Below are 57,671 nucleotides of genomic sequence, written 5' to 3' on the forward strand. Positions count from 1 at the left end.
TCGGATAATATGATCATTACAGTGGATTTTTAATTTTCTACTGATCATGATTCGATAATCGTCATCTAAAGTAATTAAATGCTGATCAAATGCTTTGTCATGGAGTGCAGACAAACATAAACCGTTGGCAGGATTTAAGCGATTTTGTGGGTCTTCGCTCCAAGGTACGATATGACTCGCGATCAAAAGTTTCGGCTCGGAAATACCTGTCATGCAGCAACGATTTTGATAACTACTCAAAACCGCCTTACGAAAGAAATTTTGCTTTTCTCTCTGCATTACTAACGTTTTACGATTTTCAGCAAAATAGTTTTCAGGTGCATCAAGGCTTTCGCCAAGATTATTAAGCGCAATGGCCACCTTTTCAGGATTCGCTTGCTCTAGGGTGTGGCGATAGTCGATAGCATCTTCTGCGAATTTTTCCCAGTTTTGACTGAGATCCGCCCAGACTTCTCGATCAACTTTGGAGCCGTTTTTAAGGCCAATTCTGCCTGTACTGGTAATGCTGGGATCTAAACTAGCAAGATTCACTAATTTCATCGCAACCGAACCGGCTGTTCTGTCTAGTAACTTAGCAAGTGCTTGGATTTCTTTATTTCGACTGTCTAGCTGACCAAATGGCAGCTGGCAGTATAAAAAGTAAGCCAGCTTCACTTCGTCGTAAGTCCACTTTCTCCCAGCCATATCAACCTTAGTAATTTTGCATATCTTTTAGAGTAGCAAATTTATTTTGATTCATGCAATCTGGATCAGAAGTTGTATAGCTCAAGGTTGACATAAATCCTCAATATCACGATTTGGTTTCAATTCCGTCAAATGATCAACAACTGATACATCATCAAACTCGTGCCAACCATGATCTAATTCGGGGTCATGCTCTGCAAAATGCAACGTCGGTATTTGCCAAACAATGGCATCAAAATACAAGTTATCGATCAGTTTTCGTTGAATCGCTGCGCGTAATGTTTCCTGAGTATGCTGATGTCGGTTTGCAAAAATGACGCTGCCAAAATTTTTGTTATTTCCAGCATCACGATATAGGTAAGAGAAGCGAATGTAGGACATGATCAGTAAGAAAGTATTGAGGGACTTGCTGATTTTAGCCTGGGCATACTGCGATTTTTCTTAGTTTTATTCTTCAGTAAGTTTGGGGGAACTCCATGGACATGAAAAAAATCCACTCCGGTAAATTGCGCGCCATTGGCTATGACGCGGCGCGGCGTTTGTTGCGGGTGGAGCTGGAAGGCGGGGCGGCGCTGGAGTACAGCGGGGTCAGTGCGGATTTGTGGCGGCGGTTTGCGGCGTCGGGGGTGGCGTGGAGTTTTTACCGCGACAATATTGAGGAAGAGTTTCCGGCGAAAGCGGGGGCGCGGGTGGCGGGGGCGGCGGGTGCGCAGCGGGCGGCGCTGGATGCCTTGTTTGGCGGCGGTGCGCCGTCTGCACAGGACAGCACCACGGACGATGGTGACGCGGTTGCACAGGCGCGGGATGATGCAACGCCGCGCTGAGTGAATTGCAGTGTTTTGCGCTATCTGACCGGATCATGCCGGGTCGCTAAGGTCTGTGAATGGAAACGGATTCGTGGCTTGAGCATCACAATCTGATGCGCCTGACGGGCTTTGCAGACTTAACGAACTGCGTACTCTGGCCGCCTTATGCGTTTTCTGTGCGTTCTGAGTAGTTTTTTGTTTCATGCTAGACTGCGCGCGGGTCTGGCGGCGCGGGCTGCCGGAGTTTCGTTGTTGCAGGCTTTTTGAAGGATGGAATGATGCCTAAGCTGAAGCTGACTTATTTTGATATGCACGGTGGTCGCGGCGAGCCGGTTCGTCTGGCGCTGACACTGGGTGGTATTGCGTTTGAGGATCATCGCTTTGCGTATCCGCAGTTTGCGGAAATCCGTAAGACGGTGCCATTTGGTCAGGTGCCGGTGCTGGAAGTGGATGGCGTGCAGATCACGCAAACCGACGCGATTCTGCGTTACGCGGGTAAGCTGGCCGGTTTGTATCCGCAGGATGCGTATCAGGCTTTGCTGTGCGATGAAATTGCGTATGTGATCGAAGAAAATCTGATCAAGCTAGGCCCGACTTTCCGTATGACCGGTGAGGAGCAGAAAGCGGCGCGCGAGGCGCTGGTGAACGGTTCTATCCCTGTGTATCTGCGCTGGCTGGAGCAGAAACTGCAAGCAGCGGGCGGTGAGTATTTCGTCGGCGGCGCGCTGAGCATTGCGGATCTGCGCGTGTTTGTGGACGTGCGCACGCTGAATTCCGGTCGTCTGGATCATATCCCTACCGATCTGGTGGAAAAAACCGCGCCATTGCTGAACCAGCACATGGCACGCATCGCAGCTTTGCCTGCCATTGCTGCGTATTACGCGCAGTTCGCGAAGTAATCGCTGCTGTTCTCTGCCAGAACCACCTGTTGCGCAGGCACAGGTGGTTTTTTATTGCCCTTGCCGTTATGCTTGGCGCCGGTTGATGCCGGCGGGCGGAAAACGGGTTTTTCGGTGATTTTGCCAAAATCCTCAAAATACCCCCCAGTATCCATGCGGGTTTCCAAGGGGGCCCTCCGGAAGTCCGCAGAAACACTGGGCTGCAGCGGCGATGGGCCGGAGAAGTCCGGCTGGCGCGGCTTTCCAGACCCCCTGCCTGCTAACGTCCGCGTGGTGCGGGGTTCGGCGGGGTGGCGCGGAAATTTTTTGCGATTTGAGGTTCAGCAGCGCTGAAAACCGGTTTTTAAGGCAAATCGCCGGAAAACGGAAAAACATGCCCCAGTATCCATGCGGGTTTCCAGAGGGGCCCTCCGGAAGTCCGCAGAAACACTGGGCTTCAGCGGGGATGAGCCGGAGAAGTCCGGCTGGCGCGGCTTTCCAGCCCCCCTGCCTGCAAACGCCCGCGTGGTGCGGGGTTCGGCGGGGGCAGTCATTCAGAATCAGAATTCAGGAGTAAAGATGCAACAGGAAGCAGGATCAGCGCCGCATGCGGTGTCGCGTTTGCGCAGTAACCGTTTATTGCGCAGTACGCGGCCGTTTCTGGCGCGCGGCGGGCCGAAGGGTGCGCGTTGCGGCGGTTGCCGTTTGCTGCCCAGCCATTGCCTGTGCGCGCACAGGCCGGTACGTGCCACGCACGCGGGCATTTGCCTGATCATGCATGAGCATGAAGCCTTGAAGCCGAGCAATACCGGCTGGCTGATTGCGGATGTGGTGCCGGATACGCTGGCGTTTGAGTGGTCGCGCACCGCGCCGGATGCGGCGATGCTGGCGGCGCTGCAAGACCCGCAATGGCAGCCGTATCTGGTGTTTCCGGGCGAGTTTGTCGAACCGTCGCGGGTGATTTCTGCGCTGCCGCCAGCGGAAGTACAGCAAAGCAGCGGCAAGCGGCCTTTGTTTATTCTGCTGGACGCCACCTGGTCGGAAGCACGCAAGATTTTTAAGAAAAGTCCGTATCTGGCGCAGATGGCGGTGCTGAGTCTGCAACCGGAGCAAGTGTCGCGCTATGCGCTGCGCCGTTCGCGCCGTGAAGACCATTTGTGTACTGCCGAAGTGGCGGCGCTGTGTCTGCAGCAAAGCGGCGATACCGACGCGGCAGCCGCGCTGGAGTTATGGTTTGATGTGTTCAGTGACCATTATCTGCGCGCCAAACAGCAGCTTCCGGCGGACTGGTCGGATGCACAGCATCAGCAATTGCTGGCTCTGGGCGACGCAGCGGCGAAGGCGGCAACACCGGCCTGACATCTGCAAAACCGGAACAGGATAGGCGCAGCTTGCCTGTCAGGCATTGAACCGGAAACCGCTTTGCGCGATAATCGCGGCCATGAACGCACCTACACGCCCCCCGATTCCGGATCAACTCTCGATTGATCCAAAGAGCCCTCATTTCAATGCTGCCGTTCTGGAGCATGACATAGGTATCCGTATTAACGGCAAACAACGTAACGATGTGGAAGAGTTCTGCATCAGCGAAGGCTGGATCAAAGTCGCCGCTGGCCGCGCACGCGACCGCTACGGCCGCGCCATGCTGGTCAAGATCAAAGGCACAGTAGAAGCCTTTTATCTGGACGAATCCGCTGCCTGATCGTTAAACGCATCTGCAATCACGCCGCCGCACGCAAGTCCGGCGGCGTTTTTCATGGGCGCGCTGCTCTGCTTTGCGCTGAATGCAGGCGCAAGAGCTGCACGAAGCGGCCGGTGATGGTTACAATGGCAAGACCGCATACGCTGCCAGCGCTGGCAATGCTGCTGATGCTTCAAAAGTTGTTATTCACCGGAATTCACCCATGACCTTACGCTACCGCGCCCTGCTCGCCGCATTTGCTGCACTTGTCACTTGTAGCGGCCTGAGCCTGTTCAGCACCGCCGCCCGCGCCGAAGAGCAAACTTTCCCCGCCAAATTAAGCCGTCAGGAACAAATTCAGATCAGCCAGCAGGCTTGTCTGGAACCGCACGGGCTGGAAGCAGCGGAAATTGATGCGCGCAGTTTCACGCCGAATGGCAAAGCTTCGTATGCCGATGTGCGCTGCCGCCCGCACAAAGCCTTGCGCCAGCGGCCTTTGTACTACGTGACGCAATGCGCGCGCGATGGCAGCCAGTGGGTGTGCGCGCAGGATGAGCTGGAAACCATCGTCGCACTCGGCAAACGGGAATTGCTGGTACGCCCCGGCAGTCTGGCACCGGAAAAAGCGGTCGATACGGTGCAAAGCATCTGGCGCTATCAGTATTTTCAGGGGATGAGCATCGACAAGGCGCTGGAATCGGTCTGCAGCACCGGCATGGGCGACCGTGCCGATCTGGTAGAAATTTCCTGCAAGCGCTGGTCTGTCACGGTGTCTTACTGGTGCCCGAAAGAAGCCCGCAAAGAACCCTGCCCGCGCGTGATTTATATGCATGAAAGGAAGTTACCGTAATGGATGAATATCTAATCGATTTTGCTATGGGAGAGATCAGGCGCTTTCTACAAGCGCGTCCGGACTCTGCAGATACGCTGGAAGGCATACACAGATGGTGGATACGCTGGCCGGATATCGCAGAATCTCCAATAGTCACCGCCGCCGCACTGCAACGACTTGAAGAACAGGGTTTTCTCGAGCAGAAAAAAATAGGATCACGCGTACTCTGGCGCCACGTAAAAAATTGATGAAACACCGTATTTCCCGTATCGCTGTCGCGATGACAGTGAGCTGTATCACCGTCAACGCCAGCGCACAATCTTCGCAATTCAATATCCGTATTGAGAAAAAAGCTGGCTACGATCAGATGCTGGCGTATAACAATGGTGTGATTCCGCAAACTGTACGCGTCTGGCTGAACAGCAGCACCAACACTGCCAGCGGCTTTGCTATGCCTTTGGAAAGACAGGTATTTCCGCGCTCTACTGTGGTGCTGAACGAATTCCGGCCGGCAAATCCGAAGCAGGCATTTTACTACCACTATCAATATTCATTAATACACGGCGATCCTTCGGCAGTGCATGACCAGAATGCAAAATACCTGCCACCGTTTTTCTGGCCGGATGCACGATTAATCAATCAGGCTGAAGACCGTGTGAATAACAGTCACAACAGTACTGAAAATCACTTCGCACTGGATATTGATCTGCCGATGGGAACACCGGTGATGGCGGCGCGCGAAGGCGTGGTCGTCGCGAATGTGAAGCATTTTCCGGATACGGGCAGACTGGACCGAGCCCTGAATGATCAGGCGAACTATGTGATGATATTGCACGGTGATGGCAGCTTTGCATCGTATATACATCTGAAGCAAAACTCTTCCGCGCTGGTCGCCGGACAACGCATTGCCACCGGCGATCTGATCGGATTATCCGGCAACAGCGGCTATTCCAGCGGTCCGCATCTGCACTTTGATGTGCAGGTGAATCAGCGCGGAAAAATCACTTCCGTTCCCTTCCGTTTCTGGGACCCGGCCAGTGGCTACTATCGCCCGAAAACCGGTACCCGGGTGCAAGCTGTAAAGATCATCAGAGGTGAAACGGGTCAGCACAAGCCTTTGAAAGACTGCAAAAAGCCGGGCAATCTGATTGATCAGGATGTACTCAACTGTATGCGGCGTAATCCGCAGTAAACCCTTGCTGCAACGGGGTTTAATCGATTTCGTAACTGCGCACGATGCGCGCCAGTTCACCGGATTTCACTAATTGCTGCAAATCCTGATTCAACTGTTCCACAGTGGAAGCCGCTATATGCGGCGCGGCAAACAGGAAGATGCCACCGCTGTCCAGCGAGACTGGCAGCAAACGCACATTGGCAAATTCTTTGAGCTTGGGTGCGACGTAATGAAAGTAGGACTCGCGGGCATAAAAGAAGCGGCCACGTCCGGCCAGCAACTTGCGGATATTCTGTTCGCCGGATGGTGAACCGGCATCCAGCCGTATGCCGTCGCGCTGCAAACGTTCAATTTCCGAATTACCCTGCACAATCAGTACGATACCTTTGTCGCCGAGCTGGCGCACATCATCCCACTGACGTATCTGAACAGGATCGTCCGCGCGCACAGCCAGCCTTGCGCTGGTAATGTGTATCGGCACCCGCAAAAACTGCATGCCCGCAGTTTGTCTGGCGGCGGTAATCCGCGCTCCGCACACCAGATCTGCACGTCCGGCCAGCATTTCATGCTCTACCCTGCGCACCGGCATAGCCTGCGTTGGCAATACAAATTGCTGACGCGGATTCACTGCCGTCACTGCGCGCAGGATATCCGCGCACATACCAGTCCATTCATCACCCTGACGGATGAAATACGGTTCTGCTGCCTCCCAAATGCCAAGGCGCAGCGGACCGGCAACAGCCGGACCCGCCAGACAAATGGCTAACAGGGAAGTCAGAATTCGCTTCATAAACAGGAAAAATGGATTCAGTGCTCATTTAACCATATTCACAATAAGGGAATCGTAAAATAGTTTTTCCTGAAGGCAAGTGACAATAAAAAACCGGGCACAAGGCCCGGTTGACATGGATGCAGCTGGATGTGATTACTTGGTCGCTGCAGGTTTTGCTGCTTCTGTTTTCACTTCCGGTTTCACTTCCGCACCACCTTCAGTGTGTTTTTTCGCTTTTTTTACTTTCTTTGGCTTCGCTTCTGTTTTGACGTCGGCTGCTTTGGTATCTGTTGCAGCAGGTGCTGCCGCTGGTTTCACATCTGCTTTCGCGCTGGCGGATGCCGGTGTTACTGGAGCAGCCGGAGCAACAGGCGCTGCTGCTTTTGCATCTGCTTTGACTTCCGCTACTTTGGTTTCTGCTTTCGCTGCTACTTTTGCAGTTTCAGCTTTGGCTGCGGTCGTTGCTGTTGCAGCTGGTGTTTGTGCCATCGCGCTACCCATCATTACAACAGTCGCGATCATTGCAGTCATCAGTTTGTTCATGGCTTTTCCTCTTTCAGGTTAGGTAGGCTTCAGTTTCCGGTTTAGCGCAACATTGCGTTGCTGCATGATCCTATAACGCGATGAGTCTTTTTCCGGTTGACGACTATTTTTGATTTTTTTAAATATTTTTTTGATTTTATCAATCAGTATATTTATTTTTTGTTCAATAAAAAAGCGGGGATTTCTCCCCGCTTTTTGACCGACATCACAGAAACTTACTCTCTGTATTACTTTGCGCTGGCAGATTTTTCTGCTTTTGCCGGTTCTGCTTTGTGTTCTTTCTTCGCTTCTGTTTTGACTTCTGTTTTCACTTCAGGCTTTGCTTCGGCTTTAACTTCCGCTTTAGGATCAGCTTTCATCATTGCTTTTGGTTCAGCCTTTGCTTCTGCTTTTACTTCATGCTTTGCTTCTGTTTTTGCATGGGCAGATGCTGCCTGATGTTTGCCTGTCGTCGCGCTTGCGCTGGCGGATGCAGAGGCACTTGCTGCTGTTGCTTCCGGCGCTTTCGCTGGAGCTGCCGGTGTCGTTGCAAATGCAGAGCCTGCCATCATTGCGGTTGCCATCAGGGAGATGATCATTTTGTTCATGGTGTGCCTCTTCTTAAAAAATCAGTTAAGTATGTTCGCTTTGTCTTGCGGCGCAGTGTGTTGCTGCGTGCTTCCTTAACGGGGTCGGAGACAGGGCGGTTGACGATTTTTTCTGAAAGAAGTGCAGAACCAGTCAGGGATCAGTTTTCGATACCATGGGTACGCAGGATACGGGCTACCTCACCGTTTTTCAGTAACTTTGCGTATGCCTGATCTATCAGCTGATACAGCTCAGCAGAAACATTTTTACTGGTGGCAATAAATGCAGGACTGGGATCAAACAAGACAGGCAACACTTTGACCTGACGGTCACCACGGGCGAGAAATTCGGAACTTTTAAAATATGAATCACGGGCATAAAAGAAACGGGCACGTCCGCCGATCAGTTTGATCAGATTCTGCTCAGCAGATGGCGCGCTGCTGTCCAGTTGAATTCCCATCGCTTGTAAGCGTGGTATGTCAGCGTGGCCTTGCAATATCAATACACGTTCCTTGGTCAGACGCACATCGTCCCAGGTCTTCACCTGAATACTGTCGCTGCCACGCACTGCAAGACGATAGCCTGTAATATGAACGTAATTTTTCAGAAATTGAAAGCCGGCCTCTTCACGCGCTGCACTTTTTCGTGCACCACAAACGATATCGCGACGGCCCGCCTGCATTTCATACTCAACACGGCGCAAAGGCATAGGTTCCGGATCGGTCACAAAGCGAACTTGCGGTTCCAGCTCTTCAATCGCCCGGAAAATATCAGTGCAAGGCCCCTTCCAGCCAGCTTCTGTTCTCTGGAAAAATGGTGCAGCACCTTCCCACACTGCAACTTTTAAATCGGTTGCACTGCTCGATACAAGCGGAGTCAGTAAGAATAACGCTGGCAGAATGACCTTCATCACGATGAACATGAAATGGGAGATGAACTTAATTAAATCATATTCAGCCCATTCTGCTCGAAAATCATGGCATTTTCTTTACGCTTTCCGCATAGCAATCGATTTTTCCTGCATATCGTGTAGGCACAGCACCACATCTGCAGTCGCTATGGCAGAAAAATCCCCGGCATTGCGCAATCCATCCTCAGACAGACAATCAGAACCTGACTGACGATCCTGACCGACGGTTGCCGGTGTAAAAGCGGACATATATAAAAAAAACCGGGCGCACGGCCCGGTGAAAACATGGAGAGAGATGCGTGAAGCTTATTTACCGGCAGCAGGTTTTGCTGCTTCTGTTTTCACTTCCGGTTTCACTTCTACACCACCTTCAGTGTGCTTTTTCGCTTTCTTTACTTTCTTTGGCTTCGCTTCTGTTTTGACGTCGGCTGTTTTGGTATCTGTTGCAGCAGGTGCCGCCGCTGGTTTTACATCCGCTTTCGCGCTGGCGGATGCCGGTACTGCAGGAGCAACAGGCGCTGCTGCTTTTGCATCTGCTTTGACTTCCGCTACTTTGGTTTCCGCTTTCGCTGCTACTTTTGCAGTTTCAGCTTTGGCTGCGGTCGTTGCTGTTGCAGCCGGTGTTTGTGCCATCGCGCTACCCATCATTACAACAGTCGCGATCATTGCAGTCATCAGTTTGTTCATGGCTTTTTCTCTTTCAGGTTAGGCAGGCTTCAGTTTCCGGTTTAGCGCAACATTGTGTTGCTGCATGATCCTATAACGCGATGATGTTTTATCCGGTTGACGACTATTCTTGATTTTTTAAATATTTTTTTGATTTTATCAATCCGTATATTTATTTTTCATAGTTCAATAAAAAAGCGGGGATTTCTCCCCGCTTCTTACCCGACATCAAAAGAACTTTCTCGCTGCATTACTTGGCGCTGGCAGATTTTTCTGCTTTTGCCGGTTCTGCTTTGTGTTCTTTCTTCGCTTCTGTTTTGACTTCTGTTTTCACTTCAGGCTTTGCTTCGGCTTTAACTTCCGCTTTAGGATCAGCTTTCATCATTGCTTTCGGTTCTGCCTTTACTTCAGTTTTTGCTTCATGCTTTGCCTCGGTTTTAGCATGAGCAGATGCTGCCTGATGTTTGCCTGTTGTCGCGCTTGCGCTTGCGGATGCAGAGGCACTTGCTGCTGTTGCTTCCGGCGCTTTTGCTGGAGCTGCCGGTGTAGTTGCAAATGCAGAGCCTGCCATCATTGCAGTTGCCATCAGGGAGATGATCATTTTGTTCATGGTGTGCCTCTTCTTAAAAAATCTGTTAAGTATGTTCGCTTTGTCTTGCGGCGCAGTGTGTTGCTGCGTGCTTCCTTAACGGGGCCGGAGACAGGGCGGTTGACGATTTTTTGAAGAGTTGCGGTAAATCGCAGTAAGCATCGTTTTCTGATACCGGCGGTACGAGACTGCCAGCCCTTGCCTCTGACAAAGTGACATATGAGTCAGCACTTTATTCTGTCATTCTGAGGAATGACAGATATCGAAGCAACAAAACAAAAACGGCTGCGATTGCAGCCGTTTATTTGTGACAGAACTGAATTCTGTATTGCATTACTGAGTCTGATCCGGAATGGCCGGCTTCCGCACACCTTTTTCCGGCGTTGCGCTCTCGCGCTTCGCTGTACGCATATCCTTCGATGCGGAAACAGCAGCATAGTCTGTCGTAGGACGGCTTGCCGGACTGATACGACTCGCATGTTCGGCTACCGGCTGTGGACGACGCGGAGAAGGTACATGCTCTGTTTGTTCTGAGGCCACCCGGGAAAGTTTGCCGGGTGTCTTTACTTTGCTCGCGCTGGCGGCATCTGTCTCTGCCGGCGGTGTTGTGGCAAGTGCATCAGCACACTGTAATGTCAGCATGATTGTCAGTAAAACGAGGGATTTCACAGGCTTACCTCTGATCGCGAATCGGATACTGACAAAACGCCGGCCACGGGTTCCGGGTTGACATATGTCGCATTCGGTTCCGGCTTACCCTGGTGAAGCATTTAAATATTGTTCACATTTCAAGACAAAAAGCAGACTTCGGCAACGGTTCCGGCGACATACAATACCTGAGTTCGATCTATTCTCTTGCGCTGACAACGCTATGCCTGAAACTTCTATCCTATTTGTCTGCATGGGCAACATCTGCCGTTCTCCAACGGCGGAGGCGGTGTTTCGTGCCAAAGCGAAAGAAGCCGGTATGCTGGAACAGCTGACCATACACTCAGCTGGCACTCACGCTTACCATCAGGGCGAGGGGCCGGATCCGCGCGCCCGCATGTTCGCACTGCGAAGGGGATTTGATCTTTCTTCAATCCGCGCACGTCAGATCAAAGCGGCGGATTTTATCGAATTTGATTTCGTGCTGGCGATGGATAAAAGTAATCTGACGCTGCTGCAGGCTGCCTGCCCGCAACAATTTCAGCACAAGCTGGGCTTACTAATGGATTACGCACGTCATTTCAGTGAGCGCGAAGTACCCGATCCTTATTATGGTGGTAGTGAGGGCTTCGAAACTGTACTCGATTATATTGAAGATGCCAGTGACGGCCTGATTCAGAAGCTGCGACAGAATATGTTATCCGCCGGCTGAGATTGCGGCACGCAAGCTACCGTTCGCCCCCCGTTTTCCGCAGTTTATCCCCCCGTTTCTGCAACTTAGTAAGTTGCCACTTGTCTAATGCACTGCCGTCACAGACACTGCAGCGTCCCCTTTTATTTCCCCCTCTCAGACGAGTGAGCGATTATGTTAAAACCAACCCTGATAGTTGTGGCAATCGCTGCAGCCCTGTCCGCCTGCGGTAAGCCCGGTTCCGATGCCTCTGCCAGCGCATCCGGCAGTGCGTCTGCCTCTGCGAAAACGGCGGCTGCGCCAAAACTCCTGATTGCACCGGAAGATATTCTGAAAGTAGCATCCAGTCAGGTTGCCTCCGGCCCCGTCATTACCGGTTCTATTCAGCCGGAACGCAAAGCTGATCTGCGCGCTGAAGTGCAATCGGTAGTGATGCAGGTTCTGAAAGAGAACGGCGATACTGTCAAACGCGGCGATATTCTGGTAAAGCTGGATGAAACTTCGATCCGCGACAATCTGATGTCTGCACAGGAAGCTGCACGCAGCGCAGCAACTACGCTGGAGCAGGCGGAACGCAATCTGCAGCGCATGAAGACCCTGCGCGCCTCCGGCATGACGTCGTTGCAGGCGCTGGACGATGCTGAGCTGAAAGTCGAATCCACCCGCAGTGAATTGTCTGCAGCGAAAGCACGGGTGGTTTCCGCCCAGCAACAAATTCAGCGCACGGTCGTACGCGCGCCATTCGACGGTGTCGTCAGTGACCGCAAAGTCTCTGCCGGTGACACGGCTTCTATCGGTAAAGAATTACTGAAAGTGATCGATCCGGCCAGCATGCGATTCAGCGGCCGCGTCTCCACTGACCGTATTGCACAGGTAAAAGTCGGTCAGGCAGTCAGCTTCCGTGTCAACGGATACAGCGGCCAGCAGTTTGAAGGCAAAGTGACCCGCGTTGATCCGGTTGCGAATGATGTCACCCGTCAGGTCGAAGTGCTGGTCGGTTTCAGCGGCGCTGAAAAACCGACGGTGTCCGGCCTGTATGCAGAGGGAAATATCAGCAGCACTGCCGTCAGCGCACTGACGCTGCCGGAATCGGCTGTCATGCGCAGCGGCGATCTGACCTATGCATGGCAGGTCAACGGCAATGCGCTGCGGAAGAAAACGCTGCAAATCGGCAGCCGTGACCCGCGCTCGGGAAATTTTGAGATCCGCAGCGGCCTGGCGATGGGCGACGTGGTGATGCGGAATCCGAATTCCAGTTTGCAGGATGGTCAGAGTGTACAGATGGCCCCGGCCAAACTGGCTGACAACAGCCAAAGCACTGCAGGGAGCCACTGATCATGTTCTTATCGAATTTCAGTATCCGCAATCCGCTGGCCACCGTGGTGCTGATCATCACGATGATGCTCATGGGCTTGCTGGCCTTATCCAAACTCAAAGTCAATCAGAACCCGGACGTCGCCATACCGGGTTTATCCGTTGTCATTCCGTATCCGGGTTCTTCACCGGACACCTCTGAGCGCGAAATCGTGAATCGTCTGGAAAAGCAGCTGATGACGATACCGGGTGTGAAAGATCTGTATTCCACCTCCGGTGAAGGCAGTGCACAGTTTGACATCATGTTTGAGTTCAGCAAAAACATGGTGGAAGCGACCGATGAAGTACGCAATGCGATTTCTTCGGTGCGCTATAAGCTGCCGACCGAAATGCGCGAACCCTACATCGTGCGCTGGGACCCTTCTGCGCAACCGGTTGTGAATATTGCGTTGTCGTCCAGCAAACTCAGCCATGCAGAAATTTCCCGTATGGCGGAAGATAAAATTGCCGACAAACTGCGTGCCATTCCGGGCGTGGCGAACGTCAAAGTCAACGGTACGCTGAAGCGCGAACTGTCGGTTCTGCTGCGTGCTGAAAAACTGCGCGAATTCAATGTTTCCGTTGGTGAAGTGGTCAATGCGCTGCGCTTACAGAATGCCAATGCACCGGTCGGAAAAATCAGCGGTGATCTGGAAGAAGAAAGTATCCGTCTGGTCGGCCGGATTGAAACACCGGAAGAATTCCAGAATGTCGTAATTAAACGCAGTGGCGATCAGATCGTGCGTCTGGGACAAGTTGCGAGCATTCAGGATCACTTTGCTGACCTGAATTCGCTGAGTATCCGCAGCGGCAAACCGAACGTCAGTCTGCAAGTCACCAAATCGCGCGAAGCCAGCGCGGTATCGGTGGCAAAACGGGTACGTGAGTACATTGAGACTGCGAATAAAGAGATGGAATCCACGCTGCCTGGCACAAAAATGGATGTCACGTTCGACGGCGGTAAGAATGCAAAAAACAGTCTGAACAATGTGGTGGAATCACTGATCTTCGGCGCGGTGCTGACGGTCTTCGTGGTCTACGTATTCCTGAACTCCTGGCGCTCTACCCTGATTACCGCGCTGAGTCTGCCGACCTCGGTACTGGCAGCATTTATCGCGGTCTGGCTGTGCGGGTTCACGCTGAACTTCATGACTCTGCTGGGCTTATCGCTGGCCATCGGTGTGCTGATTGATGATGCGATTGTGGTGCGGGAAAACATTGTGCGCCACATGCAGAACGGTTCCGACCGCCGTACCGCTGCGATGGAAGGTACCGCGGAAATCGGCCTGGCAGTAGCGGCCACCACGTTCTCGATTGTGGCAGTATTTGTTCCTGTCGCCTTTATGGGCGGTATGCCGGGAGAATGGTTCCGTCCGTTTGCGCTGACCGTAACCTGCTCTGTGCTGGTCAGTCTGGTGATTTCCTTCACGCTGGACCCGATGTTGTCCGCTTACTGGGGCGATCCTGCCGACCATCACACTGCACCGAAGAAAGGTATCAGCAAAATACTGCAATCCTTTAATGACTGGTTCGATCATCAGGCAGACCGCTACGGTAAAGTGATTGCCTGGGCTTTGCACCACCGTCGCTGGATGGCCTTTATTGCCTTCGGTACCCTGATTGCTGCATTTGCCCTGCAGGCAAAATTTGGTGGCACCAGCTTCCTGCCATCCACAGATGCCGGCAGTCTGATGATACAAGTGCGCACACCGCCGTCTTCTTCGCTGGAATATGCGCGACTGAAAATGGAACGTGCAGCCGCTATTGCACGCACCTTGCCGGAAACCAAAGAAACCAACAGCAGTATCGCGCCGGCGGGTGGCCGTATTTATGTGGATATCGGCAAACGTCATGAACGCAAACGCTCTGCCAAAGAAATCGCCGCTGATCTGCGTTCCCGCATCAGCAGTCTGGTCGGTGCGGAATACACGATTCAGGATGATGTGAATAACGGTGCGAATAAACCGGTGCAGATTGAATTCACCGGCCCGGATTCGCGCAAGCTGATGGAAATCACGTCCGAGTACATGGAAAAACTGGCCAAGGTTCCGGGTGCGGTGGATATCGGTTTATCGCAACAAGATCCTAAGCGTGAAATTAAGATTGAGCTGAACCGTGGTCTGGCGAATTCGATGGGTGTTTCCGCTTCCGATGCAGCACAAACCCTGCGTATCGCATTTGCCGGTATCGAAGCCGGTGACTGGGTCGATCCGACCGGCGAAACCCGCGATGTGGCAGTACGCCTGCATCCGGATGACCGTGTCAGCAAAGCCAATCTGGAACGCTTGCCGATTTCGGTTGGCGGTACGAATCAGATGGTTCCGCTGGATCAGATCGCTACCATTACCATGGGTAAAGGCCCGTCCACAATTGAGCATACAAACGGCAAACGCACGATTACCGTATCTGCGAATGCACAGGGCCGCTCCAGTGGTGAAGTGATTACCGATGCCAAGAAACTGGCAGAAAGCATGAACTTCCCGGCAGGTTATGGTCTGAATGTGGCGGGTGCCGGTCAGGATCAGGAAGAAGTGTTCGGCGCGATGGGTATTGCCGTGTTGTCCGGTATTGGTCTGATGTATCTGATTCTGGTGATTCAGTTCGGCAGTTTTACCGCACCGCTGGGCGTGATGGCATCGCTGCCTTTATCGCTGATCGGCGTGGTAGTGGCGCTGGTATCGACTGGCAGTACGATCAATCTGATGAGTCTGATCGGTGTGATTATGCTGATGGGTCTGGTCGCGAAAAATGCGATTCTGTTGCTGGATGCTGCGCGTAAATTTGAAGCGGAAGGCATGGACAGGGAAGATGCGCTGATGCAGGCCGGTCGTGTGCGTCTGCGCCCGATTCTGATGACCACGTTTGCGCTGATTGCCGGTATGTTGCCGGTGGCAATCGGTGCCGGTGAAGGCGGTGACTTCTACCGTCCGCTCGCGATTGCGATTATCGGCGGCACGATTACATCGACCTTGCTGACCTTGCTGGTTGTGCCGACGTTCTATGACAGTATTGAACTGAGTAAAGACGGTGCGTTACGGAAACTGAAAGCACGCAGTGAACGTTACAACTCTGGCTTTGCGCTGATTGTGACCGGTTTAGAAGTGTTATGCACCGTGACCGGACTACGCCTGATATTCAGAAGCTTGGTAAAATGTCGCACTGTGATATTCAGGAGTCGTCTGAAGCAGACATGATTCAGCGGCGCTTGCTTACCACACCTCGAACCGGGGTCTATTCCTAAGTATCCTCCGGTATTTTCACCCGCAGGCCGAAAACCTGCGGGCTTTTTTTTGCCTGCTCCAAACCTCCTGACCTGCCTCGCATCATTCAGGTAACACAGGGATCACAACGGCGCGATGAAGTCCCTCAGCCCAGTGCGGGTCGCACGTTTGCAGACGACGCCAGCTGCAGCGCAATGCCCTGCTGATGCACGCGGAATTTCGCCACCATCTGACCAAGCACACCGGCCTGATGCTGCATCGCTCCCGCTGCCGCCGCAGCTTCTTCCACCAGCGCGGCATTTTGTTGCGTCACCTGATCCATTTGCATAATCGCGCGGTTAATCTGCTCAATACCGCTGGTTTGCTCACGGTTCGCATTCGCAATTTCATGGATCACGGTTGCCAGATTGCTGACCGATGAAACCACATCCAGCATCGTCGCACCGGCCTGATCCACCAGTCCGGTACCGGCATTCACGCGATCCACAGAATCACGGATCAGCACTTTAATTTCTTTCGCAGCACCGGCGGAACGCTGCGCCAGACTGCGCACTTCGGATGCCACCACAGCAAAGCCGCGTCCCTGCTCACCGGCTCTGGCCGCTTCTACCGCAGCGTTTAATGCCAGGATATTGGTCTGAAATGCAATGCCGTCAATCACGGCAATAATGTCTTCGATTTTGGCGGAAGCACTGTGAATATCACGCATCGTATCAATCACTTCACGCACCACAATACCGCCTTTTTCTGCAACCGAAGAAGCTTGTCCGGCCAGCGTCAGCGCCTGTTCGGTGTTTTCCTGATTTTGTTTCACGTTGCTGGTCAGCTCTTCCATTGCCGCAGCGGTTTCTTCCAGTGAACCGGCCTGCTGTTCGGTGCGGGAAGATAAATCCAGATTGCCTGCCGCAATTTCAGAAGAAGCCGTACTGATGTTTTCGGTGCCGTTGCGGACTTCACGCACGATGCTGACCAGACTGGTCGTCATTTCTTTCAGTGCGCCCAGCAACTGCCCTGCCTCATCCCGTGAGCCGCCGCGAATACTGACATCCAGATTACCTGCAGCCACTTCATGCGCCACCTCCACCGCATGGCTCAGCGGGGCGGTGATTGCTCGCGAAATCCATGAAGTCAGTGCAATGGTGATTACCACCGCTGCTAACGCAAATATCAGTGAAAAGCGGAGCATTTCCTGAGATTCGGATTTCATTTTGATCACTTGTTGTTCGGCACGTGCGATGGCATCTTTTTGTACAGACTCCACAATGCCATCGATTTGTTTGGTCGGTGCGCGGTCCATACCTTTGACTTTGACATCGACGATCTTGGCACTGTCCGCCTGCTGCACATCGTAACTTTTCAGCGCTTCCATATACTGGCTGGTCAGGCCCGACAAGGCTTTCTGGGTACTGACCACATCATCCGTCTTCAGATCTAACTGCTTCAGCGTTTGCTGCAGGGCATCCAGCGACTTCTGCACCTCGCCGCCCATTTTTACAAACTCTTTGCTGTATTTATCAAATGCTGCCTGATCATTGCCGCGCAGCAGCGTATTTTTCCATTCCTGAATCTGAATCTTGAACTCGACCTGCGCCTGGCGCGCCTGATCGACCGCCTGTCGTTCCAGTTGTGCCTGTTGCATCGCGGCTTCCGCACCTTGCTGATTGCGGTAAAGATTCCACCAGTCATGTGCTGACAACAGCAGCATCAGCGCGAGTAGTAATCCTGATAAAAACATCAGTTTCCTGGCGATTTTCCAGTCCGAAAAATGCATGATCTTCTCCGGTTCAGTATTGCCGAAAAACAAAATCCACAGTGCCAGATTTTTGTGCACTTACACTGTAGGACAGATTCAGAAAATCAAAGTGTCAGACTGTTAATTACAGCCATCGATCCGGTAGCTTGGCCGGAAAAAAGTCGCGACTGAGACGAAAACAAGCGCGGACTGTGCAAATATCGTCACTCAGCATTTGCGGAGGCCCGGACTTTCTGCCGACGACCGCCGGATCGCTGTGCAAAACTCCGCATTTAAGGTGATTTCGGGCAATTCCAGCCATTTTTTCGGTGCCGCCACAGCTCCGGCGACATTCCGGCCAGCGTGCCGCGTCAGAGGCAAGAAAAAAGCACTGTCCGCGGGCTGCGAAACAGTGCTTTTACGGTGATGCTGCCTGCTGTACAAGCGCAGGCAGCCGGACTTACCAGATGCGTACCCGTTGCGCCGGTGTCAGGTACAGGCTTTGCCCCGGCTTCACATCAAATGCGTCATACCATGCATCCAGATTACGTACCGTTTGCACACGGAATTGCTCCGGTGCATGTTCATTGGTCAGAATGATTTTGCGCAGGGTTTCATCGCGGATCACGCCACGGAAAGACTTCGCATACGACAGGAAAAATGCGCGGTCGGATTGTGCATCCGGTGTCTGGCCTTTACGCTGCATAGCCATGCGGTAAGCGTCAAACGCCGCCTGCAGACCCGCCAGATCGGCGATGTTTTCACCCAGCGTCTGCTGGCCTTTTACTGCCAGATCCGGAAACGGTTTGTAGCCGTCAAACTGGCGTGCCAGCGCTTTCCCCGCTTGCCGGAAATGCTGCAGATCAGTGGCTGTCCACCAGTTACGCAGCGCACCTTTCGCATCGAACATCGCACCGGTATTGTCAAAGCTGTGGCTGATTTCATGGCCGATGGTTGCGCCGATCGCGCCGTAATTCACCGCATCACTGGCTTCCGGATCGAAGTTCGGTGCCTGCAGGAAAGCAGCCGGGAAATTCACGGCATTCTGCAATGGCATATTCACCGCATTCACCAGTTGCGGATTCATACACCATTCGGTGCGGTCCACCGGTTTGCCGAATTTGCTGAGCGCATACTGATACTGCCAGCGTTCCGTGCGCACCGCGTTGCCGTAGGCATCATCCGCTTTTACATCGAGTGCGGAGTAATCGCGCCACTGGTCCGGATAACCAACGCCGACATAGGTGTTTTTCAGCTTCGCCAGCGCCTCACTGCGGGTCGCGGCGGACATCCAGCTAAGACGCTCAACACGTCCGGCAAATGCCTGCAGCAAATCATCCACCATCTCGCGGATTTTCTGTTTGGCCTGCGGTGAGAAATGTTCTGCCACATACAGTTTGCCGATCTCTTCACCCAGCGCTTCATTGGTCGCAGCGATCGCATATTTTTCGCGACTTTCCGGCTGGCTGACACCGCTCAGGGCTTTTTCCAGCGGGAAGTACAGATCAAACAAGGCTTGCGGCAATACCATCATGCGATGATGAATCGCGTGGAAACGCAGATAATCCTGCCAGCTTTCCAGCGGCACACTGGCCACCAGACCGGCACTGTGTTTCAGTGCGCCCGGATGCCAGATGATCCATTCCGCTTGTTTCTCCAGACCGGCTGCCTGCATGAATGCCTGCCAGTCCAGACCCGGTGCATGACGGGAAAAATCTGCGACACGCCAGCTGTTATCGACCTTTTTCATATCGGACGATTCTTCGCGTTTCGCATGGCCGCGCGCGATCTGCATTTCCAGCGCCAGCACCCGCGCGGCTGCTTTGTCGGCATCCGCAATACCGGCATAACGGAACACACCGGCGATGTACTGCTGATAGGTCTGACGCAGTTTTTTCATGTCTGCGCTGTTCGTCACGTAATACTCACGGTCAGGCAAACCGAGGCCACCCTGCAACAGGTAAGGCTGATACTGATCCGGTTTGTGCAATCCCTGTGATACCCATAAGCCGAACAAATGCGTGGTATGCATTTGGGTCGCGTTGATCGGGTCCACATCGGCACGCAGATATTTGCCCAGATACGCTGACAGTGCCTGCTTGTCTTTCAGCGCTGCAATTTCTGCCAGTTGTGGCTGTACCGGTGTCATGCCGAGCTGATTAATCGTCTTCACGTCAGCATATGCCGTATAGAAATCACCGGGTTTGCGCTCCGCTGTTCCTGCCTGCGCCAGCATACTTTTCTGAATAATTTTCTTGACAGCATGATCGGATTCTTCCGCCAGTGCATCAAACACACCGGTGGCTGCCTTGCTTGGTTCAATCACGGCCTGTTTCATCCAGACGCCGTTGGCATAACGGTTAAAGTCATTGCCCGGTAGTACGGAATTATCGGTGCCGTCTGCTTTGACTGCGCGGATTTGTTCCGGTGTCATATCACGTGCCTGCACCGGCGCTGCCGCTGTCCACGCCAGCCAGCAGGCCGCTGCAATCATGCTTAAACGATGTTGTGACCGCATCTGTTATATCCCCTTCTCATTTATTTTTTCTGATGGTGCCAAACGGATCACCCGCCCGCCAGACCGGCATCGCTGCAGCGTTGGCAATATCCTGTCCCAGATTCAGGGTAAACATTGCTTGCTGCACCATGCCGGACAAATCCCAGGCCGGATCATATTCATCCGTGACCTGATGATAGCGTTTGCCGTAGGCGCGGGCTTTTTCCAAAGAGGCAACAGAATTATGGACATAATCACGGCCACTGCCAATCGAAAAAGCAGGGACACCGGCTTTGGCAAAACTGAAATGATCGCTGCGGAAATAGCCGCCACCGGTATCCGCACGCGGAGCAGCCAGCTGTAACTGCATACGGTTTGCCATATGTGCTGCATGTTGTGCCAGCGAACTGCGCTCGCTGCCCTGCACGCCCATATCACGCGTGATACCGACAAAATTCATTGCATCCAGATTCAGTGCGGCAGCAGTTTTTGCCAGTGGCCACAAGGGTTTTTCGACATAGGCTGCGCTGCCGAGCAAGCCCTGCTCTTCGGCGGCCACCCATAAAAACATTTGTGTACGTTTCGCCGGATGCTGCACCGCCGTTTTCGCCATTGCCAGCAAAGCTGCGGTTCCGCTGGCGTTATCAATCGCGCCGTTATAAATCACGTCGCCACTGCCTTCGGTTTTGCCGAGGTGATCCCAGTGTGCGCTGTAAATTACCAGTTCATCGCGCAGCACCGGATCGGTACCCGGCACCAGTCCGGCCACATTAAGCTGTTCAATCTGGCGTACCTGCGAATGCAGCTCACCACTGAGGCGGGCGTTCAGGAGCACCGGCTGAAAATCGGCTTTTTCCGCCGCTTCGCGCAAGCTATCCAGTTGCTGACCGGCGGTGCTGAGCCACTGACGTGCTGCAGCATCGGTGATCCACCCCTGCAAGGCGGGGCCGGTTTCTTTACCGCTCAGACGAAAATGCTCATTCGTGCCGCCATTGCGCACCACGCTCCAGCCGTAACCGGCACTCTGATCCGTGTGAATCAGCAAAGCACCGGCGGCACCGCAGCGTTTTGCCTGTTCGAATTTATAACTCCAGCGGCCGTAATACGTCAGCGATGCACCATCGAAACGTTGCGGCTCTGTCAGCGTTGGTTGCGGCTCGTTGACCAGCATCAGCAGAATTTTGCCGTGACAATCCAGTCCTTTCAGATCATCCCAGTTTTCTTCCGGTGCCTGAATGCCGTAGCCGACGAAGACAACCGGCGCATCGAAGGTCTGGCGTGCTTGCTGATTTCCGCTCCACCAGACCCAGTCATCACCGTATTTCCACGCAAATGTCTGATTACCGGCATGCGTCTGCAGTTTGCTTTGCGTTGCCAGTGTGCGCACACCGGTAATACTGACCGGCTGGCGATAGGTTTTACCGTTGGCAGGCTGCAAACCGGTCGCCATGGCTTGCGCTTCCAGATAAGCGACTGTCAGATCGCCGCCACGCTGGCCGGTACCGCGTCCCTCGAACAAATCGGATGCCAGCAGCGATAAATGCGCACGCAAGGCGTTTTCTGCGACCGGCAGGACCGCCGGACTGGTTTGCGCAACTACGTTGCCGGAACCGGCAAACGCCAGCAGCGCCAGCGTCAGGGCGGTGATACGGATTCTGAACATGCTTACTCCTCCGGAGGAACACTGCAGACCGGCGAGTGTCTCAGGCCGGTCAAAGCGTTTTGGAGTCAGCGCGAAAAGTTTGGTTCCCGCCGCAACCGGCTCAGGTACTGGCCTTTTTCGGTGAACCGGCCACCAGCCAGGTCGCCAGCACGACAGCAGCACAGCCTGCCAGTGTGCTCAGGGTGATGTGCTCGTCCAGGAACACTGCGCCCCAGATCAGCGCAAACAAAGGAATCAGAAAGGTCACTGTCAGCGCCCGTGTCGGGCCGACATCACTGATCAGACGGAAATACAAAAGATAGGCCAGCGCGCTGCAAATCAGCGCCAGCGCCGCCATCGCCAGCACCACCTGCACAGACGGCGCGGCATGCACAGGTGAAAACGGTAATGCAGGCAGCAACATGACCGCAGCGCCGACTTGCGATGCCGTCGCAAGCAGCGTCGGACTGCCGCTGACACTAAGCTTTTTGGTATAGACACCGGCCAGCGCGTAGCAAATCGTTGCCAGTGAACAGGCCAGCAAAGCCAGTAAAACTTCCGTATTCAGCGTGACCGGCCCCAGTTTCACCAGCAAGGCAACACCAAGCACGCCGGTGAACATGCCGGCCAGCTTGCGCTGCGTGAGTTTTTCTCCGAGAAACAGGCTGGCCATCAATGCGCCCCACAATGGTGTGGTGGCATTCATAATCGCGGAATAACCGGCCGGAACATGCAGCGCAGCATACGAGTACAGAACGGCAGGAAAGCCGGAACTAGCGGCACCCAGCAACAGATATTGTTTCCACTGGCGCAAAGCAGGCAGGGGTTCACGCAGAAACAGCATCCACGCACACAGCGCCAGTCCGGCCAGCCCCACGCGCAGTTCTGCGGTCCAGATAGGCCCCAGTACCGGTGCAATCACACGCATGAACAGAAAAGAAGCGCCCCAGATAGCGGCGAGTAACAGTAACCGGATGAAATCTGACTGACGCATACGTGCTGACCTGTTGGCTGAAAACTTGTCAGCATACAGGAAACCGGGCAGCTTACTGGCAGAAAACGGACTTCATGACCGAATAATCAGCGGCGTGATCAGCCTGCAGCAGCCTCTGTACCACTGTCACCGGCGGCTGCCGGTGTCGCTTCCTGCGCAGCAGCACGCTGCTGCTTGGCAATGCGGATGATGGTGTTACGGATGGAACTGAGTACCGCGACGGAATTAAACGGCTTCACAATGAAACCATGCACCCCGCGTTGCTGCGCTGTTTGCAGCGTGTTCGCATCGATTTTGGAAGACACCAGAAAAATCAGTGATTTGGGTAAATCCTTGCGCAGCTGATCAATCAGAGCGAAGCCTTCATCATTGGCGTCACCGATATCAATACAAACAATCTGAGGCCGCAGACGCACCATTTTTGTCAGACTGGCAGGCGCAATATTGGAATCGCCGACCACTTCATGACCGCCTGAGGTCAGAACAGAAGTCAGTAAGTTGCGGGCGATGGCATTTCCGTCAAGGATGACTGCTTTTAACATAAGCGCTCAGCGTAAGTAACAGAGAAACATCTTAATCCAATTCGCCGCCCTGCGGCAAAACCTCATCAGTCTTTTCCACCGGCCTCGCCACGCGCATGACGCACATGGGTTTCCAGCCAGCGATCCTGCTCCCACAGCATGTGCATGATCGACTCTCTGGCGCGGTAGCTATGGCTTTCAGCAGGCAGCATCACCAGTTTCGATACGCCACCCAGTCCCTGTATGGCCTGGAACAGACGTTCACTTTGCACAGGGAAGGTCCCGCTGTTGTTATCCTGCTCACCATGTATCAGCAACAGTGGGTCTTTGATTTGTTCAGCATAGTAAAAAGGCGACATTTCCATGTAGGTTTTTTTTGCTGCCCAGAAATTGCGGCTTTCTGACTGGAAACCGAATGGCGTTAATGTGCGGTTATAAGCGCCGGAGCGGGCAATACCCGCGCGGAACAAACGGGTATGCGCCAGCAGATTGGCCACCATAAAGGCACCATAGCTGTGACCACCAATCGCAATGCGGTTTTTATCTGCCACGCCCAGACGTACCACCTCATCGACGATGGCTTCCGCATTCATTTTCAATTGTTCGATATAAGTATCGTTCGGTTCGCGCCGGCCTTCCCCGATAATCGGCATGCCCGGCCCGTCCACCACCACATAACCGCGCGCCAGCATGACTTGCGGGCCGTTATACGAAATCCGGTTGAAGCGGTAAGGTGAACCTGTCACCTGACTGGCTGCTTCTGCCGATTTGAACTCACGCGGATAAGCCCAGATCAGTACCGGACGCGGACCATCGCGTTTCGGGTCATAGCCGGGCGGCAGGTACAGGGTTGCATTCAGATCCACACCGTCTTCACGTTCATAACGCAGTTGTTGTTTGCGTACACCGCGGAATTGCGGCATCGGATGCGGGAAACTGGTCAGCGCACGCGGTGCGTCAGCCGCCGCAAGATCACGCACCATAAAGTTAGGACGCTCTTCCGCTGCTTCACGGCTGGTAATGATCTGCGTTCCCTTATCGTTGAGCAAACCGAGCACTTCTTCATAATACGGTGCCTGCGAACGGAACATTCTGACGCTCTGTTTTGTCGTCAGATCAAAGCGATCAAGGAAAGGCCGGTCGCCTTCAGGACTGGCACCATTACCGGTCAGAAAAATCGCTTTGCCATCCGGCGTGGTGCGCAATACCTGACGACCAGCTTCATTGGTGGCGGTCACAGGAGTACCGGGATTGGCGTACTGATCTTCGGTCTTACGGGCGAACAGCAATTCCGGCTTCGCATCCGGTTGTCCGGGGCGGATACGCCAGGTACGGGTATCGCGGGTTTTCTGCCAGTTTTCCGTCACCAGCGCCAGCTGATCATTTCCCCATTGCACTCCGGAAAAACGCCAGCCCAGTTCCATCAGTTTCTGCGGAGCGTGGTCCAGTGGCATCGCCTGCTGCATCAGTACATCATGCACCTTGGCAGGCGCATCCGGATCACCGCCGGCCTGCGCTTCCAGCCAGTACAGGCTGGCCGGTTTATCGGCACGCCAGGCAAAATCACGCGGCCCGGCCTGTACGGCATCCTGACCAGTCGGCATACGCTCGCGCAGCGGCCGGTCAGCCAGCGTGCGGATTTTCTGCCCGTTCTCATCCCAGACTTCAATCAGCTGACCAAAACGTTCCCATGGCAGTTGCGTGGAATACGGGCGGCGCAACTGCGTGGTGAGTATCCAGTTGCCGTCCGGCGAAATACTGGCGCGCGCCAGTTTCATGACGGGTCCGGTACGTTTCACTTCACCGTTCAGACTGACAATCGCCAGCTGGGTTTGCAAAAACCAGTCGAACACATCTGCGTCATTGCCATTGCGCAGCATATCCGGATAGGTGCGATTCTGCGATGTTTTGCCGCCACGTGCTTCCAGCGTGTTCGGCCCTGCCGGAATCAGCGGACTGGCGGGCATGGTGCGCAGATTGCGCGGCACCAGACGTACCAGCAGGCTGTCAGCGCCCTGCGCCCACTGGAAACCACTGCCCATCACCGTATTCAGCCTGTCCTTCAGCAAACGGCGCGCACTGCCCTGACGCACATCGGCAACCCATAATTCAACGCCGTTATCCGCCCACAGTGTGAAAGCAATCCAGCGTTCATCGGGCGACCACTGCGTATCTGCAATCCGCGTGCGCGGCGGCAAGCCTTTGACGTCGCGGATCTTGCCGGTCTGCACATCCAGTAATTGCAGATGATTACCGAAATCAAACATGCTGGCGGCATGCATACGCGGATTAATCCTGACACCGGCCAGCCGCAGTTCCGGCTGCGCGACTTCCTGTATCCCCGGCAAACCCGGCAAATGGATTAACAGTGCATTATGCCGTTGTGGTCCCAGCCGGAACAGCGGGCCGCGCGGAGCATCCACAACAGCCTGCAGTTCCGGTGGCGGTAAATGGTAGCCGGCATCCGGCACAGCTGCGTTACGCGCAGTCTGTCCGGCATTAACGGCCAGCACCGGAATGCTCGCTGTCAGCAGCAGAACAGAAATCAGGGAAGAACGTATGAGATGATTTATCTGAAACATATGCATTTTGTTTGACACAAAAAAACGCCCGTCGTGTCCGGACGGGCGCTTTTGCTGAAGTCCAGGGGGTTACCGGCCCCCTTTCTGCTGTTCAGATGATCAGGGTTTTACAGGTGCAAACCCGTCAGCGGAGATATCGAGCTCAGTAACACTGCCATAGTTTGCTGCCACAGCGCGGATTTGCTCCGCCTTGCCGATCAGCAGCATTTGCAGTTTATCGCGTGGAAAATGTTTGTCTACCAATTGTTTGGCTTTTTCCGGCGTCAGACTGTCGACATCGCGCATAAAGTGATCAATCTGATCACGCCCCACGCCGCTGACATACATATCACCGAGTAATTCCGCCAGCTGACGGTTGGTTTCAAAGCGTGGCGGGAACTGACCTTTCACATAGGCTTTGGCAGATTCCAGCGACGCAGCATCAATTCCCTTATCCCACAAACGCTGATAGGTTTTGACTGCCAGCGCCAGCGCGGCTTCTGTTTTCGCGGTTGCCGTGAAACTGGACACCGCAAAAGTTCCGCCTTTCGCCATCGTTGAGAACGAGGAATTCGCACCGTAAGTCAGGCCGGAATTCACGCGCAGCTCATCGTTCAGCCACGAAGTGAAACGACCGCCCAGAATGGTGTTAATGACTTGCAATGGAATGTAATCAGGATCGTTGCGGGCAATCCCTTTGCCGCCAAACAGGAACGTGGTTTCCACAGCATCGGCTTTGTTCACCAGCCAGACACGTGCCTGATCAGGCTGAATCTGGCCGACCGGTGCAGCTGCCGGCAAAGTGCCGCTGGCTTTCCAGCCGCCGAACAGTTTTTCCAGTTCTTTGCGCATTGCAGCCGGTTTGAAATCACCAACCAGTACCAGTGCTGCGTTATCAGGGCGATACCAGGTTTTGTAAAAACCGGCGATATCCTGCGGCTCCAGCTTCGCAACACTTTGTACGGAACCGGAAACCGGATTGGCATAAGCACCATTCCCAAACAGCATTGCACGGTAATACGCTTGCGCGACATTTCGCGGACTTTCTTTCATCTGGCGCAGTTCAGTCTGGGTACGGGTTCTTAACTTTGTGAACTCTTCTTTATCCCATGCCGGTGCCATCAATACATCCGCCATCACAGGCAGCAGCGCCGGTACATCATCGGTCGCAAAATCGGCCTGCAGGACGGTAGCATCTGCGCTGGTAGCGGCTGTCAGGCGCGCACCGCGAAAATCAAAGCGCTGATCGATTTCTTTTTTACTGAACTGGCGCGAACCCAGCAGTAAAGCATCACCGGTCAGATTGGCAATACCCGCTTGCTGACCATCTGCCACAGCACCGGCACGCACCACAGCACGCACGGCAACCAGCGGCACATCGTGCCTTTCCATCATATAGACCGTCAGACCATTCGATAATTTTGCGGTCTCATACGCCGGCAGACGGAAATCTGCTGCCTGCACCTGCATACTCAGCACTGCGCCTGTGCACAGCAAACTCAGTTGTTTTACGGATTTCAATGTCAGTTTCATCTTTATTCCTCCACTGCAGCAAGTACGCCGACGGTGCGCTGAGACTGGCGGAACAGCTTGCCTGCAACGCGCTGGATATCTGCCGGTGTGACTTTTTTCATGTCTGCCGGAGCCTGAAATAATTTACGGTAATCACCGAAGAACACTTCGTAATCACCAAGCAGCGCTGCTTTGCCGTTAATGGTTTCCTGCTGGCGGTATAAATCGATCAGGCGCTGATTTTTTACTTTTTGCAGCTCATCTGCGGTCACGCCTTCTTTGACCACTTTGTCCAGCGCAGCCAGCAAGGCTGCTTCCAGTTGCGCAGGTTTGACCGCACTGGCACCAACTGCATACACACTGAACAGGGTCGGATCAAAAGAGCGTCCGTAATCCGCACCCGCACCGGTTGCCAATCCTTTATCGACCAGTGCCTGATACAGGCGCGAAGTCTTGCCATCAGCAAGAATGGATTTCAGCATCTGCAACGCGTAGTAATCTTCGTTATTGCTGCGCGGTGCTTTGAAACCTATCAGCAGATTCGGAGTTGTGGCGGATGCCTTTTGTACGAATACGCGGCGCTCCCCTTTTTGCTCCGGCTCAGTTGTGCGGACAACCGGTGGCAGGGCGCGCTGTGGCAGACTGCCGAATACGGATTCAATTTGCTGACGGATTTCTGCTGTTTTGAAATCACCGACCACGACAGCAACCGCATTGTTCGGTGAGTAGTAAGTGCGGAAATACTGTTCCAGATCCTGCTGCGTCCAGGCTTTAATGTCGGACTCGTGGCCGATAGTCGGAATATTGTAAGGATGCGCTGTAAATGCGGCTGCATACACGGCTTCAAACAAAGGACGGAAATTGGAGTTTTCCAGTCCGGTGCTGCGCTCAGACAACACAACGCCGCGCTCACTTTCGACCATTTTCGGATCGATCGACAAATGACCAATACGGTCGCTTTCCAGATCAAAAATCACTGGCAACGCCGAAGCCGGGAACCAGTTGGTATATACCGTGACATCTTTATTGGTGTAAGCGTTGTTTGCACCGCCGGCAGCTTCCATGGTGCGGTCGAATTGCTTGGGTCCGAATTTTTTTGAACCATTGAACATCATGTGTTCAAAGAAATGCGACAGGCCGGTAATACCGGGTACTTCGTTACGCGAACCGACTTTCCAGTAGGTGTACATGTTCGCATTCGGTATCGTATGGCTTTCGACCAGAATAAACTTCATACCGTTCGGCAGACTCAGTTGTGTCACATCTGCCGCTTGCATTGCACCGGCACCGACACTCAGTCCGGCCAGCAGCGCTGCAGCCAGCGCTTTTAATTTCCATGTCATAAGGATCTCCGTCGCAAAAACGTGGGTACATACTCGTTGAATGTGCTGCAGCGAAAAGCGATGTTCTGCGTTGTGTCCGGTGCCTGACTGGTCTGCACACATGACTGTTTTTTGCCTTTCCTGCCTGTACATCCGGGCGTTACGGTTTGCATAGACCGTACAAAACAAACATCGGTTCCCTGCTGGCTTAAAGCTTTTTTACGATCGTTGTATTCAAAGCCTGCCGGATGTTGCTGAAAATCAGCTTTTGTTCGCCAAGCACCGTACAGCACGGGTAATATGGCTACATTCTGTTGTTATAACGCCGGAATATGCACAGTAACCGTGCTTCCGGTGTCTGAACTGGTATTGGATTCTGAAGAATGGCAACAACTTTACGAACACGTTTTCAACGATACGGCCTGCGCGGCAAAATGCTTGCTGCAGTGCTGGCAATGGTGGTTCTCGGTTTCTCAGTTACGATTTTTGTACTGAGCACACAGGCTTCCCGCATGCAGACTGCGACCTCGGATCAGTACGCAACTGAACTGGCGCGTAACAATGCCAGCCAGATCAGCGAACGACTGAATCAGGCTTTGTACGCAGGCAGACATCTGGCAGCAGAATTACTCGGGCTGAAACAACGCCAGATGGCAAGCCGGGAAGTAGCCGATCAGCTGATCCGCAGCGTACTGGAAGCCCATCCGGAATTTACCGGTATCGGTACCGTCTGGGAAGCGAATGCCTTTGACGGCAAAGACAGCGAATACGCCGGTAAGCCGGGACACGATGCCAGCGGCCGCTACATCCCTTACTGGAACCGTGGCAACGGTACTGTGCAGGTGGAAGCACTGACCGATTACGAAAAAGAAGGCGCGGGTGATTACTATCTGGTGCCGAAAAAGACCGGTCAGGAATTCCTGATGGAACCTTACTTTTACAAAATCGCCGGTAAAGACGTGTTCATGACCACGATTGCCATTCCGGTTAAGGACCAGGGCAAAGTGATCGGTGCTGTGACAGTGGATTTACCGGTCGCCAGTTTTCAGGACAGCGTCAGCAAAATCCGGCCGTATGAAACCGGCTATGCGACACTGAGTTCACATCTGGGTGTCATTATCGGTACGGCCGATGGCACGCTGGTCGGTAAAAAGCTCAGCGAACAATCCGGTAATCAGGCCTTGTCAGAAGCTATCCTTCAAGGCAAGGATTACGACGACGATGTGTATGACAGCCAGCTCGGCACCACACTGTCACGGATTTATGTTCCGGTGAAAGTGGGCAACACCACGACGCCATGGTCTTTTGGTATCAGCGTACCGGAAGACAAAATTCTGGCAGGCGTCAGCCAGTTACGTCGTCTTTCATTGCTGATCGGGCTGATCAGTGTTGCCGTTGTGTCTGCGATGCTGCTGGCGGTAATCAACCGTCTGGTATTGCGCCCGCTGGGTGGTGAGCCTGAAGTGGCGGCGGAAATTGCGCATCAGGTCGCACAAGGCGATCTGACCACGCTGGTCAGACTGCAGGCAGGTGACCGCCACAGCCTGATGGCAGCACTGGCCAGTATGCAGCAGCAATTGCGGCAAATGGTTGCAGAAATCCGTGACAGCAGTGAGTTTGTCTCCGACGCTTCCGGCGAAATTGCCAAAGGGAATCTGGACTTATCCCAACGCACTGAAAATCAGGCTGCTTCGCTGGCAGAAACGGCCGCCAGCGTCGAGCGTATGCATGAAACGGTACGGATGAATGCAGAACATGCTGAGAAAGCACGCCAGCTCAGCGTATCCGCCGCCGGTACTGCCCGTCAGGGTGGTCAGGAAGTGGAAAAAGTCGTGCAAAGCATGGATGCGATCACGGCGGAATCACGCAGAATGGCGGACATCATCACAACGATTGAAGGTATTGCATTCCAGACCAATATTCTGGCACTGAATGCCGCAGTTGAAGCTGCGCGTGCCGGAGAGCAGGGCCGCGGCTTTGCGGTTGTCGCCAGCGAGGTACGCAATCTGGCGCAGCGCAGTGCACAGGCTTCCAAAGAAATTAAGGCACTGATCGATGCCTCAGTACAAAAAGTCAGTCTGGGCAGCGATGCAGTACATCAGGCCGGTAACACCATGCATGACTTGCTGAGCGCCGTAGAAAATCTGAGTGGTATCATGCAGGAAATTTCCAGTGCCTCGGTTGCACAGCGTGAGGGCATTGCACGGATCAATCAGGAAATCGGTTCCATGGATCAGGCTACCCAGCAAAATGCAGCCCTGGTGGAAGAATCTGCGGCTGCGGCAGATTCGCTCAAAGATGAGGCACATAAACTTTGGAAGGCTCTCAGCGTATTCAAAACCTGAGTCTTGTCCGGACGCACCGGCTTCGTGCACGAGCTGCACAAAGCCGGTCTTTTGCACAGAATGCGGCACAGTTGCAACACTCGGCATTTTCCAAACTTCATTCTGAGTGCAGTGCCGGAATTCCCGTTAAGCGGGCGCTTCTTGCAGAGTAAGCACAAACAATCTTCGAAATATCCCTGCCCGCAATCCATTGCGCCAAACACCCTGGCACGCATTTTGCTGCATTGCAACATATCTCTTTCTGTCAGTTTTTACTGTCGTGGTAATCTACGGCGCGAATTGCACCAATTCACATCATTTTGATATCAGCACTGAAAATATATTTTGCTGATAAAAGTTGTCCAACAATTATCAAAAAACGGAGAGCGGTTTGAATAAAATTCAAAATACCGGGGCAAACACCATTCTTGGTCATCCCGAGAGCTTGTTTGTATTGTTCTTCACAGAAATGTGGGAGCGTTTTTCTTACTACGGCATGCGTGCGCTGCTGGTATTGTTTCTGGTGACAGAAGCAGCCAAAGGCGGCTGGGGCTGGACCCGCGCCGATGCGACCAGCCTGTACGGTTCTTACACCATGCTGGTGTACTTCACTCCGATTCTCGGTGGCTATATCGCCGATAAATTCCTGGGCAGCCGCCGCTCGGTGGTGCTGGGTGGCTTTATTATCGCCGCCGGTCATGCCTCTCTGTTGTTCGAAACTCAGCCGATGTTTTATCTCGGTCTGGGACTGGTAATTCTCGGTACCGGTTTGTTTAAACCGAATATTTCCGCGATTGTTGGTCAGTTGTATAACAAAGAAAACGAACATCTGCGCGATTCCGGCTACACCCTGTTCTACATGGGCGTGAACTCCGGTGCGTTCTTCGGTATTTTGCTGTGTGGCTATATCGGTGAAAAAATTTCCTGGTCTTATGGCTTCGGTCTGGCTGGTTTGTTCATGATTCTCGGTGCTATCCAGTTCTATCTGGGTCAGGGCATTTTCGGTGAGATCGGCCTCAGCAAGGCACAAAAAGCCGCTGCCGCAGTAGAAGTGGCTGTGGAAGAACCACCGCGCCACATCGTGATGGACCGTATCAAAGCCATCGGCGTTTTCTCCTTCTTCACCATTTTCTTCTGGTTTGCATTTGAGCAAGCCGGTGGTTCGATGACGATTTTCGCTGCAGACTATACCGACCGTACCCTGGTTGGCAGTGTTGGCACGACCTTCAAAATCGTCAACAGCCTGATGACGCTGATCCCGACCGTCATTCTGAGCGCCCTGTTGCTGAAGTTATTCTTCAACACAGCGAAGCGTTACCTGATGTCGAATATCCTGCTGGTGATTTGTATCGGCGTGATCTGGGCGCTGGTCATCTGGATGATCAAACGTGAATTCGATCTGTCCCAGTCTGAAGTACCGGCTACCTGGTTCGGCGTTCTGAACTCCTTTTTCCTGGTAATTCTGGCCCCGATGTTCTCCAAAATGTGGGACAAATACTGGGATCCAAGCGGCCCGGTAAAATTCGGTACCGGTCTGATTCTGCTGGGTCTGGGTTTTGCGGCACTGGCTTACGGCTCTTCGTCGATTCCTGCCGGTGCAAAAACTGCATCGGTCAGCATGATCTTCCTGATTCTGGCTTACTTCTTCCACACCATGGGCGAGCTGTGCCTGTCGCCGGTTGGTCTGTCTTACATCAGTAAGCTGGCACCACCACGCTTGCTGGGCCTGATGTTTGGTCTGTGGTTCCTGAATACAGCGGTCGCGAATAAGCTGGCCGGCCTGACAGGCAGCTACATTGATGAAATCTCGAAAACCTACTCGATGTCGACATTCTTCCTGATCTTCACAATCATTCCGATTTCTGCCGGTCTGATTCTGATGATGCTGAACAAATGGATGGCGAAAAAGATGCACGGCATTCACTAATGCTGCGCTGCTGAACAAAAACGCCGCACTGTGCAGACAGTGCGGCGTTTTTTATTGGTGAAAACAAGCATCCGCAGACGCTTGTTTCATGCAGAATTACGGACGCTCAATCGCCAGCGCAACACCCATACCGCCACCGATACACAGACTTGCGAGACCTTTCTTGGCATCGCGGCGTATCATTTCATGGATCAGGGTCACCAGAATACGGCAGCCGGATGCACCGATAGGATGGCCGATCGCAATCGCACCGCCGTTCACATTGATCTTAGACGTATCCCAGCCCATTTCTTTGTTCACGCCGATCGCCTGCGCAGCAAATGCTTCATTGATTTCCATCAGATCCACTTCTTCGTGCGTCCAGCCGGCTTTTTGCAGGCAGCGTTTGACTGCAGGAACAGGCCCCATACCCATGATGGTCGGATCGATACCAGCAGACGCATAAGCCTTAATACGTGCCAGTACCGGCAGGCCCAGTTCCTGCGCCTTTTGTGCCGACATCATCACCACAGCTGCAGCACCATCGTTGATACCAGAGGCATTGCCGGCAGTAACTGTTCCAGCCTTATCAAAGGCCGGACGCAGCGTGTTCAGTGCATCGATCGTGACACCCGGCTTAATGAATTCGTCGGTATCAAATACGACCGTGCCTTTTTTGCTGGCAATTTCTACCGGAATAATTTCATCTTTAAACTTACCGGCAGCTTGTGCAGCTTCTGCTTTATTTTGCGAAGCGACCGCAAATACATCCTGCTCTTCGCGGGTGATACCATATTTTTTCGCCACGTTTTCAGCGGTGATACCCATGTGGTACTGGTTGTACACATCCCACAAACCGTCAACGATCATGGTATCAACCAGTTTTGCATCGCCCATGCGGAAACCGTCACGCGAACCCTGCAGCACGTGCGGCGACGCACTCATGTTTTCCTGACCACCGGCAATGATGATGTCCGCATCACCGGCTTTGATGGCCTGTGCAGCCAGATGCGTTGCTTTCAGGCCACTGCCACAAACTTTATTAATCGTCATTGCAGGAACGATGTCAGGCAAACCGGCCTTGATAACCGCCTGACGTGCCGGATTCTGACCAACGCCTGCCGTCAGTACCTGACCCAGCAATACTTCACTGATTTGCTCACCCTGCAGGCCGGTTTTGGCCAGCAGTGCTTTGATGACGGTTGCTCCCAGCTCTGCTGCCGGCACTTTCGCCAGCGATCCACCGAATTTACCTACTGCGGTACGTCCTGCTGCCACAATCACCACGTCTTGCATTTGCATTCTCCTGTGAAAACAAGTTGGCCAAAAATTTCAATATAACAATTGTAATGGAAGTGCCGAAGAAACTGCTGCACTGCCACAGATGCTGAGAAATAAAAAAAGCCCCCGGGGGAGTCGGGGGCTTTCGAAAACAACAGACACTCAGATTACTTCTTTTTTGCAGTTGCTTTTTCAGCAGCCTGGGTGAATTGTTGCGTTGCTTTGTTCAGATTGTCTTCCAGTGTTTGCTGCGCTTGTTTCGCTGTTTTGCTCAGTTGTTCGTAACCGGCATTGATATTGCCAACAACTGTTTTCAGTGCAACAACGGCCTGCTCAGAACCGGCTGGCGCGTTTTTTGTCACTTCATCGATCAGGCCGATTACTTTGGTATTGGTATCAGCGATGTGTGACTCAACCGCCTTCGTGAATTCCTGCTGTGTCGCAGTAGCGATGCTGGTCAGGTGACGGCTGTAAGCCAGTGCTTTTTCAGCGGCAGGCTGAACCTGTGCGGAAGTCAGATTGAAAAACTCTTGCGGATCTTTTGCATTCAGCAATTGTTTTGCAGCGGCAGTACTTTCTTCCAGACTGGCTTTGGCTGCGTTCACATTCAGTGTCATCAGCTGTTCCAGGCCTTCAAATGCTTTTTTGTTCAGTGCTGCGACTGAAGCGAACTGTGCTTCCAGATTAGCTTTGGTTGCAGCGATAAATTGTTCTGGGGTAGTAGTCATGGTTTTCTCCGTCGGTGAGATTGCAAAAGTAGCAGCGACATCCGTGAAGCCATTCTTATGACGCACCGCAACAATCCGGATTCTACGCCCCCTTTTTTCTGCAGGTCAAGGTTTTTTTGTGCGTCGCAACAAAATGGTATAAATGTTATTTATTGTTGTTATTGCAAAAATGTTTAACATCAGTTACTTAGCACGATTTATGACACAATTTATGCTGAATTATTCAGCAAAGCCTTGTTGTTTTCCTGCCTCTAAATTAAGCAGAAACGCTTTATTTTGCAGGCCGCCTGCGTAGCCGGTTAAGCGTCCGTCTGAAGCAATGACACGGTGACATGGCAACAGTATCGAAAACGGATTTCTGCCGTTAGCCGCCCCTACGGCACGCACCGCTCGCGGATTTCCCAGTTTTTCTGCCAGTGCGGCATACGACACCGTTTCACCGTAAGGAATCTCCGCCAGTAGTCGCCATACCTGCTGCTGAAACGCCGTACCGGCACTGAGATCCAGCGGCACCGAAAAACTTTTGCGCTGTCCGGCAAAATATGCCGTCAGTTGCTCCCTGACCAGATCAAATACCGGATGATGATCGTCACGCTGCATCTGTGCTGTTCCCTGAAAATGGGCATGATGTTCAAAGTAGACGCCTGCCAGTTCGCGTCCGTTTGCCACCAGCGTCAGCTTACCCAGCGGACTGGAATATTCCGAAAAACACGATTGCATAATGCACTCCTGATGATTAGAACTCATTTCGCGGGTATTTATGAAATGAGTTCTGGCCCGACTGATCACAGCAAATCAGCCGAATTGCCATAACAACATTGCTGCATAAGCGCGCCACGGCCGCCATTGCTCTGCCGCTGCCAGCGTTTCTGCAGCGCTGCATTTAAGTACCGGCAGCTCCGCACCCGCAGCCTGCTTCAGCGTCGCCAGCGACTTTTGTAAGCCGAGATCCCCTTCCGGAAAAGCATCGGTAAAGCGCAAAGCGCGCATAGCGACGTAATGCGCGGTCCACGGACCGATACCCGGTAATTCGCACAGTCTTGCGGCACAGATTTCCAGCGTGTCACCCGGCTTACGCACCAGTCCGCCATGACTGGCAAACTGTGCCAGCGCAATCAGCGTTTGCGCGCGTTTCCCCGGCATGCCCAGTGCTGCAATATCGCTGACGCTGGCTGCACTGATGGTTTGCGGCGAGGGGAACAGGAATTGTGTTTTCTGCTGATCCAGCGCTGTACCGAAACGCTGAACCAGTCGGCCCGCAATCGTGGTTGCACCGGCAACGCTGATTTGCTGCCCGAGCACGGCTCTGACCGCCAGTTCAAAATGATCAAATGCCCCCGGCACACGCCATCCCGGGTGTGCACTGACTAATGGTGCAATCAGCGGGTCATTCCCCAGATTGTCTGCAATCTGCAGCGGACTGGCTTCCAGATCAAATTGTTCGCGGACCCGTGCCATCAGCGGAAACAATACCGGTGTCAGCGTATTCGTCACTTCCAGTATCAGTTGCGATTTTGCCGCGTCATGCTTTACGCAAATGCTGCCCTGATGCCCCGACAAACTGACGGTACGGCGATACGCGCTGTCTGTGCCGCTGACCGTCACCGTTTCCACACCCGGAATCGCCCTGAACGCCAGGTAGCGGATCACCGCCTCCCAGTCATACGGCGGGCGATATGCAAGACGTAACACGATACTTTCCGGATGATGCTGACGGGCGCGGCGTACCGATCCCGGCGTCATCTGATAACGTTCTGCGAACAAGGCATTCAGACGGCGTAAACTGCCGAATCCGGCGGCAAATGCGATATCAGTGACCGGCATAGCGGTTTCCTGCAACAACTTTTTTGCAAACAGTAATCGCTGCGTCTGCGCCAGTTCTACCGGTGAAACGCCGAACTCCTGCAGCAAAACGCGCCGGATCTGGCGCGAAGACAAGCCCGCCTTTGCCGCATAAGCTTCCAGCGATTGCTGGTTCAGCGCACCTTCTGCAATCTGATGCCAGATCCGGTGCGCCAGATTCTGCTGCAGCGCATACGGCGCCAGTTCCGGACGGCAGCGCAGACAAGGCCGGAAACCGGCATGTTCTGCCGCCGCCGCACTGTGAAAGAAACGACATGAAGCGGCGCGCGGGGTTTTCACGCCGCAGACGGGGCGGCAATAAATGCCGGTGGTCAGCACGCCGGTGAAAAACACGCCGTCAAAGCGCCGGTCACGGGCGCACAGGGCTTTGTAGTATTGCTGGCCGCGCGCCTGCTCCGGATGCACAGCGTTTTCCGGCTGCAAGGCGGTTCTGCGGTTCTCGGCTTTGTTATTCATCGCATTTACTAAAGTTCTGTCGGATTTGCTTCGTTTCATCATAGCGGTAGTACAAGCCCGTCACTCGCCATATTCGGACAAGACGACGCCAACCGGTCAGCCGCATTGTCATGGTCAGTTCACCAGTCCACCTGTTTTGCGGCTTTCAAGTAGACTGCAAGGAAATCTGCATCTTACTGACATCATGACTGAACGACACCTGCCCGACCTGAAAACGGTACTGATTGCGACCGGACTGATACTGACACTGGCGATGGGTATACGCCACGGTTTCGGTTTCTGGCTGCAACCATTATCCGGCGCCCATGGCTGGACCCGCGAAACCTATTCCTCTGCCATGGCTTGGCAAAATCTGATGTGGGGTGCATTCGGCCCGCTGGCGGGCATTGCAATTGAACGCTTCGGCACGATGAAAGTGGTGATTTTCGGTGCCTGCTGTTATGCCGGCGGCCTGTTGTGGATGGCAACCGTCAGTCAGCCTTTGTTGTTTATCGCCGGTTCCGGCCTGCTGCTGGGCGCGGCGCTGGCCTGTACGGCATTCGGTGCTGTCAGCGGCATCATCGGGCGTACTGCGCCGCTGGAGAAACGTTCGTGGGCATTTGGCATTTCATCCGCTGCCAGCTCTTTCGGCCAGTTCATGATGATGCCGGTTGAACAAACCCTGATTACACAGGCCGGCTGGCAAAATGCGTTTTTTCTGCTGGCGGCAGTTGTCATGATGCTCATGGTGCCAATGGCGCTGCGTCTGCGTGAAGCGCCGCGTGCTGCGGTCAGCGGCACGGAACAAAGTATCGGCGGCGCGATCCGTGAAGCGTTCGGCCATCGTTCCTTTCTGTTACTGACAGCCGGTTATTTCGTCTGCGGATTTCAGGTCGTGTTCATCGGTGTGCATATGCCTTCTTATCTGAAAGATCAGGGCATCACAGACGGCAGCATCGCAGTAACCGCACTGGCGCTGATTGGCTTGTTTAATATTTTTGGTTCGTATTACGCGGGCAAACTCGGTGGCATCTACAAAAAACCGTATCTGCTGTCCGGTATTTACAGTGCACGTACCGCCGTGATTGCGCTGTTTTTACTCGCGCCACTGACATCTTATTCTGTATATTTATTTTCAGCAGCGATGGGCTTGCTCTGGTTATCGACGGTACCACTGACGAATGGTGTGATCGCCGGTATTTTCGGTGTGCGGTATTTATCCATGCTTTCCGGCTTTGTGTTCTTTTCGCATCAGCTCGGCAGCTTTTCCGGTGTCTGGCTTGGCGGCTATCTGTATACCCGTTTCGGTTCCTACAATGTGGTGTGGGGAATTACGCTGGCACTCGGGATTTTTGCTGCGCTGATTAATCTGCCTGTCAGCGAAAAACCCTTATCACGACTGAATGTTGCGCCGCAAAACTCATGAACACAGATCATCACCCTGCTGTGCATCCTGCACTGATACGCTTGCTGCTGGTGTTATTTGCCGTGCTGTTGCTGGCACTGATTTTTTACGCGTATCTGCGCCCTGATTTTTTGCTGGATACCGTGAACCGGTTTATGATGTGCTGATTTCCTAGCCGGAAAAAGTTCCAGCAAAAAATTATCATTTAACATATTATTTACACTTGATTTTTCCATGAAAAAAAACCTGCTCATGCTTGTCTGCTCCGCACTGGCCGTTCAATCCGGCATCGCCGCCGATTCTCCGAAAGGACCTGTAAACACAGGGCGGCTTGCTGCTACCAGCGCCAAAGCGAACCCGCTGCTGGCGGCAAGCCGTTTGCCGTATGGTTTTCCTGAGTTCGATAAAATCCGTAACGAGCACTTCGCGCCGGCATTCGATATTGGTTTGAAGCAACACAGCGCGGAAATCAAACAAATCGCAGAGAACAAAGCCAGCCCGAGCTTTGAGAACACCATCGTGGCACTGGAACGTTCCGGTCGTTTGCTGTCCCGTGTAGAAACAGTTTTTTCTAACCTGACCGCCACCAACACCAATCCTGTGCTGGAGCAATTGTCGGTAGAACTGGCACCGAAGCTGTCTGCGCATCAGGATCAGATCACCTTAAACGGCAAACTGTTTGAGCGCATTGCCGCGCTGTATCAGCAGCGCGAACAATTAGGACTGGATGCAGAATCCCTGCGTTTGCTGGAACGCTATTACACCGACTTCGTACGCGCCGGTGCAAAACTGAATGCGGAACAAAAAGAAAAACTGAAGTCCCTGAACAGCCAGCTGGCGACACTGGGCACCCGGTTCAGCCAGAACGTGCTGAAAGAAACCAATGCATCCGCGCTGGTGGTGGATAGCCGTGAAGAGCTGAAAGGCTTGTCTGATTCTGAAATCCAGACTGCCGCTGCGACTGCTAAAAGCCGCGGACTGGATGGCAAATTCGTGATTCCGCTGATGAACACCACAGGGCAGCCCTTGCTGGCCACGCTGGAAAACCGTCAGACCCGTCAGCGTTTGTATGAAGCTTCCGTCAACCGTGGCAGCCACGGCGGCAGCTTTGATAACCGTCAGGTCGCAATCGATCTGGCGAAACTGCGTGCCGAACGTGCGCAGTTGCTGGGTTATCCGAACTATGCTGCCTACGGTCTGCAATCTGAAACCGCGAAGACACCGGAAGCCGTCAACAACATGCTCGGACAACTGGCACCGGCAGCGGTGAAAAATGCCCGCGCGGAAGCAGCCGAACTGCAAAAACTGATCGATGCACAACAAGGCGGTTTTCAGTTAGCTGCATGGGACTGGGCTTACTACACCGAGCAATTACGTAAAGCACGTTATGCTTTCGATGACAGCCTGCTGCGTCCTTATTTCGAGCTGAACAATGTGCTGGAAAACGGGGTGTTCTACGCTGCGACCAAGCTGTACGGCATTACCTTCAAAGAACGCAAAGACTTGCCGGTGTACCATCCTAGCGTCCGCGTGTACGAAATTTCTGACCGCGACGGCAAACCGATGGCGCTGTTCATTGCAGACATGTATGCCCGCGACAGCAAACGCGGTGGCGCATGGATGAACAGTTATGCCGAGCAGGCAGATCTGTTTGGCCATAAACCGATTATTGCGAACCATCTCAATATTCCGCAGCCACCGGCTGGCGAAGCAACATTGCTGACCATGGATGAAGTGCGCACTGCCTTCCACGAATTCGGCCATGCACTGCACGGTTTGTTCTCGAAAGTCCGCTACCCGCGCTTCTCCGGTACCAATGTACCGCGTGACTTTGTCGAATATCCTTCACAAGTGAATGAAATGTGGGCGACCTGGCCGGAAGTGCTGACCAATTACGCAAAGCACTACCAGACCGGGCAAGTAATCCCGCAAAATCTGCTGGATAAAGTCAGTGCGGCCTCGCGCTTCAATCAGGGCTTTGCCACCACTGAATACATCGCCGCCTCTCTGCTGGATCAGCGCTGGCACCAGATCAGCGCCGATGCGATTCCTTCGGATGCACTGGCGTTTGAACAACAGGCACTGAAACAAATGGGCGTGGATTTCGCACCGGTGCCGCCGCGTTACCGCACCACGTATTTCTCACACATTTTCGGCGGCGGCTATTCTGCCGGCTATTACGCCTATCTGTGGAGTGAAGTGCTGGATGCCGACACGGTGGAATGGTTCAAGGAAAACGGTGGCCTGACCCGTAAAAACGGTGACTGGTTCCGTGAAAAACTGTTGTCACGCGGTGGCAGTATTGACCCGATGGAATCGTTCCGCCAGTTCCGCGGACGCGATCCGAAAATCCAGCCATTGCTGGAGCGCCGCGGCCTGCAATAAGCCGGACAGCGATCTGTATCGCCAGCAGCACAGCAAAGGGAGAGCGCAAGCTCTCCCTTTTTCCGTCTGCCAGCCAGCAACTGCCGGCCGACTATGCAGCTATCCGCATTTGCCAATTACGGAGAGCCGGACTTTCTGCCGACGACCGCCGGATCGCTATGCCTGAATCCGCATTCATGGCTTTTTTAGCGCTGAAAATGGCCATGTATCCTGCCGGCAGGGCTTGTCCTGCCACTGGCGAAACAGAGGCATGCTTTACGTCAGGACTGCCCCGTAAAGGCACGCAAGGGCCCGCTGAGCGCTTTTTCGGATGCTGGCAAGGGGTTTAGCGGTGAACAGCATGCACAAGCTGAAAAGCGGCGCTCATCGTCTGATCATGGATCTGCCGGTAAAAAGCAAAACGCCCGGCAGACACCGGGCGTTTTCACTGATCCAGCAACATCGCGCCTGAAACCCCGGCGCAATGCCATCCACCGGATTACTCCAGTTTCCAGACGAAATCGACTTTCGTCCACATTTGCTCTGCTTTGCCGTCTTTGGTACCCGGCTTGAACTTACACTGGCTCAGTGCCTGCAGCGCTGCTTTGTCCAGACTCTTGGAGCCGCTGCTTTTATCAATGCGTGATTCAGACACTTTACCGTCTGTACCCACCAGAAAACCCATGGTGACGGTACCGGTTTCTTCATTCATCAGCGCCGCTTTCGGATATTTCGGCGGATCGCAGGATTTGTTATCCATTACAGGCGACGTTTCCGCTGCCATCACAGCACCTGCAGAGACCAGTAATAAAGCTGAGAGTATGGAAGAGAGCATCGGTTTCATGATTCAGTTCTTTTCGTTAGCCATCAATCAAGTCAGGAAGGATTTACAACTCAGAACTCTTCCCAGTCATCATCTGCCTGCGCCTTCTTTGCAACCGGCTTTGCTGCCGGCAGAGACCTTACAGTATCCGCCTTTGCTTTCGGGCGAACAACTGGTTCAGCACGGCGTGTTGCGCTTGCAACAGATGGTGCAGGTGTACGGATCTGATGATCAGCACCGCCCAGTTTAAACACGCTGACGACTTTTGCCAGCTCTGCCGCCTGATCCTGCAGACTTTGCGCCGCCGCCGCCGCTTCTTCCACCAGCGCCGCATTTTGCTGAGTCACACCATCCATCTCGATGATGGCGTGGTTGACCTGCTCGATACCCACGCTTTGTTCCTGACTTGCTGCGGTAATTTCCGCGATGATGTCAGTCACATGTTTAACGCTGCTGACCACCTGATCAATCGTCACACCGGCCTGTCCTACCAGTTTAGTACCGACTTCAACTTTCTCAACCGATGTATCAATCAGTGTTTTAATTTCTTTCGCTGCAGCTGCACTGCGTTGCGCCAGACTGCGGACTTCTGCCGCCACCACCGCAAATCCGCGCCCCTGCTCACCGGCGCGTGCTGCCTCTACCGCTGCATTCAGCGCCAGAATATTGGTCTGGAACGCGATACCGTCAATCACGCTGATAATATCAACAATCTTTTTAGAGGATTCGTTGATCGAGCCCATGGTTTCAACCACTTCCGCAACGACCACGCCACCCTGACGTGCCACTTCAGAAGCCGATGCCGCCAGCTGATTCGCTTCACGTGCATTGTCCGCATTCTGTTTCACAGTGGAAGTCAGTTCGCGCATGGAAGAAGTTGTTTTTTCCAGCGAGCTTGCCTGTTGCTCAGTACGGGAAGACAAATCCAGGTTACCAGTCGCGATTTCACTGGAAGCGGTTGCGATGGTATCCGTACCCATACGCACCTGCGCCACAATATTCACCAGGCTGTCGCGCATTTTCTTCATTTCGAAAATCAGGCTGTCCTGATCATTGTGCGCAACGTCAATCGGCGCTGTCAGTTCACCGGCAGCAATCTGGCCAGCGATTTGCGCTGCATATTCAGGCTCACCACCCAGCTGTTTCAGCAGGCTGCGGCTGATCACATAGGCCGCCACTGCACCACCGGCAACTGCCAGCGCGCCGAGAATCAGCATCATGATCGTCGCGGATTTGAATTCAGCACCGGCTTGTTCCGCCACGCTGGTATTCAGTTTATCTTCCAGATCCACCAGTTCGTCCAGAGAATCCAGCCATGCTTGCTGCACAGGACGCAGTTTTTTAATCAGGGTAATGGTCGCCACTTCAGGGTTATTGGCCAGACCCAGTTCCTGCGCTTTTGCCGGCAGGGATGCTGCTGCGGATTCTTTTTCCTTCAGCTTATCCAGCAGGGCTTTCTTCTCCGGATGAGAAGCACCTTCATTCTGGATCAGCTTCACCAGCTTATCGTTCGCTTCTGCGTATTTTTTGGACTGATCTGCAATTTTTGCCAAATCTTTTTCCATGTCAGCAGCGTCGTTCAGCAAAGTCAGGTTACGCAGCGAAACCATGCGGTCGTAAACAATCGCGCGCATATCAATGGCCAGACGTGTTTCAACGTTACTGACGTTGACAATGCGCTCCAGTCGTCCCTGAATCTGGGACATACGCATAATGCCAACCACTGTCACTGCTACCAGAAAAGCTAATACCAGAGCAAATCCAAGCCCCAGACGCTTACTCACCGTCATATTCGAGAAATTCATGTACTTGACTGTTATGAAATAAGTTAAAACGAAATCCCGCTACCAAAGCATAGTTTTGCTTACTATTGCTTTACGTAAAACGCTATACCTGCAGAATAGGTTTTATATTGCGCTACCGGGAACAAGCAGAAATTGACAGGTACAGGGTGGAAATATACTTTAATTTTGCTCAACAGCAACGGCTTTTTTCGGAAATTTCAACTGCTTTTACTTCTTTTCACAGAATAATGGCTGGTCACTTTTTCCCGCAGCGCATCATTAATAAAAAGAGATTTCCAAAACACAACAAAACATTTCGCTGTCTGTGGGTACTTCACGAAATTAAATTCGAAAGGCAGCCGCATTTTTCTCTGCGCAAACGGTTCAACCTGTTATTGATAGCCTCTATCATATATTTGATATAGCACAATCTTTTCCGGATGTTAGTCTTCCGCTATGAATCGTGCATTTCTGTCAGCAGTGCGCATACACAACACATTTCATCCGGAGTTGAGATGTCCAGCCCGATACGGTTTTTCCATGCCAGCCAATTACACACCGTCTCTGACCAGCCGGTAACCCGCACTTTACTGCAATACCTCAGAGAGGATGCGCATTGCACATCTGTTAAGGAAGGGTGCGCGGAAGGCGATTGCGGTGCCTGCACCGTGGTTGTTGGCGAACTCTGCAACGGAAAGTTGCAAATGCGCTCTGCCAATGCCTGCCTGCTGCCGCTTGCATCACTGCACGGCAAAGCAGTATTCACTGCTGATCAGTTAGGCGATGAACAGAAGCCGCACCCCATACAGGAAGCGATGGTGAGTTGTCACGGATCACAATGCGGATTCTGCACGCCGGGCTTTATGATGTCGATGTGGAGCGTTTATCTGCAGCGTGACAGCCGTGGCGGCCCCGCGTCACGCGAAGAAATCCAGCAAGCCTTATCAGGTAATTTGTGCCGTTGTACCGGATACCGCCCTATCGTCGATGCAATGCAGGTCGCAGAACAGGCACCGGAACATCCGTTTGACCGGCAGGCACTTTCTACACAGCTCGCTGGTATCGCCGATACCGGTGACTTCCATTACAGCGCACAGAAGCAACACTGGCATGCACCGCGGACGATGGATGCCCTGCTCCGCTTGCGCCATGCGCTGCCGAATGCAACGCTGGTCGCCGGTTCCACCGATATCGGCCTGTGGATTACCAAGCAATTCCGCCCGCTGGGTGACTTCATCTCTGTTGCAAAGGTCGAAGCCCTGCATCACTGCGAGCGTACCGATGAAGGAATTTTCATCGGTGCTGCAGTCTCTGTCGAGCAAGCCTATCGCGCATGTCTGAAGGAGTATCCGGAGCTGTCAGAGCTGGCAGACCGCTTTGCTTCCCTGCCCGTCAGAAATACCGGCACGCTCGGTGGCAATATCGCGAACGGTTCGCCCATCGGTGACTCCATGCCCTGGCTGATTGCACTTGGCGCCCGTATCGAACTCGCAAGTGTCAGCGGAACACGGCAAATTCCGCTGGAAGCGTTTTATACCGGCTACCGGCAAAAAGATTTGCAGGCGAATGAAGTCGTCGGCCGTATCATTATTCCGTTACGTACTTCCGCGAGCTTGTTCCGGGTCTGGAAAATATCGAAGCGGATTGATCAGGATATTTCTGCAGTTTGCATTGCCTTCTCCGCGACACTGAACGACGGACGTTTGCAACATGTCCGGATCGGTGCCGGTGGCGTTGCGGCGATTCCTGCACGGGCACGACAAACCGAAGCTGTGCTCGAAGGCAGTATGTGGGATCAGGCTGCGCTGGAAAAAGCATGTGCTGCAATCGCAGCAGAATTCACACCGCTATCCGACATGCGAGCCAGCGCAGCGTATCGTCGTCAGTTATGCGTTAACTTGCTGAAACGGTTCTGGCTGGAAACAAGTCCGGCTTCGGATGCAAAAGACAAGGCGCTGTCGCTGACTGCTTATGCCGCTGCAGGAGACCAACAATGAACAACATCATTGATACCAGCCCTGTTACGCAGCGTGTGCATGAATCGGCATGGGCACACGTCACAGGAAAAGCCTTGTACACGGATGATCTTCCGGAATTACAGGGAACTTTACACGCTGCACTGGGCTTATCCCCTTATGCCCACGCGCGCATTCTGAAAACCGATCTCAGCAAAGTCAAAGCGAGTACTGGCGTTATCACTGTTTTTACGGCATCCGATATCCCCGGCGACAATCAGTGCGGCCCGATTATCAAAGACGATCCAATACTGGCTGATGGTTTACTGCAGTACGTGGGGCAGCCGGTATTTATTGTTGTGGCTGACAGCCACGAACATGCGCGGAAAGCGGCAAGGCTGGCAGAGTACGAGGTCGAAATGCTGCCGGCACAATTGCACCCCAGAGCGGCGGCAGCGGATGGTCAGCTGGTGATTCCTCCGATGCATCTTCGCCGCGGGGATGCGCAGAGCCGGCTTGCTGCAGCACCGCACCGTATTCAGGGGCAATGGCAGGTCGGTGGTCAGGAACAGTTTTATCTGGAAGGTCAGATCGCGAGTGCCATACCCGGCGAAGGCAATACGATGCTGGTGTATTGTTCAACGCAGCATCCGAGCGAGATGCAACATATCGTCGCGCATGCACTGCATATTGGCAGCCATCAGGTACAAGTCGTGTGCCGTCGCATGGGTGGCGGATTCGGCGGAAAGGAATCACAGTCCGCATTGTGGGCAGCCTGCGCTGCGATTGCGGCATCCCATCTCAGACGACCGGTTAAACTGCGTGCCGACCGTGACGACGATATGCAAGTCACCGGTAAACGTCATGATTTCTGTTACGACTACGATGCCGGCTTTGATGCAGACGGGCGTTTACTGGGATTGTCGGTACAGATGATCAGTCGCGCCGGTTTTTCCGCAGATCTGTCCGGCCCGGTTGCTACCAGAGCCGTTTGCCATCTGGACAACGCCTATTTTCTTTCCGATGTCGATGTGCGTGCGCTTTGCGCAAAAACCAATACGCAATCCAACACAGCATTCCGTGGCTTCGGCGGCCCTCAGGGTGCACTCCTGATCGAGTATCTGATGGATGATATTGCGCGCCATCTGGGTAAAGATCCGTATGAAGTTCGCCGCAGCAATTTTTATGATCCTGATCCGGCAAACGAAAGGTATCTGACCCATTATGGCCAGCCGGTTGCCGATAATGTTCTGCAACCACTGTCAGAACAGCTGCATCAGGAGGCAAACTATGCTGCACGGCGTGAAGCCATTCTTGCCTTTAATCGCCAGAGTCCGGTGCTGAAAAAAGGACTGGCACTGACACCGGTAAAATTCGGCATCGCATTCAATGTCACCCACCTGAATCAGGCGGGTGGCCTGGTGCACATCTATCTGGACGGCACGGTACTGGTCAATCACGGCGGTACCGAAATGGGCCAGGGTATCCATACCAAAATTCTGCAGGTAGTCGCACGCGAACTGGGCGTCAGCGCAGACAAAGTGCGCATCGCAGCAACCGATACCAGCAAAATCGCCAATACATCCGCAACCGCTGCTTCAACGGGAACAGACCTGAATGGCAAAGCCGTACAGGATGCCGCAATACAATTGCGTCAGCGCCTGTCAGCGCTGGCATCGCGCTTATCCGGTGCTCCGGAGACTGCGGTTCATTTTTCGGATAATCAGGTTACCGCCGGTGACTGGACAATGCCGTTCGCCGAACTGATTCAGAAAGCATACTTGCAGCGCATACAACTCTGGTCAGACGGTTTTTATGCGACGCCGGGCATCCACTGGAATGCGGCTGCGATGCAAGGCAGTCCGTTTCAGTATTTTGCTTACGGCGCGGCACTGTCAGAAGTCATCGTCGATACGCTGACAGGCGAGTGGAAGCTGCTGGCGACAGACCTGCTGTACGACGCTGGTCAGTCGATCAACCCTGCCATCGACCGAGGGCAGGTCGAAGGCGGCTTTATTCAGGGCATGGGATGGCTGACAATGGAAGAGCTGGTCTGGAACAAAGAAGGTAAGCTCAGCACACATGCGCCTTCTACCTATAAAATTCCGGCTGTTTCCGATTGCCCGGCCCATTTCAATACCCGTCTGTTCAGTAATGTGAACGCTGCGGATACGATTTACCGTTCAAAAGCAGTCGGTGAACCTCCGTTGCTGCTGGCCTTCTCCGTATTCTTCGCAATCCGGGATGCTGTCGCGGCGATTCACTCTGATTTCAAAGGACATGTTCCGCTGGCGGCACCGGCAACGCCGGAAGCCATTCTGAACGCGGTTCAAACGATGCAATCCACACTTAAATAATGATGAATGTTACTCAGGCCTTTCGCGGCAGCATCCTGTATTTCACCGGAGATCCGTTGCACGATCACCAGCCGGTTATCTGGCATGAAGATGGTTTATTACTGCTGAACGGCGAACTGATTGTTGCCAGCGGTGCCTACGCTGATCTGCGGGATAAACTTCCGGAAGATCTTTGCGTCACCGATTACAGCGGAAAAATCATCATACCCGGGTTTGTTGACACCCATGTGCATTACCCGCAAACCGATATTATCGCCTCACCTGCCGAAGGCTTGCTGCCCTGGCTGGAGACCTATACATTTCCTGCGGAAAGCCAGTTTGGTGACCATGACTACGCACAGGAAGTTGCATCCTTCTTCCTGGACGAGTTACTGAAAAATGGCACAACAACCGCCATGGTCTACAGCACTGTACACAAGACATCCGCGGACGCATTCTTCGGCATCAGCCATCAGCGCAATTTGCGGATGGTGACCGGTAAAGTACTGATGGACAGAAACTGTCCTGAATACCTGCAGGACACCGCCGAAAGTGGCGCGCGTGACAGTGAAGATCTGATCAGAAAATGGCATGGCCGCGGGCGACAACTGTATGCACTGACACCGCGATTTGCACCTTGCTCAACAAACGAGCAACTGGGACTGACCGGTGAACTGGCGCGCCAGTATCCGGATACCTTTATTCAGACGCACGTCGCAGAAAATCAGGACGAATGTGCATGGGCGCGCAGTCTGTTTCCGTCTGCACGCAGTTATCTGGATATTTACGATCAGTTCGGACTGATGCGCGAACGCGCGATGTATGCGCACTGCATCTGGCTGGACGAAACCGATACCAGACGTATGGCAGAAACCGGTTCAGCCATCTCCGTGTGTCCGACTTCGAATTTGTTTCTTGGCAGTGGTCTGTTCAGTTTCCGTGGTGCGGAACAACATCAGGTACAACTGAGCATGGCAACGGATGTCGGCGGTGGAACCTCGTTTTCCATGCTGCAAACCATGAACGAAATGCATAAAGTCGCCCGCATGGGTGGCTATCACCTGAACGCATTGCGCATGTTCTATTACGCCACACTGGGCGGCGCAAAAGCGATGCGGCTGGACCATCAGATCGGCACGCTGCAAGCCGGTACCGAAGCAGATTTCATTGTCCTGAATCCGAAAGCCACGCCACTGCTCAGCCGCCGTACCGAAAACGCAGACTCACTGGAAGAAGTGTTATTTGCGCTCGCCATGCTGGGTGATGACCGGACGATTGAAGCAACCTACGCCGCCGGAATACGTCAGAAATAAATATTTTTTGTTCACAAACAAAAAGGCTGCATCCTTACAGATGCAGCCTTTTTTCATTTCAGACCGTTACTGCTGATCAGAAACGGTACTTACCGGTTAAGTAGATCTGACGACCCAGTGCACTGGCATAACGTGCATCAAAACCGCTTTGATTACCACCACCTTTTGTACGTACACTGAATGGTGGATCTGTATTAAACAGATTTTTCACACCCGCAGTTAATGACAACGCTTTGCTGTAATCATAACGCGTTTGCCAGTCGAATGTTGTGAACGAATCTACATCGCGTTTCATACCTACATAGTCACCGAGAGAACCATCTGCATTCACCTTACGAATAACACCGGCACCTGCAGTCACTTCCATATCGTGATATCCGGATTTGTAGTTCATCGCAAGTGTGTGTGAAAACTGATTACTTTGTTTCCACGTAGTTGCAATTCGTGTAATCAGGCGAGACACTACATTGCTGTTCGTATCGAATCGGCCAATTGAACTCTCCCAGTCACTACCCGGATTGATGAAATCTGAATTCAGCATATAAGTACCAGTCCACTGAACAGAAATATCACCAAAACCGGTTTTAGTTCTGAAACTGTGATCCCAATCGATACCTTTGTTATAGCCTTCAGCCATATTCAATGGTGTCGACTCTCTGGCCAGAACATCACCCTGAATCTGATCCTTGATCACTTTAAACAAATAGTTGTACTTTGCCGGATTACCAAAAACCTCCGTGTCAGATAAGGTGGTGATCTGGTCTTTGATTCTGACCATCCACAAATCCATACCCAGCGACAGACTGTTGGTTGGTTCTAAACGAAATCCGATCGTGTACTGCGTGGATTTTTCAGGTTTCAACGCACCAACACCGGTATTAGGGTTACCGCCACTCAACTTGTCATATTCTGCTTTACCTTTGCAATATGCAGCACGAGGATCAGGTGCAGTTACCGGGCAATCGTACTTATCATCGACCACGCCAGAGTGAAGCATAGGCTGCGAAATTGATGTCATACTAGCAACTTTAAAGCCCGTAGCATAGGACCCACGCAACATTAAACTATCCATTGGACGATAAGAAGCAGCAATCTTATAAGTGAACTTAGATGCCGGATCGCCCTGCGTAACGCTGCCATTCAACCGCTTTGCATCCTGATCGAACACCATGTTATTTGTGACAGCTGTATAGCTGTCATAGCGCCCAGAAGCCGTTAAATCCAGATTTTTCATCACTGGCATCAATACTTCCGCAAATGCGCCCCAGTTTTTGCGGGATGCATCAGCAGGCAACGTTCCGGAAACACCGCTACCCATGGCAGCATCTGTAAAATTCGGTTGCTGTGGATTAGCACCCTGTGCAATCGCACTTGGGCTGGAGATGTAAGTCTGCTTGGAGAAGTCAGCGCCCGTACCAAATTGCGCCATACCGCCAGGTACTTTCATCAACTCACCGGATACCCTAGCACTAATTGTATCCAGTTTAACTTTTGTTGCTTCTTCGATGCCACTCAGAACTGCAGGTGCCAGCACCGATTTCGATCCACCAGCGGGTAAGAACGGATCGAATTTTCCTGTATCAACAATCTCAAAGAATTTATCAGCACTGAGGAAACCACCCGCAAAAGTTGACTCAAACTTATTCTCAGAATGGACGTAGGAAATTGTGTAGTCGTAGCCTTTATATGCACCGTTGATCCCCAATGCCAAATGTTTTGCATCGGTGGTGTAATCGTAAGCACGTCCCCCGGCATCAAACAAGCGAACACCAGCAGTCGCAGATGTCACCTCTGAAGGGTCAATTTTGTATTGTGCAAGATAAGGCTGCACATATTTTGAAAAGAGTGCTGCGTTGACCCGGATAGGCTGAGCAACCGGAGCATGACGGGCATTCATTACGTAACGCGATGCAACCGCTTCTGCAAAAAATGTCGTTTCTTCGTTAATTTTATAGTTCAAGGAACCAAAGAAAGAGTCGCGCTTAGACTTCGGCTGCAACATAACCGTGCTGGCGTAGTCAAATCCACAATATTCAGAACTTGAATTTTTAACTAGAAATGTATTTGCTCCACATGCACCTGACTTTGCATAGTCAGGCGAGAAACGGAATGAGCGCCCCCCTGTTAAACCTAAATTTACCGTTGCGGGACTTGAGTTACCAGACAGCTGATATAAGGAGTATTGCTGGCCATCGTGCATAAACTTAACTAAGCCACTTTTGCCAAATTCCCGTTGTGAAGCATTCAGCTCTTTCAACTCATCATGTGAATAGGAAAGCAGGACGTTGTAGCCATTTTCTTCAAGGTTACCAAATCCTTTGGAAATGGAAGCGTTATAGCTTTGGCCGCCACTTTGGGTAGTACCATTGTAGGTCGCTTCAATCACCGCATCGGTCTGGTTCTTTTTCAACACGAAATTCACCACACCTGCGATTGCGTCAGAACCATACAGCGCTGAAGCACCATCGGTCAGCACTTCTACGCGCTCAACCGCTGACATCGGGATACTGGCCAGATTCACCGCACTGCCAGAACCATACGGGGCCATACGACGGCCGTTCAGCAACACCAGGGTATAACTCTCGCCAATACCGTGGACGGAAGCTGTCTGTACGCCACTACCCTGACCATTCACAGAGGAAGAAGACGCGGTAAATCCCTGCATCGCCGGCAAGTTCTGTATCAGATCTTCAACCGTTTTTGCACCGGACTTCTGGATTTCTGCATTGCTCAGGGTTTGTACCGGCAATGCGCCTTCTTTTGCAATGCGTTTAATCGAAGAACCCAGAATTTCAACTTTCTGTACTTCTTCTGCATAGGCTACGGCACTGGTCATGCCAGTCACCAGTAAGCCGCTGGCGCACAATACGCGCACCGTTCTTGCTAATTTCTTTTCTATCATTACTTGTCTCCGGATCAGATCGGGTAATAACGGCCAATTCCGCTATAAATATTCATCCAATACTTTTTAAATATATTGGCAGAATATTTATGAGACCATCCTGCAAGTATTTGTGTCAATGTGTAGGTTTCAATAACACCAAAAATACAACGGTTTTTCTGACTTTCTATATTTCTTTGCTCCCAGAAAATATTGCACTCCGCCAAAAAAAAATCCCCCGCCGGTTACCCGGCGAGGGATTTTTCAGGTACGAAAATCTATTCTGAGATCAGAATTTCTTATCGTATTGTACGGTCAGTTTTGCAGAGCGAGGTGCTGCATATGATTCAACCATTCCGTAGCGATTCGCTGGCAATGCACGTTCACGGATCTGTTCTGCAGACTGATTATTGAAGACGTTAAATACGTCAACTTTAAACATCAGCTCTTTCATCCAGTTTGGACGGTAAGAAACGTTCAGATCCAGAGTTTTTGTCCATGGCAGGTTACCAACAGAACCACGTGGAGAAGGTGCTGGTGTGCCTTGTGATGGATCGGCACCAGTTCCGCAATAGTGGAACAGGGAAGAACCATAGTTCTGAGATGCCAGGTTAGCTGGGTCCGGGTATTTACCCAGGCAGTTACGTGGACGACCAGAAGCCAGCAACAGATTAGCACCAACAGTTACTTCAGAAGTCAGACTGTAGTATGCAAACGCTTTGATGACGTGGGTACGATCATTCGGCAAACGGCCATTCGCATATTCCATCAGCTCTTTAAAGTCATAAGAAACCGTCGCTGCCGGATCAGACTGACCCAGATCAGAGTTCAACTGACCTTCAGTGTTGCCTTCAGAACGGGACCAAGTGTAGTTTACGCGACCATACCATTTACCGTCATACGGATGTTCAGCAAAGAAGTCCAGCGCCAGATATTTACGGGACGCCTCAGGCATTGCAGCACCGTCACGAGTACTCTGACCACCAGCCAAATCCTGCGGTGTCAACACAACGCGTTCATTCTTACCGTCACCATCAACGTCCAGCTCGAAAACGTTAGTTTTGCCCGGGTTGATAATCGCACAGCTCCATGCTGGTCCGTTGACAGCAAATTTACCTGTGCCATCGAACTTATCGGTTGCTACGCCGTTCTTCTTCGCCCAGTTCTGAATAGGACGTGGATCACAGAAGTCTTCCAGCGTGTTTTTCAGTACACGGTAAGTGACCTTAGCACCGACGTTCAGAGATTTAGACAATGCTTTTTCAAAACCCAGCGCAATCTCATCCTGATAGTGGGAACCCAGATTTTTGGCTGCAACGTAACCTACATCTTTAGGATTACCCGTCTCACCGTCAGGAGAAAACTTCGGTGTCAGTGCAACTAAACCCGTTGGTGCGCCAGTTGCAGGATCGATACCAGTATAAGAGAAATACTGATCGATGAATGTAGAGGCACCCGCACCACGGATCGCAACGTTTGCAGGCATTTGCAAGTGATAGCGACCAATGTTGAAGAACGCTTTAGAAGAGTTATCGCCTGTAAAATCCCAAGTACCGGCAATACGCGGTTCAATCTGACGATCTTGCTTGATGAAAGCCTGACCCTGATCATTGAAATTGGTGAACTGCTCATTACGCAGACCCAGAACCAACAGCATATCTTTATTGATTTGCCATTTATCTTCGATGTACTGTGCCGACTGATCTACTTTGGCAGGATTAATCGCTTTGAACTGGTGAGAATGCGCGAAATAGCAAGTTGTGCCATTTTGCAGATTGGTCGGCACCAGTGGTGCACCCGGTGCTGCAATTTGCGCACCACAAGTATCAGACTCATAGTTCCACAAAATGCCACCAGCAGTCGATGTACCACCGTAGGAATTCAGTTTAACCTGATCGATACCAGCACGCAGTGTATGCGAGTTATTTACGCGATATTCGATATCGAGACGATAGCCGGAAGACTTATTGTAAGAACCTGGCGCAAATACGTCATCAGTAAATGGCTGATTATTTACATAGTTGATACCTGGCGCTGCATCTACAACATTGATTTGCGGCATTGCTGGATTGTAACCAATCTGCTCCTGCACACGATCAATTTTGGTACGACCATACATCGCTGTCAATGTGAAATCGTCACCAAAGTGGCCTGTATATTTCAGAATATCGAGATTACCACCAGTCGGTGCTGCAATCGGATTCGGGCCATAGCTTTCGTAATTTACTTCACCACCCTTTACACGATTAACAGAATTTGTTTTGTAATCGTAACCAAAGTATTTACGGTTATCTTTTGGCGTATCACGAACAAGAGTGTACTCCAGAGAGTGGTCGTCTGTGATTTTCCAGTCGAACTTCGCCAGCATACGTGGCGTTTTCATTGTGCGCTCTTCCCAGCCGGAAGCGCCAGATGCCGGATCGGAATCGACCAAGCGTGTACCGGTGCGCGTATAACGATTTTGTTCAACGTTGACGAAACCGAATAATTTATCTTTGATCAGCGGGCCACCGACATAGGCGCTCGCCATCCAAGAATCAATTTGTTCATTCGCCAGTTTTTGACGAACCTTGTTGTTAGAGTTCGGATAAACAATATCTAACGAAGTTGCACGCAAGGCATCCGGGCTATACGAAAACGCACCACCGACTACCCAGTCATTTGTACCGCTTTTTGTTACTACGTTAACGACGCCACCAGTCGAACGACCGAATTCAGCACCATAACCACCAGTCAGTACCTGTGCGGTCTGAATCGAATTAAACGGCAATTGGGAGAAACCCACCTGTGTCAGCGGATTCGTGACCGGGAAACCATTAATATAGTAAGCATTTTCCGATGCAGAAGCACCACCGATACTTGGTGCGCCACTGCCACCGTAACGAGGATCACCTTTGACAGCGCTTGGTGCCAACTGAATCACTGCGCCCATATTATTGGCAACCGGAATTTTCGCCAGCTCTTTTGCAGTGAATGTCAGGCCCTGATTGGTGTCAGAGACATCAATACGGCTGACAGCACGACCAACCACCTGAACCTGAGCAATATTAAACGGAACCTCTTTACCTGCACCGATGCTGACTGAAACGTCTTCAGAACGCTCCACTTTACCATCACGAATCAGGGAAACTTTGTACTCGCCGACTGGCAAAGACAAAGCCTGGAAACGACCATTTGCATCCGGGGTCAGGGTACGTTTGAAGCCAACGCTGTTATTTTCAATCAGAATGCTGGCACCGGCAGGTGCAGAAACCTGACCATAGATAGAACCAGTGGTGTTCGATTGCGCGTAGACAACTGATGATGCAGAAGCGGCGAACGCAAGCATTAATGCATGCGCAACCAGCTTCTTTTTGAGTACTAAACGATTTTTAGACATGTGAGTTCCTAAGTATCCAATTCAACATTGCAGCCAGAAGTACGAAGTATTTCGTCGTCTGGCAGCTTGTTTTTTGTGAGTCTGTTAACGTTCCGAAATCTTTTGCTCCGGTAACGTTGCTTCAGTACTTACTACACCTCGTTCAATATTTCCGGTTCGTTTGTTTTTGTGCGTTTGCACGATTTTGTTTTTTTACAGAAACAAACTTTTGTTTGCCCTGCAAATTAACGTTCCGAAAAATATTACCCATCATGGAAACATTTCAACACATACAGTGTCAATGAAGGGATCTAACGAATTCCCTTAAATACAACACTTCAAATCGCTGCAAAAACGGGGCAAAAAATCAATGCTTCTATTTTGTGCAGAGCAATATTTAATTCCACACGGCACTGGTTTTCTTGCATATATTTGGACAAATTAAAGAAATAGGCACAATTTCCGAATTTCATTCTTATTCGCGATCTGCTTTTCGATGTTTGTATTCTTTTGCAAAAACACAACACCATATTAATATCTGCTTAACAGCACAGTTTTGGTGCAATGCCAGTTTGGGGTGTTGTTTTTTGGTGCAAAACGATCGGCGCAATTATTTTTATTTGTTTTTTAATATGATGGCAAATAAGTCATCTCCGGTAATACAGTGCAAATGTTAAAAAAACAAACGCCCTGAAATTTCAAATGTGGCAAGCAAGATCGGTAAATGCATATCTTCAGAGGATCAGCAGGCATATTCACGGAAATGCCGCCAAAAAATTTATATTTCCGCAACTACCTTCCACAGCAGATTGGCATGCCGGTATTTCCTGAGGTTCGACGAGAGCACACGCATGTACCTGACCACATGATTCACTGTGCAATCTTCGTCATTTAAGGAAAACGGAAGTCCGGACTTTCTGCCGTGGAGCGGCTGGTTGCTATGCTAAATGCCGCATTTGAGGCATTTTCGGGCAGTTCAGGGCGTCTTCGGGGCATGGGGACTCCGCGATGGGAGATGCGCAGCGTGCCTTGCCGGGAGCAGGCAAAACATACGACATGAAGGAAAAACGGGCTGGCAAGTCAGGTGTCCGGGTGACGGCAGTCAGCCGCTGCAAAACACGGGGAAGACTGGAATATCAGATCGAACCGGTAAGCTTATTAATGACGATAAAAAAACACCGCGATCTTTTCAGACAGCGGTGTTTTTCAGGAGACTGACCGGCAACTACGCTGCCGGTGCAGTGATGTTTATTTTGCAGCTTCTTCAGCCGGTGCTTCTTTCACTTCCGGTTCTTTGAATTTTGCACCACCGGCATTGGCCAGATGCACAACGGCGCGCGCCACTTCCACATCGCTGAGGTCTGCATTGCCGCCTTTGGCCGGCATCGCGCGGATACCTTTGATCGCGTGCTCGAGCACAGTGTCGTAGCCTTGCGCGATACGGGCAGCCCACGCGCCGGCATCACCGAACTTCGGCGCACCGGCTGCACCGGTGTCGTGACAGGCAGAGCAAACCATTTTGTAGACGGCATCACCGGCCATCAGCACTTTCGGACCGCTGGCATCTTTGAAGGTATAGCCTTCATCCGCCACCGGCTGAATACGGGATGCCACAGCTTCCGGTGATAAAGCATTTGAACCGGCCGGTTCTTTTTTACCGTTTGAGACAAACTGCACCAGCAGCATGATGGCGATGATGGGAACCAGAAATCCGGCAAGCACAGCGACTATCAGTTGTTTCGGGGTTTTGATCACGGATTCGTGTTGGTCGTGCGCGTCGCTCATAAATTCCTCATCAGATAATTTGAATTAAACAGTCAGATTGTTCTCATTCTCGGGCAGCTTTCACAAGCTGCAGGGTGGCGATTGATTATAGAACTAATAAAATTCAATGGGAATGTGAGCGAATCTGAGCTGAAACAAGAAAGCTTCACTTTGTCTGGACGAAAAGAAAATTTCTTTAGCCGGATGGCATCGGTCAAAACGAATTTCGGGTAGAATACTGCGCTTGTTCTGCCGCGCGCCAGTAGCTCAGTTGGATAGAGTACAGCCCTCCGAAGGCTGGGGTCGCACGTTCGATTCGTGTCTGGCGCGCCACACTTTCCCTCCTGCTGTAATT

General features: G+C 52.4%; 46 protein-coding genes and 1 tRNA gene (1 of these 47 running past the window's edge). 20 read left to right on the forward strand and 27 right to left on the reverse strand.

From position 1 onward, the window contains the following. Positions 1-684: the 5' portion of an HNH endonuclease gene (locus IE092_RS08130; RefSeq protein WP_189356555.1), read on the reverse strand. It extends 117 nt beyond the left edge of the window; only the first 684 of its 801 coding nucleotides appear in the window; it begins with the start codon at positions 682-684; its stop codon lies off the left edge, out of view. A gap of 81 nt (positions 685-765) precedes the next feature. Beyond that, positions 766-1,065 carry a hypothetical protein gene (locus tag IE092_RS08135; protein WP_189356556.1) on the reverse strand — a complete coding sequence of 100 codons (300 nt, stop codon included), beginning with the start codon at positions 1,063-1,065 and terminating at the stop codon, positions 766-768. A gap of 95 nt (positions 1,066-1,160) precedes the next feature. On the opposite strand from IE092_RS08135, the gene IE092_RS08140 reads away from it, so the two are divergent. Beyond that, positions 1,161-1,508, forward strand: a complete 348-nt coding sequence (locus IE092_RS08140) for a KTSC domain-containing protein (protein ID WP_189356557.1) — start codon at positions 1,161-1,163, stop codon at positions 1,506-1,508. Positions 1,509-1,765: 257 nt separating this feature from the next. After that, positions 1,766-2,389: a glutathione S-transferase gene (locus IE092_RS08145; protein ID WP_229793097.1), complete on the forward strand. Its 624-nt coding sequence runs from the start codon at positions 1,766-1,768 to the stop codon at positions 2,387-2,389. Here the strand turns inward: IE092_RS08145 and IE092_RS18805 are convergent. Then, the gene (locus IE092_RS18805) at positions 2,368-2,556 is read right to left on the reverse strand and encodes a hypothetical protein (protein WP_229793098.1); all 189 of its coding nucleotides are present in this window, start codon (positions 2,554-2,556) and stop codon (positions 2,368-2,370) included. The two genes, IE092_RS08145 and IE092_RS18805, sit on opposite strands and share 22 nt — an antisense overlap. A gap of 391 nt (positions 2,557-2,947) precedes the next feature. Here IE092_RS18805 and IE092_RS08150 point away from each other — a divergent pair, with 391 nt between their 5' ends. From IE092_RS08150 to IE092_RS08170, 5 genes are all read left to right on the forward strand, one after another. Beyond that, positions 2,948-3,727, forward strand: a complete 780-nt coding sequence (locus IE092_RS08150; RefSeq protein WP_189356558.1) for a tRNA-uridine aminocarboxypropyltransferase — start codon at positions 2,948-2,950, stop codon at positions 3,725-3,727. Positions 3,728-3,809: 82 nt separating this feature from the next. Beyond that, entirely contained in the window at positions 3,810-4,070 is a 261-nt protein-coding gene (locus IE092_RS08155; protein ID WP_189356559.1) for a DUF3297 family protein, read from the forward strand. A 202-nt stretch (positions 4,071-4,272) separates the two neighbouring features. Next, positions 4,273-4,899: a hypothetical protein gene (locus tag IE092_RS08160; protein WP_189356560.1), complete on the forward strand. Its 627-nt coding sequence runs from the start codon at positions 4,273-4,275 to the stop codon at positions 4,897-4,899. Next, positions 4,899-5,129: a hypothetical protein gene (locus tag IE092_RS08165; RefSeq protein ID WP_189356561.1), complete on the forward strand. Its 231-nt coding sequence runs from the start codon at positions 4,899-4,901 to the stop codon at positions 5,127-5,129. Before IE092_RS08160 ends, IE092_RS08165 begins: the two co-directional genes overlap by 1 nt. Further along, complete coding sequence (locus IE092_RS08170) at positions 5,129-6,073, forward strand: M23 family metallopeptidase (protein WP_189356562.1); 945 nt, start codon at positions 5,129-5,131, stop codon at positions 6,071-6,073. The genes IE092_RS08165 and IE092_RS08170 overlap by 1 nt, the downstream gene beginning before the upstream one ends. A 19-nt stretch (positions 6,074-6,092) precedes the next feature. Here the strand turns inward: IE092_RS08170 and IE092_RS08175 are convergent, their stop codons facing one another. The 7 genes from IE092_RS08175 to IE092_RS08205 form a co-directional block, all read right to left on the reverse strand. Further along, a complete protein-coding gene (locus IE092_RS08175; RefSeq protein ID WP_189356563.1) occupies positions 6,093-6,845 on the reverse strand; it encodes a substrate-binding periplasmic protein in 753 nt (250 codons plus the stop codon). 135 nt (positions 6,846-6,980) lie between these two features. Beyond that, complete coding sequence (locus tag IE092_RS08180; protein WP_189356564.1) at positions 6,981-7,370, reverse strand: hypothetical protein; 390 nt, start codon at positions 7,368-7,370, stop codon at positions 6,981-6,983. A 227-nt stretch (positions 7,371-7,597) separates the two neighbouring features. Continuing rightward, entirely contained in the window at positions 7,598-7,957 is a 360-nt protein-coding gene (locus tag IE092_RS08185) for a hypothetical protein (RefSeq protein ID WP_189356565.1), read from the reverse strand. Between the two features lie 140 nt (positions 7,958-8,097). Continuing rightward, a complete protein-coding gene (locus tag IE092_RS08190) occupies positions 8,098-8,847 on the reverse strand; it encodes a substrate-binding periplasmic protein (RefSeq protein ID WP_189356566.1) in 750 nt (249 codons plus the stop codon). 306 nt (positions 8,848-9,153) lie between these two features. After that, complete coding sequence (locus tag IE092_RS08195) at positions 9,154-9,534, reverse strand: hypothetical protein (RefSeq protein WP_189356567.1); 381 nt, start codon at positions 9,532-9,534, stop codon at positions 9,154-9,156. Between the two features lie 229 nt (positions 9,535-9,763). Beyond that, the gene (locus tag IE092_RS08200; protein WP_189356568.1) at positions 9,764-10,123 is read right to left on the reverse strand and encodes a hypothetical protein; all 360 of its coding nucleotides are present in this window, start codon (positions 10,121-10,123) and stop codon (positions 9,764-9,766) included. Positions 10,124-10,435: 312 nt separating this feature from the next. Beyond that, positions 10,436-10,771: a hypothetical protein gene (locus IE092_RS08205; protein ID WP_189356569.1), complete on the reverse strand. Its 336-nt coding sequence runs from the start codon at positions 10,769-10,771 to the stop codon at positions 10,436-10,438. Positions 10,772-10,973: 202 nt separating this feature from the next. Between IE092_RS08205 and IE092_RS08210 the strand changes: the two genes are divergently transcribed. The 3 genes from IE092_RS08210 to IE092_RS08220 all read left to right on the forward strand — a co-directional run bounded on the left by IE092_RS08210 (position 10,974) and on the right by IE092_RS08220 (position 15,988). Then, positions 10,974-11,462: a low molecular weight protein-tyrosine-phosphatase gene (locus tag IE092_RS08210; RefSeq protein WP_189356570.1), complete on the forward strand. Its 489-nt coding sequence runs from the start codon at positions 10,974-10,976 to the stop codon at positions 11,460-11,462. A gap of 153 nt (positions 11,463-11,615) precedes the next feature. After that, positions 11,616-12,776 carry an efflux RND transporter periplasmic adaptor subunit gene (locus IE092_RS08215; protein ID WP_189356571.1) on the forward strand — a complete coding sequence of 387 codons (1,161 nt, stop codon included), beginning with the start codon at positions 11,616-11,618 and terminating at the stop codon, positions 12,774-12,776. Between the two features lie 2 nt (positions 12,777-12,778). Continuing rightward, on the forward strand, positions 12,779-15,988 hold the full coding sequence (locus IE092_RS08220) for an efflux RND transporter permease subunit (RefSeq protein ID WP_189356572.1): 3,210 nt from the start codon (positions 12,779-12,781) through the stop codon (positions 15,986-15,988). A 172-nt stretch (positions 15,989-16,160) separates the two neighbouring features. On the opposite strand, the gene IE092_RS19005 is transcribed toward IE092_RS08220, so the two are convergent. From IE092_RS19005 to IE092_RS08260, 8 genes are all read right to left on the reverse strand, one after another. After that, positions 16,161-17,786: a methyl-accepting chemotaxis protein gene (locus IE092_RS19005; RefSeq protein ID WP_189356573.1), complete on the reverse strand. Its 1,626-nt coding sequence runs from the start codon at positions 17,784-17,786 to the stop codon at positions 16,161-16,163. Positions 17,787-18,207: 421 nt separating this feature from the next. Continuing rightward, positions 18,208-20,265 carry a M13 family metallopeptidase gene (locus tag IE092_RS08230; protein ID WP_189356574.1) on the reverse strand — a complete coding sequence of 686 codons (2,058 nt, stop codon included), beginning with the start codon at positions 20,263-20,265 and terminating at the stop codon, positions 18,208-18,210. 16 nt (positions 20,266-20,281) lie between these two features. After that, the gene (locus IE092_RS08235; protein WP_189356575.1) at positions 20,282-21,907 is read right to left on the reverse strand and encodes a M28 family peptidase; all 1,626 of its coding nucleotides are present in this window, start codon (positions 21,905-21,907) and stop codon (positions 20,282-20,284) included. Between the two features lie 100 nt (positions 21,908-22,007). Then, positions 22,008-22,880: a DMT family transporter gene (locus tag IE092_RS08240; protein ID WP_189356576.1), complete on the reverse strand. Its 873-nt coding sequence runs from the start codon at positions 22,878-22,880 to the stop codon at positions 22,008-22,010. Positions 22,881-22,978: 98 nt separating this feature from the next. Further along, positions 22,979-23,422, reverse strand: coding sequence for an ANTAR domain-containing response regulator (locus tag IE092_RS08245; RefSeq protein WP_189356577.1), 444 nt, complete (start codon positions 23,420-23,422; stop codon positions 22,979-22,981). A gap of 65 nt (positions 23,423-23,487) precedes the next feature. Next, entirely contained in the window at positions 23,488-25,983 is a 2,496-nt protein-coding gene (locus IE092_RS08250; protein WP_189356578.1) for a prolyl oligopeptidase family serine peptidase, read from the reverse strand. A gap of 99 nt (positions 25,984-26,082) precedes the next feature. After that, the gene (locus tag IE092_RS08255; RefSeq protein ID WP_189356579.1) at positions 26,083-27,495 is read right to left on the reverse strand and encodes a M16 family metallopeptidase; all 1,413 of its coding nucleotides are present in this window, start codon (positions 27,493-27,495) and stop codon (positions 26,083-26,085) included. A gap of 2 nt (positions 27,496-27,497) precedes the next feature. Next, the gene (locus IE092_RS08260) at positions 27,498-28,817 is read right to left on the reverse strand and encodes a M16 family metallopeptidase (protein WP_189356580.1); all 1,320 of its coding nucleotides are present in this window, start codon (positions 28,815-28,817) and stop codon (positions 27,498-27,500) included. 362 nt (positions 28,818-29,179) lie between these two features. On the opposite strand from IE092_RS08260, the gene IE092_RS08265 reads away from it, so the two are divergent. Further along, positions 29,180-31,141, forward strand: a complete 1,962-nt coding sequence (locus tag IE092_RS08265) for a methyl-accepting chemotaxis protein (protein WP_189356581.1) — start codon at positions 29,180-29,182, stop codon at positions 31,139-31,141. Positions 31,142-31,511: 370 nt separating this feature from the next. After that, the gene (locus IE092_RS08270) at positions 31,512-33,047 is read left to right on the forward strand and encodes a peptide MFS transporter (protein ID WP_189356582.1); all 1,536 of its coding nucleotides are present in this window, start codon (positions 31,512-31,514) and stop codon (positions 33,045-33,047) included. 96 nt (positions 33,048-33,143) lie between these two features. Here IE092_RS08270 and IE092_RS08275 read toward each other — a convergent pair whose 3' ends face one another. The 4 genes from IE092_RS08275 to IE092_RS08290 form a co-directional block, all read right to left on the reverse strand. Continuing rightward, on the reverse strand, positions 33,144-34,322 hold the full coding sequence (locus IE092_RS08275; protein ID WP_189356833.1) for an acetyl-CoA C-acetyltransferase: 1,179 nt from the start codon (positions 34,320-34,322) through the stop codon (positions 33,144-33,146). 152 nt (positions 34,323-34,474) lie between these two features. After that, positions 34,475-35,035, reverse strand: coding sequence for a phasin family protein (locus IE092_RS08280; protein ID WP_189356583.1), 561 nt, complete (start codon positions 35,033-35,035; stop codon positions 34,475-34,477). A 219-nt stretch (positions 35,036-35,254) separates the two neighbouring features. Continuing rightward, the gene (locus tag IE092_RS08285) at positions 35,255-35,755 is read right to left on the reverse strand and encodes a methylated-DNA--[protein]-cysteine S-methyltransferase (protein WP_189356584.1); all 501 of its coding nucleotides are present in this window, start codon (positions 35,753-35,755) and stop codon (positions 35,255-35,257) included. 75 nt (positions 35,756-35,830) lie between these two features. After that, a complete protein-coding gene (locus IE092_RS08290) occupies positions 35,831-37,354 on the reverse strand; it encodes a DNA-3-methyladenine glycosylase 2 family protein (RefSeq protein WP_189356585.1) in 1,524 nt (507 codons plus the stop codon). A gap of 184 nt (positions 37,355-37,538) precedes the next feature. Between IE092_RS08290 and IE092_RS08295 the strand changes: the two genes are divergently transcribed. From IE092_RS08295 to IE092_RS08305, 3 genes are all read left to right on the forward strand, one after another. Beyond that, a complete protein-coding gene (locus tag IE092_RS08295; protein ID WP_189356586.1) occupies positions 37,539-38,759 on the forward strand; it encodes an MFS transporter in 1,221 nt (406 codons plus the stop codon). Then, positions 38,756-38,905, forward strand: coding sequence for a hypothetical protein (locus IE092_RS08300; RefSeq protein WP_189356854.1), 150 nt, complete (start codon positions 38,756-38,758; stop codon positions 38,903-38,905). Before IE092_RS08295 ends, IE092_RS08300 begins: the two co-directional genes overlap by 4 nt. 67 nt (positions 38,906-38,972) lie before the next feature. Further along, a complete protein-coding gene (locus IE092_RS08305; protein ID WP_229793099.1) occupies positions 38,973-41,123 on the forward strand; it encodes a M3 family metallopeptidase in 2,151 nt (716 codons plus the stop codon). Between the two features lie 478 nt (positions 41,124-41,601). Here IE092_RS08305 and IE092_RS08310 read toward each other — a convergent pair whose 3' ends face one another. Then, positions 41,602-41,946, reverse strand: a complete 345-nt coding sequence (locus IE092_RS08310) for an energy transducer TonB (RefSeq protein ID WP_189356587.1) — start codon at positions 41,944-41,946, stop codon at positions 41,602-41,604. Between the two features lie 50 nt (positions 41,947-41,996). Further along, entirely contained in the window at positions 41,997-43,730 is a 1,734-nt protein-coding gene (locus IE092_RS08315) for a methyl-accepting chemotaxis protein (RefSeq protein WP_229793100.1), read from the reverse strand. Between the two features lie 494 nt (positions 43,731-44,224). Between IE092_RS08315 and xdhA the strand changes: the two genes are divergently transcribed. The 3 genes from xdhA to guaD are packed head-to-tail and all read left to right on the forward strand — an operon-like array spanning position 44,225 to position 49,313. Further along, positions 44,225-45,706: a xanthine dehydrogenase small subunit gene (gene xdhA, locus IE092_RS08320; RefSeq protein WP_189356588.1), complete on the forward strand. Its 1,482-nt coding sequence runs from the start codon at positions 44,225-44,227 to the stop codon at positions 45,704-45,706. Beyond that, positions 45,703-48,021, forward strand: a complete 2,319-nt coding sequence (gene xdhB / locus IE092_RS08325) for a xanthine dehydrogenase molybdopterin binding subunit (protein ID WP_189356589.1) — start codon at positions 45,703-45,705, stop codon at positions 48,019-48,021. The genes xdhA and xdhB overlap by 4 nt, the downstream gene beginning before the upstream one ends. After that, positions 48,021-49,313 carry a guanine deaminase gene (gene guaD, locus IE092_RS08330; RefSeq protein ID WP_189356590.1) on the forward strand — a complete coding sequence of 431 codons (1,293 nt, stop codon included), beginning with the start codon at positions 48,021-48,023 and terminating at the stop codon, positions 49,311-49,313. The genes xdhB and guaD overlap by 1 nt, the downstream gene beginning before the upstream one ends. 76 nt (positions 49,314-49,389) lie before the next feature. Here the strand turns inward: guaD and IE092_RS08335 are convergent, their stop codons facing one another. Continuing rightward, positions 49,390-52,215, reverse strand: coding sequence for a TonB-dependent receptor (locus IE092_RS08335; protein WP_189356591.1), 2,826 nt, complete (start codon positions 52,213-52,215; stop codon positions 49,390-49,392). Between the two features lie 268 nt (positions 52,216-52,483). Next, positions 52,484-55,573 carry a TonB-dependent receptor gene (locus IE092_RS08340; RefSeq protein WP_189356592.1) on the reverse strand — a complete coding sequence of 1,030 codons (3,090 nt, stop codon included), beginning with the start codon at positions 55,571-55,573 and terminating at the stop codon, positions 52,484-52,486. Between the two features lie 987 nt (positions 55,574-56,560). On the opposite strand from IE092_RS08340, the gene IE092_RS08345 reads away from it, so the two are divergent. After that, complete coding sequence (locus IE092_RS08345; RefSeq protein WP_189356593.1) at positions 56,561-56,770, forward strand: hypothetical protein; 210 nt, start codon at positions 56,561-56,563, stop codon at positions 56,768-56,770. Positions 56,771-56,800: 30 nt separating this feature from the next. Here IE092_RS08345 and IE092_RS08350 read toward each other — a convergent pair whose 3' ends face one another. Then, entirely contained in the window at positions 56,801-57,337 is a 537-nt protein-coding gene (locus IE092_RS08350; protein ID WP_189356594.1) for a c-type cytochrome, read from the reverse strand. 235 nt (positions 57,338-57,572) lie between these two features. Between IE092_RS08350 and IE092_RS08355 the strand changes: the two genes are divergently transcribed. Further along, positions 57,573-57,649 (forward strand) — tRNA-Arg (locus IE092_RS08355). Positions 57,650-57,671 lie beyond the last annotated feature (22 nt).

Source organism: Cognatundibacterium squillarum, from assembly GCF_014652435.1.
Lineage (GTDB): Bacteria > Pseudomonadota > Gammaproteobacteria > Burkholderiales > Burkholderiaceae_D > Undibacterium > Undibacterium squillarum.

Bases quoted from the DNA above. Each gene is read 5' to 3' on its own strand.
- IE092_RS08190 (WP_189356566.1), bottom strand. From the start codon at position 8,847: ATGAAGGTCATTCTGCCAGCGTTATTCTTACTGACTCCGCTTGTATCG.
- IE092_RS08195 (WP_189356567.1), bottom strand. From the start codon at position 9,534: ATGAACAAACTGATGACTGCAATGATCGCGACTGTTGTAATGATGGGT.
- xdhA (WP_189356588.1), top strand. From the start codon at position 44,225: ATGTCCAGCCCGATACGGTTTTTCCATGCCAGCCAATTACACACCGTC.
- IE092_RS08295 (WP_189356586.1), top strand. From the start codon at position 37,539: ATGACTGAACGACACCTGCCCGACCTGAAAACGGTACTGATTGCGACC.
- IE092_RS08335 (WP_189356591.1), bottom strand. From the start codon at position 52,215: ATGATAGAAAAGAAATTAGCAAGAACGGTGCGCGTATTGTGCGCCAGC.
- IE092_RS08230 (WP_189356574.1), bottom strand. From the start codon at position 20,265: ATGCGGTCACAACATCGTTTAAGCATGATTGCAGCGGCCTGCTGGCTG.
- IE092_RS08350 (WP_189356594.1), bottom strand. From the start codon at position 57,337: ATGAGCGACGCGCACGACCAACACGAATCCGTGATCAAAACCCCGAAA.
- guaD (WP_189356590.1), top strand. From the start codon at position 48,021: ATGATGAATGTTACTCAGGCCTTTCGCGGCAGCATCCTGTATTTCACC.
- IE092_RS08235 (WP_189356575.1), bottom strand. From the start codon at position 21,907: ATGTTCAGAATCCGTATCACCGCCCTGACGCTGGCGCTGCTGGCGTTT.
- IE092_RS08220 (WP_189356572.1), top strand. From the start codon at position 12,779: ATGTTCTTATCGAATTTCAGTATCCGCAATCCGCTGGCCACCGTGGTG.
- IE092_RS08290 (WP_189356585.1), bottom strand. From the start codon at position 37,354: ATGAATAACAAAGCCGAGAACCGCAGAACCGCCTTGCAGCCGGAAAAC.
- IE092_RS08160 (WP_189356560.1), top strand. From the start codon at position 4,273: ATGACCTTACGCTACCGCGCCCTGCTCGCCGCATTTGCTGCACTTGTC.
- IE092_RS08280 (WP_189356583.1), bottom strand. From the start codon at position 35,035: ATGACTACTACCCCAGAACAATTTATCGCTGCAACCAAAGCTAATCTG.
- IE092_RS08170 (WP_189356562.1), top strand. From the start codon at position 5,129: ATGAAACACCGTATTTCCCGTATCGCTGTCGCGATGACAGTGAGCTGT.
- IE092_RS08250 (WP_189356578.1), bottom strand. From the start codon at position 25,983: ATGTTTCAGATAAATCATCTCATACGTTCTTCCCTGATTTCTGTTCTG.
- IE092_RS08150 (WP_189356558.1), top strand. From the start codon at position 2,948: ATGCAACAGGAAGCAGGATCAGCGCCGCATGCGGTGTCGCGTTTGCGC.
- IE092_RS08315 (WP_229793100.1), bottom strand. From the start codon at position 43,730: ATGAATTTCTCGAATATGACGGTGAGTAAGCGTCTGGGGCTTGGATTT.
- IE092_RS08255 (WP_189356579.1), bottom strand. From the start codon at position 27,495: ATGAAACTGACATTGAAATCCGTAAAACAACTGAGTTTGCTGTGCACA.
- IE092_RS08285 (WP_189356584.1), bottom strand. From the start codon at position 35,755: ATGCAATCGTGTTTTTCGGAATATTCCAGTCCGCTGGGTAAGCTGACG.
- IE092_RS08265 (WP_189356581.1), top strand. From the start codon at position 29,180: ATGGCAACAACTTTACGAACACGTTTTCAACGATACGGCCTGCGCGGC.
- IE092_RS08300 (WP_189356854.1), top strand. From the start codon at position 38,756: ATGAACACAGATCATCACCCTGCTGTGCATCCTGCACTGATACGCTTG.
- IE092_RS08260 (WP_189356580.1), bottom strand. From the start codon at position 28,817: ATGACATGGAAATTAAAAGCGCTGGCTGCAGCGCTGCTGGCCGGACTG.
- IE092_RS08165 (WP_189356561.1), top strand. From the start codon at position 4,899: ATGGATGAATATCTAATCGATTTTGCTATGGGAGAGATCAGGCGCTTT.
- IE092_RS08340 (WP_189356592.1), bottom strand. From the start codon at position 55,573: ATGTCTAAAAATCGTTTAGTACTCAAAAAGAAGCTGGTTGCGCATGCA.
- IE092_RS08175 (WP_189356563.1), bottom strand. From the start codon at position 6,845: ATGAAGCGAATTCTGACTTCCCTGTTAGCCATTTGTCTGGCGGGTCCG.
- IE092_RS08245 (WP_189356577.1), bottom strand. From the start codon at position 23,422: ATGTTAAAAGCAGTCATCCTTGACGGAAATGCCATCGCCCGCAACTTA.
- xdhB (WP_189356589.1), top strand. From the start codon at position 45,703: ATGAACAACATCATTGATACCAGCCCTGTTACGCAGCGTGTGCATGAA.
- IE092_RS08155 (WP_189356559.1), top strand. From the start codon at position 3,810: ATGAACGCACCTACACGCCCCCCGATTCCGGATCAACTCTCGATTGAT.
- IE092_RS08145 (WP_229793097.1), top strand. From the start codon at position 1,766: ATGATGCCTAAGCTGAAGCTGACTTATTTTGATATGCACGGTGGTCGC.
- IE092_RS08275 (WP_189356833.1), bottom strand. From the start codon at position 34,322: ATGCAAGACGTGGTGATTGTGGCAGCAGGACGTACCGCAGTAGGTAAA.
- IE092_RS19005 (WP_189356573.1), bottom strand. From the start codon at position 17,786: ATGCATTTTTCGGACTGGAAAATCGCCAGGAAACTGATGTTTTTATCA.
- IE092_RS08345 (WP_189356593.1), top strand. From the start codon at position 56,561: ATGGGAGATGCGCAGCGTGCCTTGCCGGGAGCAGGCAAAACATACGAC.
- IE092_RS08240 (WP_189356576.1), bottom strand. From the start codon at position 22,880: ATGCGTCAGTCAGATTTCATCCGGTTACTGTTACTCGCCGCTATCTGG.
- IE092_RS08210 (WP_189356570.1), top strand. From the start codon at position 10,974: ATGCCTGAAACTTCTATCCTATTTGTCTGCATGGGCAACATCTGCCGT.
- IE092_RS08305 (WP_229793099.1), top strand. From the start codon at position 38,973: ATGAAAAAAAACCTGCTCATGCTTGTCTGCTCCGCACTGGCCGTTCAA.
- IE092_RS08180 (WP_189356564.1), bottom strand. From the start codon at position 7,370: ATGAACAAACTGATGACTGCAATGATCGCGACTGTTGTAATGATGGGT.
- IE092_RS08185 (WP_189356565.1), bottom strand. From the start codon at position 7,957: ATGAACAAAATGATCATCTCCCTGATGGCAACCGCAATGATGGCAGGC.
- IE092_RS08200 (WP_189356568.1), bottom strand. From the start codon at position 10,123: ATGAACAAAATGATCATCTCCCTGATGGCAACTGCAATGATGGCAGGC.
- IE092_RS08135 (WP_189356556.1), bottom strand. From the start codon at position 1,065: ATGTCCTACATTCGCTTCTCTTACCTATATCGTGATGCTGGAAATAAC.
- IE092_RS08310 (WP_189356587.1), bottom strand. From the start codon at position 41,946: ATGAAACCGATGCTCTCTTCCATACTCTCAGCTTTATTACTGGTCTCT.
- IE092_RS08140 (WP_189356557.1), top strand. From the start codon at position 1,161: ATGGACATGAAAAAAATCCACTCCGGTAAATTGCGCGCCATTGGCTAT.
- IE092_RS08215 (WP_189356571.1), top strand. From the start codon at position 11,616: ATGTTAAAACCAACCCTGATAGTTGTGGCAATCGCTGCAGCCCTGTCC.